We start from the raw sequence: 56428 nt of genomic DNA, 5'->3' as shown, positions 1-56428 counted from the left end.
ACTGGAGCGTGTATTCGACGCGCCCAGAGATCTCGTGTTCCAGATGTTTAAGGAGTCTGAGCATCTCAAGCGCTGGTGGGGACCGAAAGGCTGGGAACTCCCGGTTTGTCATGTTGATTTCCGCCCAGGTGGTGTTTGGCACTACTGCATGAAGTGCGTCGATAAGAATCAAGGAGATTTTTACGGCATGGAATCTTGGGGTAAAGGTGTTTATAAGGAAATAGCTGAGCCCGAGAAAATCATCTATACCGATTACTTTTCAGATGCAGAAGGCAACACAAACGATGCGATGCCTTCAACAGAGGTTATGATGGAATTCATCGATTTGGGTGGCAAGACGAAGCTAGTCAGCCGTTCTGAGTATGTATCTGCGGAAGCTCTCAAAACTGTCATGGACATGGGGATGCTAGAGGGCATCACCCAAACGTGGGATCGTTTGGAAGAGAGTCTGAACGAGATCAAGTAAGCGAAATAGGAAAGGCCGCCTGGTATGACCCGGCGGCTTTTTCTTTTTAGTAGCAGATTTATTTCACCATCAGCGCAATAAAATCGTTCAGCTTATCCAGCGAAATGATATTTTGATTGCACGACACGCTGTCTAGGCAAATGTAGTTTCCTTTTTTCAAATACGTTCCATCCCCGGAACTTTTGGCTTCAAGGACGAACATGCCGATCTCCTCAAAGCGATTACAGAGTGCACAAACGCCTTTTTTGTTTACGTTTGTAAACTGTCCGTGTATGCCAATCAGTTTTTCTTCGTGGTAAGCAACAATAAATTTCTTTTCCGTTGAAGTGTCTAGCCAGCTCAGATAAGAGATATCTGAAAAATCAATCTCAGCTAAATTCGAGACCTTTAGCTTCTTTACTTTTGGAAAGAGCTTCTTAATGGAAGACTCTGTGATAGCAGGGAATGGAATCACAAACGGTGAAAGCTGATTCAAAAACTGCTTTCCTTCTGCCTTTTCTTTTATCGAGTCAATCGGATGCAAAATCTCTTTTTGTTCTTCCGTTAGGTTTGGGAACAATTGAAAGACTTCTTCATGAGCGATTTCTTTACGAGCACGAATCACGTTGACATCTGTACTGGTCGCATAGGCGTTCATGATTGCTTGAACGCGCGATTTAATAAAGTGATATTGATGCGTATGGATAAAAGGTTCCATGTTGCGGTTCCTCCTGTTTCTGTCTTGTATGGTGGGTTCTTCTTTAACTTTAGCGTGTTTGCAGGTGAGGAGAAAGGGAAAGGACATTTCCCAAAAAAACTCGCCATAAAAAAGCACTGACAACCTAATGGAAAGGTCTTCAGTGCTTTATAAACATCTATTTGGTATACACGATTTTTTTAATCGTCTCTGTAGACAAGAAGTATTCCTCCGCTAACTGAGAAATAGCCGTCCCGGCCCGAAAACTGCTTTTAATAGCTGTATTCCGCTCATCCAGGAGTTTTCTCCCGCCAGTCCGTGTCCCCCATTTTTGATGGGTTACTTTTGTCTTCGGAATATAAATGGTTTCTCCTTGCACGTACTTTTGAATTTCCGCGAGTAACGATTCAGGAAGGATTAAATTTGCTTTCACACATTTCATTTCTGCTCGCTCCTTATTTATAGATCGGCAAATAAGGGGCAAAGCCAAGAAATAGGAAATGAGATACGCAAATGAAGGCGATGATTCGTTTAAACGGAAGACCACCTCATGCAAAGTATCGCCTTACTATTTCTAGGCTTTGCATGAGCCGCTGCGGTATGTGGCAAATTGAGAGCATTCGCCATAGGTACACCCCCCTCGAGGTCCATTTTGAAAACGGTGCCCCCTTTTTAAAGGGGGTATTTGAATTATATAAGAAAATGGCTTTTTTGTATAACGATACTTACAAAAATGTTAGTGGATTTTGAATGCTCATTTACAACTTTTTGAAAGTCAAATATAGTAATGGTATCGAATGTGAAAAGAGGTTTTGATTGAGTATGATGAAACTGATAATCGCTAAGTAAAATTCGAATGAATTTTATATGGGAAAAGGTTAAATGAAGGGCGTGCCCTTGGTTTCTTTTTTATTCCTTTTTTCAAAAGCGATTAGAAGGCATTATATCTCATTCAAACAAATTTCACGTTTGTGCATGATATCTATTCCGTTCGGGATAGGTATCTTCATCACAACGATAAATTTGACCATGAGAAGAGAATTCTTCTTGTGGTCTTTTTATTTGGAAAGAAGGGATTGCGAAAAGAGAATGGATGATGACAAACCGCACAAAAAATAGAATGGGAGGTTTTTATATGCGTGAATATCGATTGATTAGCGACTACAAGCATATCGAAACATACAAGGAAAGCTTTAATGACCTCGCCAAGCAGATCTTTCAGCTCGATTTTAGAGAATGGGATAACAAGGGCTTTTGGAATGACAACTATGTCTGCTATTCCTACTTGGATGGGGATCAGGTTATTGCGAACGCTTCTGCCAGTAAGATGATCGTGACATCCAATGGAAAAGACTACAAGGCACTTCAGATCGGAACGGTCATGACGCATCCTGCCTATCGCAACAAGGGGCTGGCAGCGAAATTAATGAACCATATTCTTGAAACATGTGAGAAGGAATACGATTTTATCTATTTGTATGCCAATGATACCGTGCTCGATTTTTATCCGAAGTTCGGATTTGAGAGAGTACGTGAAAGTAGTTTTCGTTTATTGGCAACCGATTTGAAAAAGCAAGTGGAACAAAAATCGGTCTTGCGTAAGCTGGATGTTGATAATGAGGCTGATTTTCATATTATGAAGGAATTTGCTGCGAAAAGAATCCCTGTTTCATCGAGACTAGGCATTAAGGAAAGCGAGCATCTGTTGATGTTTTACTTTTTGCTTGTTTTTCGGGATGCGATCTATTATCTCGAAGAGGCGGATGTGATTGTCTTATTTGAACAAGAAGATGACCAACTGCATGTATTTGATGTTGTAAGTAAAAAAACAGCTGATATAGAAATGGTCATTTCTCATTTGATAACCGCTGAGACAACGATCATTCATTTTCACTTTATGCCGGATAGTGAGAATGAAAAGATCCAATCTGCATGGATGACAACGACCGATGATGTCTTATTTGTTCGCCCCTCGTTAAAAATGGAGATAGAACATTTTCGTTTTCCGCTTACTTCCCACGCATAAAAGGTTTGAAATAACACAGTAGGTGAAACAGTAAAATAGCTTCGTGCCATCGTGGGCTGCCGATGAGAAGAGCAGCTACAAAATGATCAAATGTGATTATCACAATATATGAGTTATGTGCTACCAGTTTATAAAGACTGGTAGTTTTTTAATCCCCCCAGATGGTCACATCCAGGATTGGCAAGACAAAGATGCTGTAGAAGTCTACGATCGGGAAGGATGATCAACAGATTTGACGCCTGATCCTCGTACAGCATACAAGAATGGCGGGATGATTCATTGTGATACACAACAAAAGGACCTATCCCAGAAGTTCTTTGGCTCCGTTCATGACTAAGGGCAAAGACTGTTTAACGAATGATTCCGCACTTATTAGACGCCCCTCATTGTTCCAAACGTAAGCCGCCCCATACATCCCCCAACTTAACATGACAGAAGCTGTATGTATTAAGAATTGCTGGTTCGGAGTCGATAGCATCTTGTCTTTGTCTATAAAGGAAAGAAGTATCGTTTGAATTTTTTCCTTTATTTGAATTTCGAATACAGATACAAGCGATGTATTTCTTCTTTTGCACATGGTGCTTAGACCCTCGTGAAATTCGCATACCCCGAGAAAAATACTCTGAATCGTTTCTTTATTCAATCCTTCGTGACCGCTTATTCGATTATTCATGATTGTCATAAATGATTCCATTAGTCTGGCCTCAAGAATTTCAAATTTATCTACAAAGTGCGCATAAAAAGTCGCTCTGTTAAGAGTAGCCCGCTCTGCAATATCCCTAACGGTTATCGATTCAAAGTCTTTTTCTTGAATTAATGAAGCAAAAGCGTCTTGAAGAAGTCGCCGTGTACGTATCACACGAGGATCAGCTTCATTCTTTTGAATGGTCATGATTAAGATCTCCCCAGTAAAACGACATTTTAGAAATGGTGTTGTCTATACAACGGTTTATGGTTATTGCTGATTGCGTACCAGACGGTTGCTATTATAGCATACAAATACAACAAGTGTTGTTCAAGCAACTGGTGTTGTATTGACACGAAATGCTCAATGCCGTTTTTTCAAAAGGAGGAGAGAATCATGTAGGTTTGTAACTATGATCCCGAGATCAAGATTTCGCGGGAGGAATAGACCGAAACATTACGGCAAGCTCCGCGCTGGCTCCTTTAGCTGCTGACATGCAGCCGTGGCGTTTTTTCGTAGTGATATAAAACACATCAGGAGTGTGAATGATGAAGAGCACTTGGAAAGTTTACGTTCTAGCCTTGATCAGTTTTTTAGTTGGAACATCCAATTACATCGTTTCCGGAATATTAGACAGAATTGCAGAAACATTGGGAACAAATGTTGCAGCTGCAGGTCAGCTCATTACGGTTTATTCCCTGGCCTATGCGGTCGGCACTCCTATCTTGATGGCGCTGACAGCCAAAATGGACCGGCTTAAGCTCTTACTTTATTCGCTAGGCCTCTTTATTGCCGCAAACCTGCTGACATTTATATTGTCCGACTTTGGTTTTTTCATTACCGCGAGAATCATTACGGCGTTAGGCGCCGGGGTGGTCACAGTTAACGCGCTCAGTATCGCCGCCAAAATCGCTCCGCCAGGTAAGCAGGCCAGCGCCATCGCGAACGTTACCATGGGCATTACAGCATCGCTCATCATCGGCGTCCCGCTGGGCAGAATGGTAGCCTCTGCTTTTGGCTGGAAAGCGGTATTTCTGGCCATCGCGATTGTCGGGGGCTTGGCCATGCTTGTCATTGCTACAGTTATACCACGTATGCAGGGCGACAAGCCTGTCCCTCTGATCAAACAATTTGCTTTGTTAAAAAAACCTCAAGTTTTGGTTGCTTTAGCGATTACTTTTTTCTGGTTGGGAGGATATTCGCTCGTCTATACTTACTTATCCCCTTTTCTGCTAGAGGTGACTCATTTAAATGAATCATTAATTAGCGCAGCTCTGTTCGTGTTCGGCGTTGCCAGTTTGATTGGCTCGAAAGTGGGGGGCTACAGTGCGGATAAACAAGGCATCAAATACACGCTCGTTTCTGGGATGGTGCTTCACGTTATTTCGTTGATTATGCTATCTTTAGTCGGACAGTCGCTCATTACTGTATTCGCTATTTTGATCCTCTGGTCTTTTGCCGCTTGGTCATCCGCTCCCGCGCAGCAATTTAACCTAGTTTCGCTTGTTCCTGAATCCACGGGCGTCATGCTGAGCTTGAACAGTTCCATGATGCAGCTTGCCATGGCTGTCGGCGCAGGAATTGGCGGGCTGATCGTTAACCGTGTTTCTTTAGCATCCATTACCTGGTTCGGCGTACTCGGCGTACTCATCGCCATCATTGCTGTGTTTGTATTATTTAGAATGGCATCACGGCATTCGGTGGCTCAATCAGTGGAGTAAGGTGATCTTTCAGTTCTTCACAAAAAAGCAGACCGCAAATGAACGGCCCCCCAATCGTTGGACGCAACAATACGGTGAGGTTGTTAAGGTAACGAAAAGTACATATCCATGTGAATAAATGAACGTAAACTATCGGGGGAACGATGCTACAATAAAAAAACGAGACGCGGCTGCCGGCATGATTCGGTAGCCACGTTATACTCTAGGGGGAGTTTCAATGCTACTTCGAAGATTTCATGAGACGGATATTGACCAGATCATCACTTTATTTTATGAGACCGTACATACCATAAATAAGCAAGATTACACGCAAGAACAAGTAAATGCTTGGGCTTCCCTAGCGGATTTGAAGCAGAGGAAAGAGGTCTGGTTGAAAGCTCTAACTAGTAATATTTCCTATGTTGCTGAAATGAATGGTTATATCGTGGGCTTTTCTGACATGAGTTTACAAGGTTACCTGGATAGACTATTTGTTCATAAAGAGCACCAGGGGAAAGGAATTGCTTCTGCATTGGTAGACACACTTGAATCTGAAGCCAAAAAATTAGGTCTAATCGAAATAGAAACCGATTCGAGTATTACCGCTAGACCCTTTTTTGAAAGAAAAGGGTACATCGTAGTAAAATCGCAAATCGTTGAACGCAATGGCACTAAGCTAATGAATTTTAGAATGAAGAAAAGTTTACGCTAACGAGAGACAAAATCTGAATACAAAAAAACAAAAAGTCGGTAATCCTGAGAACAGGAAGCTGGTTACGTTGGGCAGTTGAGTGCCCTCATTACTCTTTAAATGAAACCATAGTAACATTCCGATCTTTTTCGTTCACGGTTAAAACAACCTCACTTGCAAAGCGTGAGAGAATTACTACGCTCAGATTCTCCTCGTAGATAAAAATCGCTTACCAGAGGATCAATCTTACTTGTATTTATGACCGATTCGATAAAAGAACTTTTTATATTCGGCTTTAAGTCCTCCAGCCTAATTTCCTCCATCTTTCCATTCATGTATATTCCCCGTACTTTCGTAAACAGGCTTGTGAAATTGACGGAAGCATACTCTCCTATTTCGGGATCGTTGTGGGCCGGAATCCGATAAGCAGTATGTTCATGAACAACAAAAGGGGCGATGGCCCATTGCAGGACGATATCATGGATAAAATCTGGAGGCTCCTGAAGCCCACTTGACTCGAATCTCTTAAATGAGAAGTCGACGTTTGTTTCTACCCGATTCTCTCCAGTGGGGAATGGTATCTCCATCAGCCAATCCATCTAGTATGTCCTCCTTAATGATCGGTTGCAACGCCAGTCGCTGTTTACCCTTATGATTCCAGCAAGTTGATAGATTTGCTAGCAGATTAATCCTTTCGTAGGAGCTGAACTCTTTGGCGTAATTCCTGTTCGGTCAACGACTCCAATTGCAACAAGGCCTCATACGGATCATCACCCGGAATATGAAAGTATCGAGCAAATGCAGGTTCTGTTTTGAGGCCGTCTTGCTTCAGAGCCCTGATATGTATACACGCATCCAAGCCCCCTATATGTAACAATCGTGCTTCGATGTCCATATGACGATAGGCGTTTTGCTTTTCCACAGCAACCGGTTGTGCAAACAATTCAAACCAAAAGCCAGCTGTGAAAAATGAAATAACGCATGTGGGAATCCCTTTTAGATCGAGTTTTGTCAATTCAAATCTGGACAAGCAGCCAAATGCTTTACGGACAACCAGCTCAAACTGATCCAGATCATGGCTCTCGCAAATAATATCCAGATCGCTTTGCTCAACATCAATGTCCAATGGGATGGTTCCGGCAAGCACTGGACGGTAATCGGCTAGTACTTCCATGATATGCGTCTGTTGAATCGCTTCCCACGCCGCTTTTTGGCGCATCGTTCCTCTGCTCAAGTAAGAGAGATCATGCCAATTTTTCATGAAACTACCCCCATGTCCACTTTCTTTTAAAATAGTGTAGACAAAAGTGAATAAGTGCGCAACGAAATTGGTAATCACTCGTATACCTAAATGAAGGGAGTGTAGTGGATGGAAATACTTTTGTGGGTTGTGGTTGTGTTATTGTTCCTGTTAAGCATCGCAGGAATTTTCTTACCCGTTTTACCTGATACGATCTTGTTGTGGGCGGGCTTTTTGCTCTATCACTTTTTCATTGCAGATCCGGGAGCGGGATTGCCGGCATCCTTTTGGTGGGGAATGGCCGTTCTAAGCATTCTGCTTTACGGTGCTGACTTGCTGACGAACATGTACTTCGTGAAAAAGTATGGGGGGTCAAAGTGGTCGTCCGTTGCTGCAGCGGTCGGAATTATCCTCGGAATTTTCGTTTTCCCACCGTTTGGTATGCTGATCTTGCCGTTCGTATTCGTCGTTCTCGTAGAGTTGATGGTGCAGAAGCAATCGATGGAGCGAGCGGTGAAAGCGGGGGTAGGCTCACTGATTGGATTTTTGGGCAGTGCGGTTGTAAAAGTCATCTTGCAAGTTACGATGATCATCTGGTTTTTTATCGCCAGATAACATATAGAAAACAAAAGGGACAGCCGAGGCTGTCCTTTTTTACGTGGAAACTAGTGAATGAGGCGATAGACGCCAATGACTTTACCGAGAATGGTGACATGCTCCAGAATGATCGGTTCCATCGTGGCATTTTCCGGTTGGAGACGGAAGTGGTTCTTTTCTTTGAAAAATCTTTTGACGGTCGCTTCATCTTCTTCTGTCATGGCTACGACAATGTCACCATTGTTCGCTACGTGCTGTTGGCGAACAATGACGTAGTCTCCGTCGAGAATTCCGGCATCAATCATACTATTCCCGGAGACACGCAGCATGTAGACCTTGTCGGAAGTCACGATATTGTCTGGAAGCGGGAAGTATTCTTCCACATCCTCAATGGCTGTAATGGGCTGTCCAGCGGTTACTTTTCCGATTACTGGCACACGGACGACAGAGTCTTCGAAATTGTCTTGAAAACGATCTTCATCTGAAAGCAATTCGATGGCGCGAGGTTTGGTAGGATCTCGACGAATGAGGCCTTTTTTCTCTAAGCGTGCCAAATGACCATGTACCGTTGAGCTGGAAGCGAGTCCGACAGCCTCTCCAATTTCACGTACAGAAGGCGGATAGCCTTTATCACGAACTTCCTTTCGTATAAACTCGATGATGGCTTGTTGTCTACTCGATAATTTTGACATAGAAAGACACCCCTGATTTCTCGAACATATTTTCCTATATTATACCATGGGAGCTTGCGTTCGACAAACATAAGTTCGTTTCGTTGTTGACATGAACATATGTTCTCATTTATTATGAGTTTACAAGAGAACAGAACGTATGTTTGTAAGGAGGCCATTATCATGAATTCATCGACAGTACGTAATCGTTTCGAGAAAAAAGAAGAACGTCGTGTTCGTTTTGGTATCACGAGAGGTCAAGCACTCTTGTTTCTTATTACATTTACTCTCTTTTTTTACTTGTTGACCGAACTAGTGTTTGCTGCTTCGCCAATGGACGAGCCACAAGGCATAGAAGTAACCGTACAATCCGGAGATAGTCTATGGTCGTTAGCCGTTCGCTACTCAGATCAGCATACGGATGTTCGTGACTATCTCATAGAAATCAAGGAAGCGAACGGTTTGGATAGCAACTGGATTTACCCGGGGCAGACTCTGATCATGCCTGATATGCCGTAAGTGTTCGGCTGTCTTGCGGGATCATTCGAATGTGGTATAATGAAGCGGCACTACTACAGAGTGGGAGGAACCAGCAGTGGTATCTGACGCAGAAATTAAACGCATTAACGAATTGGTCAAAAAGTCTCGCGAAGAAGGTTTAACTGAAGAGGAAAAGCTCGAGCAAAAAGCATTGCGCCAAAAGTACATTGACGCCGTTAAGCTTTCACTGAGAGCAAATTTGGATTCCATCCGTTATGTGGAAGACCTTGAAGAAAATAAGCCAAAACAGTAAGATAACAATTACTGATACGACAGACATCCTCGCTTGACGCTAGGGTGTCTTTTTCTGTGACAGACATAACGCTTTGATAGCCAGGGAGGGAAAGTGATGGCGTGGATAGCTGTGGCGGTTGGCGGAGCAGTTGGCTCTCTTGTGCGCTACCTATTGTCTTTACTCGCAAATCAGCCGGAATGGCCGTGGGGAACCTGGATCGCCAATGTCTGTGGATCCTTGATCATTGGCATCTTGTTCGTGCTGGGGAAAGAACGAGGCATTTTATCTCCAACACTCTATCTCTTATTTGCAACGGGTGTCATGGGAGGATTTACGACATTCTCTAGCTTCTCCTTGGAAGTGGTCACTTTTTGGGGAGAAGGACATCTGTTGCGGGGCACATTATATGCTCTTCTCAGTTTGGGAGTCGGTCTACTTTCATGTGCGGTTGGAATATGGCTGGCCAGGCAATGGTCCTAATACGTTCAAAGACACGATACATGTGAGGGGGAATGAAGGTGAGTACACAGCATCGTGATTATGAGTTGGAACAAAAAAAGCTGGATGAAACCATTTCAGCTATTGATGAAGAAATGGAGCAGCTTCGCAATGATATTCGCGAGGCAACCGATGATTATGTGAAACAGGTCGTTAACTCTAAAAAGGCAAAGGATTTGCGCTACCTGGAAGATCAGGGGCGAGAGAAGCCTTATTTCGGCAGAGTGGACTTTTTGAAAGATGAAATCTACGAGCTGGATCAGGTTTACATAGGAAAACGGGGAATTGTACGCAGCGATACATTTGATTCTGTCGTCGTGGATTGGCGTGCGCCTATCGCCAGTCTTTATTATTCTGGTGAGAGCAAAGACGCGTTTTATCGGATGGGACGCGAGATCGTGCGTGGTGAAGTTCGATTAAAGCGTAATTTTGCGATTGAAGACGGAAAGATCGTCGGCATCTATGATGGAGCGGTAAAAGAAACAATTAACCGCGAAATGGGGCATCCTGACGAGTTTTTGCAGGAGGGCTTCATTGATGAATTTTTGGCAGCCAATTTAAATCAGGCGAACGATAGCAGGCTAAAAGACATCGTCGCTACCATACAATCCGAGCAAAATGATATTATTCGGGCGGAAAAAGAACGGCCCATTGTTGTGCAAGGAGTAGCGGGGAGCGGAAAAACGACCATTGCGTTGCACCGACTCTCCTATTTGATTTATAACTTCCAGGATTCCATGATGTCCAAAAAATTCATGGTGTTTGCGCCAAACCGGATGTTTCTTACCTATATATCCGAGGTTTTGCCGGAGTTGGGAGTCGATGACGTACAACAGTCTACCTTTGTAGATTGGGCAGCGCGTCTTGTGAAGCCTCTGCTGCCAAAAGGATGGAGAATCGTAAGTCCCGATAAGCCTCTTCAATTGTTCTTCGAAGAAGGGCAGGATGAGCGCCAGCAAGATATGACGAGAAACAGGCTTCGCTTCAAAGGATCGCTCGCTTGTCGGGAGGCGCTGGAGCAATACATTCGGCATATCGTCGAAACGAAAATCCCTTTTAAGAAACTCAGCTTTTTATATAACAAAACAAAGCAAGTCTTTTCCATTCCGGGGGATTTTATTCGCCAATGCTTCCTGGAGCAATTCGCCAATATGCCGTATCATCGACGAGTAGAAGCGCTTCGTAAGCATTTAAAACAAGAAATGAACAAGCAATTATTTGCCCATCTACGAGAACGAAAAGTCGATTTGGACAAAGAAGGCTTGTACAAATTCGAGAAAATGCTGGAGCAAATCCTGGATACGTACCTGACTTCGTTTCCAAGACTGGAAATCTTCGCAGCTTATCGCGAGCTGATTGCTGACGAGGAATTGCTGCGCAAACTCGCACCTGCTGACATTTCAGACGAAGTTGTTCGTGATGTGACCCAGTCAAGTGCTGCGCTGTTTGCAGAGGAGCGATTGGAGCCCGAAGATATCGCGCCATTGCTATACTTGCAGCATATTGTGGAAGGAATGAATAAGGCGGAGCATTTTGATCATACGGTCGTGGATGAAGCACAAGACTTGAGTGCGTTAGAAATAGCTGTCATTGCATTGGCAACCAAGCGAAACTCGCTCACGATCGTGGGAGATATTGCGCAAGGCATTCATAGCTACCGGGGAATTCATGCCTGGGAAGAGTTGACCAAGGGGATATTTGCGCAGCTGTTTCCTTCCTATTATACGTTGTCGCAAAGCTATCGTTCGACGATTGAGATTATGCGCTGTGCTAACGAAGTGTTGCGGCAAATTGAATTGCCCGAGACGGTATTGGCAAAACCGGTTTTGCGTCATGGTGAAAAACCAATCATGGTCAAGGCACGTTTACGAGCGCAACTGTGGGAGGACATCTCTTCGCGTGTGGTAGCCTACCAGTCGGAAGGCTTCAAAACGATTGCGATCGTAGCGAAAACGATCCAAGCGAGTAAAAAAGCACATAAAGGCCTGCAAGACAAGATAGCTGATCTGACTCTGTTAGGCAGCAAGGATAACCAATTTCCGGGTGGCGTAACCGTCATGCCTGCTTTTTTAACAAAAGGCTTGCAGTTCGATGTGGTCATTTTGCTGGATGTGGACGCTTATCAAAATAATGAATGGGACGCAAAGCTGTTGTATGTCGCGATGACACGTCCAGTCCATCGGCTTGTTATGACGCAGGTTGATGACGTTTCTTCACCGTTGCTAATAGATTTACCAACAGCGCTCTACACCATGGCTACTGACGAATAAGAATCTACTCATCAAAGAAAACCCTCTGCATGTATAAAAGCAGAGGGTTTATCTGTATCATGCTTAGTGGTCACCTGTGTTACCTTTAGAAGGGTTCGTAATCACAAAACCTTCTTGTGGCAAGAAGAGGTAATCAATGACGACGCCATTCAGCAAAGGCTCATCTTTTTTCACGATCACATCGATCTCTTTGTCGGTAGAGATCACAACATCTTCTTCTGTTGGCTTGTCCAGAGCGAGTCCGTAATGTGCATGATCACCGTGAGCGTGCGTAATATAAACGCGCAGTTTCAATTCTTTGTCTTCTTCTTGCTCGATGATTGGAGCCAATTGCTTGGCAGCGTTACGAGTGATTTTTAGTTTCACAGGTCAAATCCCCTAACTGTATGTAAGTTACCCCTCCATCTTAGCAAGAGGGAAATCAGGATGCAATGTTGAAAGTGTTACGATATGACTAGAGAATGACAACAGGGTGGGGGAGAATGATTTATGAAAATCGATTTGCGCAGTGATACCGTTACGAAGCCAACCGAGGAGATGCTTCGAGCAATGGCGGAAGCGGAGGTTGGGGATGATGTTTACCGGGAGGACCCAACTGTCAATCGTTTGGAAGCGATCGCGGCTGAAATACTCGGAAAGGAAGCTGCGCTGTTCGTAACAAGTGGCACGCAAGGTAATCAGGTCGCTGTTTTGACGCATTGTGTCAACGGAGACGAAGTCATTGCGGAAGCGGATTCGCACATTTTTTACTATGAAGGCGGCGCAATGTCGGCATTGGCTGGCGTGCAAACACGGACGCTGGTTGGTGAACGCGGTGCTCTGCGTGCAGAAGAGGTAGAGAGGGCGATTCGGGGCAACAATATCCATTTTCCTCGGACGAAATTGATCTGTCTCGAAAACACACATAATCGCGCGGGCGGGGCGGTAATCTCTGGCGCGCAAATGAAGAGCGTCTATGATATCGCGCAGAAACACGGTATTCCCGTTCATTTGGACGGTGCGCGTCTCTTCAATGCGGCTGCGGCCCAAGGTGTTGCAGTCAGTGAGCTAAGCGCTTTTGCCGATACCGTTCAGATTTGCTTGTCCAAAGGACTGAGTGCTCCAGTTGGTTCCATTTTGGCTGGTGATCGTGCGTTTATCGAAGAAGCGAGATGGTGGAGAAAAAAATTAGGCGGTGGATTGCGTCAGGCAGGGTATTTGGCAGCGCCGGGCATCATTGCTCTGACACAAATGACCGATCGATTGGCAGAAGACCATGAACGGGCACAGCAATTGGCAAAAGGCTTGCGTCAACTATCGCTTCAGGTGGAGCAAGTCGAGACGAATATCGTGCTGGTGAAGACGGGCTCGATTGGACAAACAGCTGTCGCTTTCTTGGAACGTTTGGAGGAAAAAGGAGTGCTCGCGGTCGATTTTGACGAGTATGTCATTCGCTTTACGACGCATCGACACATTAGCGATCAATGTATCAAGACCGTTGTGGAAGCAGTAGAGGAATTATTGGTAATAGTGTAATCGTTTCGTTACAACCACTTGTAGCCAGTCGAAGGAAGGACTGGCTTTTTGCTTTGCTGCAATAATTAATTCTGAATAATTAGACAAATTGTACAAAATAAGAGTCTAAACGCGATCAGTTTTTCGCCATTCCGTCTGATTTGTTTCGTCTACACTTGCGTTATCATGGTAGTGTGATAAAGCGAAAGTATTTACCGGTGGATGGAATCGAATCAAGGGGGATGGTCTCGATGAGAAAGAGAATGAGCTTCATTTTGAGCTGTTTCTTGCTGCTTCAAGTTTTAACGGGATGTAGTACAAGTGAAACGGGGGTAACGAATAAACCGAATGATCAGGCATCTCAAACAGCGCAGCCAACGGGAAAAGAGATGGTATTGAATTGGAACGCAGACGGTGGAGAGCCTCCGACAGCGGATCCCGGACTAGCTTCCGATGGTACCTCCTTTGATGTCATTACTGCCTGTTTTGAAGGACTGACTCGCTATGGACCGGATGGGAAAATAGCCAACGCAATTGCTGACAGTTATACGGTATCCGCGGATTTGACGACATACACATTCAAATTGAAACCGAATGCGTTATGGAGCAACGGAGATTCGGTAACTGCCCATGACTTTGAGTTCGCCTGGAAAAGAAATCTCGACCCGAAGACAGCGTCCGAATATGCCTATATGCTTTATTTCATTAAAGGGGCAGAGGAGTTTAACACAGGGAAAGGAACGCATGAAGGCGTAGGGGTTAAAGCACTAGATGATTTTACATTAGAGGTCAAGCTCAATTCGCCAGCTCCGTTTTTTTATGAATTGACGGCTTTCCCGACATTGTTTCCTTTACATAAAAAGACCTTGGAGGCACATCCAGATTGGGCAGCGTCTCCAGACAACTACGTAGGCAACGGCCCATTCAAAATGGAGCTGTGGGAGCATAAAAACAAATTGGTTCTTGTGAAAAACGAGAATTATCATGACAAAGAAGCTGTGAAGCTCGACAAGATCGTCTGGAGCATGATTACCGATACCAACACCGCTCAAGCGTTGTTTGATTCTGGTGATTTGGATTGGGGAGGTCATCCAAGCTACGTGTTGCCCGTCGACGTGATTCCCGCCTTGCAGGAGGAAGGAAAAATCGTAATGGCTCCGTATCCGAACACAGTTGCCGTTACCTTTAATACAACCGTGTCCCCATTTACGAATAAAAAGATTCGACAAGCCTTCTCGTATTCGATCCAACGGCAGCCTTTGGTAGACGGAATTGTGCAGACAGGGGTGCCTGCGGCTTTTGCATGGGTTCCGCCCTCCATGCAACTTAGCGGAAATGACTATTTTCAAGAGGATGTAGAGAAGGCGAAACAGTTATTGGCTGAAGGGTTAATGGAGCTGGGGCTTTCGACGATGCCTACCGTGACATTCACGTATGGTTCAGGTGACGATCGTCAGAAAAAGCTCGCTGAAGTGCTTCAAGATCAATGGAAAAGAAGCTTGGGTGTTGATGTAAAAATCAGTGGCTTGGAGGAAAAAGTATTTTTACAAAACAAGCGCTCCAAAAACTATCAGTTTGCCTACCGAAATTGGGGTGCTGATTTTAACGACCCCATCAATTTCCTGGAAATATTCAAGGACAAAACAGTGGGGACGAACGACGCTGCTTGGGAAAACGACAGATACCGGGAGCTAATCGTCCAAAGTTACTTGGAAAAAGATTCGACGAAGCGTAATGCGATCATGCGTGAGGCAGAGACCATCTTAATGGAGGAAATGCCGATTGCCCCTGTGTATTATGGCGCAAGACCGTATATAAAAAATGACAAAGTCAAAGGATTTTTGATCAACCCGTTTGGTGGTAGGGATTTTAAATATACAACTATCGAACAATAAAAAAGAGTCTTGCCGTATCCGGAAACTTGGAGAGCGGCGAGGCTTTTTTTGGTTCCATTCGGCTAACTCACATGTGTGTAATTCAGAGCCGCCAATGAAATACTATAGCTATCCAACATAGGGGAAAAGAGGGATGGATATGATCTCGGCTAAAGAGCGAGAACGCATTCTCAATCAAATGAAACGGGACGAGAGCAAGATTGTCAACATCGTTCTAAACGACGCCAATCAGGTTGCAGGCGAAATTGAAAAAGCCAACCACCAAGGCATTTTCCTGGTGGATGGCCGGTACTACGGATACGAGGACATCAAAGAAATCAATGGCTCGTAATGGTTACAGACGGGGAGGGGGGAAGAAGTAGCGCAAGGCGTCAGGCAACTCTTTTTGCCACAAACCCCAGACATGATTCCCTGGTTTTTCCCGATAGGACAAGGTTGCTTGTTTGTCCTCAAGAATCTGTTTTGCCTCGCGATTCCAGTGCACGAAATCGAAGGTACCCGCGCTTGTTTCTACAGCAGTCTCATCGAGGCCGACGACCATCCAGATTCGCAGCCAGGATAGACTGGCCTGATTCGAAAGTGGATCGAGTGTTGTTTGGAAAAACGCCCCGGACAACGCGAGTACTTGTGGAAAGAGATCGGGATGTTCCAATGCGAGATGCAAAGAAACAGTTCCACCCAAAGAATCTCCTGCCAATATGCGTGAACCAGGATCACGGCGCACAGGATAACGCTCCTCTATGAAAGGAATCAGTTCTTCGGTGAAAAAGCGCTGATAGGCTGCATTTCTAGACCCCGATGGAGAATACTCGCTCGTGCGCTTGTTGCGATCGACGGAGACACCGACGACGATGTAGGGTTCGATACCTTCTTCCAGAATCAATTGATTGGAGATGGTCGCGATTCGTCCCATCGTAAAAAAGTCGTTTCCATCCTGGCAATAGACAACAGGGTAAGAAAGAAGCTCATTGTATCCCGGCGGTAGGTATACTTTGACCGAGCGGGGAGTGTCCACGTGGACGCTAGGCACTTCTTCTTTCATGATGGTTCGCTTTACATAGTCAGACATCGATTCACACTCCCTGATTGCTCAAATAAAAAACTAAGCCTTGAAAAAAACTGATACAGCTTATATAGTAAATGATAACAGAGAGGAAATAAACCCTGTAATATCAATACTGTAACACATTAAACAGGTATTTTAACTGCAATATAACAGGGTGTTGCAAACGGCGCTGTAAGCCCTTTCTTGCACCACGCAACTTTCTTCTGGATTTTATCAGGGTCACTTCCGCCGCGAATGGCATTCGTCACTCATCGAGCAAATGCTCAGATAGAGGTGACAAAGGGCAACGCGGAAAAGGATGTCCCTTATTCTAGTGACGAGGTGAATGTGATGAGCGTATCCACTGCTGTTGAACAAACAGAGAACAACGCCCCGCTGCAAATTCTTGCCCCGGATGGTACGGTTGTTCGTCCTGACTTGATGCCTAAGCTCTCCGATGATGAATTGCGTGAACTGATGCGTAAAATGGTATTTACCCGTGTATGGGACCAACGCGCAATCAGCTTGAACCGCCAAGGTCGTCTTGGTTTCTATGCACCAGTAGCTGGTCAAGAAGCAAGCATGATCGGTTCTGAGGCTGCTCTTTCCAAAGAAGACTTTGTCCTGCCTAGCTACCGTGATATTCCACAAATGGTATGGCATGGTTACCCTATGCACAAGGCATTCCTGTACTCCCGCGGACACATCGAGGGTGGTAAAATTCCTGAAGGTGTAAACGTATTGATGCCACAAATCATCATCGCGGCTCAATGTACACAAGCAACAGGTGTTGCAATGGGTTACAAGCTGCGCGGTGAAAAGAAAGTGGCGATCAACTACTTTGGTGACGGTGCAACTTCCCAAGGTGACTTCTACGAGGGTATGAACTTTGCAGGTGTATACAAGCTGCCTGTTATCTTCTTCTCCCAAAACAACGGTTATGCGATCTCTCTGCCGTTCGAAAAACAAACGGCTTCTGAAAATATCGCAGTCAAAGCAGTAGCGGCTGGTATTGCTAGCGAACGCATTGACGGTATGGACATTCTCGCGGTTTACTACGCGGTTCAACAAGCAAAAGAGCGCGGCGTGAATGGCGAAGGTGCGACTCTGATCGAAGCAATGACGTACCGCTATGGTCCTCATACCATGGCTGGTGACGACCCAACTCGTTACCGTACAGGTGAAGAGCAAAGCGAGTGGGAACTGCGCGATCCACTGATCCGTTTCCGCAAGTTCCTCGAAGCAAAAGGCCTCTGGAGCGAAAAAGACGAAGAAGCTGTCATCGAAGAAGCGAAAGCAGCTGTTGCGGACGCAATCAAAAAAGCAGACGAAACACCTAAGATGAAAGTTTCCGAACTGATCGATGTAATGTTTGAGACACTGCCGCCTGCACTCGAAGAGCAAAAGGCAGAATTCCTGGCGAAGGAGTCGAAATAAGCCATGGCACAAATGACAATGGTTCAAGCCATTACGGATGCAATGCGCGTAGAGCTGAAACGCGATGAAACCGTTCTTGTCTTCGGTGAAGACGTAGGTAACAACGGCGGGGTGTTCCGTGCAACAGAAGGTCTGCAAGCTGAGTTCGGTGAGCAGCGCGTTTTCGATACGCCACTCGCTGAGTCCGGAATCGGCGGTTTGGCTGTAGGTCTTTCCATCAACGGCTTCCGTCCAGTAGCAGAAATTCAGTTCTTCGGTTTCGTATTTGAAACGTTTGATGCTGTAGCATCCCAATCTTCCCGTATGCGCTACCGTTCTGGTGGTCGCTTCACGAGCCCAATTACATTCCGCTCCCCATTTGGTGGCGGTGTAAAAACGCCTGAACTGCATGCGGACTCTTTGGAAGGTTTGATGCTGCAAACTCCGGGACTGAAAGTGGTTATCCCTTCCAACCCATATGATGCAAAAGGACTGTTGATCTCCGCGATTCGCGACAACGATCCAGTTGTATTCCTTGAGCACATGAAGCTGTACCGTTCCTTCCGTCAAGAAGTTCCAGAAGGAGAGTACACGATTCCACTTGGCAAGGCAAACGTAGTAAAAGAAGGTAGCGATGTTACCATCATCACCTATGGTGCGATGGTGCATACCAGCCTGAAAGCAGCAGAAGAAATCGAGAAAGCCCGTGGAGCAAAAGTAGAAGTAATCGACCTCCGCACCATCAGCCCACTCGATATCGATACAATCGTGGCTTCTGTGAAGAAAACAAATCGTGCGATTGTGGTTCAAGAAGCACAAAAAACGTCTGGTGTTGCAGCAGAAATCATTACGCAAATCAACGAGCGTGCGATCCTGCACCTCGAAGCACCAGTACTGCGTATTACAGCACCAGATACCGTTTACCCGTTTGCACAAGCAGAAGATGTATGGCTGCCTGACGTAAAACGCGTAGTAGATGGTCTGACTCAAGTCCTCGATTTTTAATTGAGAAACGGACATAATGGCGGAAAAGTTGAAAGCTTTCCGCCTTCTTTCTCACGAGATAATAACTAAAAATAAATGATCAATCTCTTTTAAGGAGGAGATACTGTGAGTCGTTTTACATTCAGACTCCCGGAGCTTGGCGAGGGTATCCATGAAGGCGAAATCGTCAAATGGCACGTACAGCCCGGAGATTCGGTAGAAGAAGACCAAGTCATCATGGAAGTACAAAATGACAAGGCGGTTGTAGAAGTACCGTCGCCTGTTAAAGGGAAAGTTATCGAACTGAAAGTAACCGAGGGTACGGTTTCCGTAGTCGGCGATCCACTGATCGAGTTTGACGTAGAAGGCGAGATTCCGAACCTGCCAGACCATGGTCATGGCGATTCCCACGCTGCTGAAGCGGCACCAGCTCCTCAAGCTGCAGACAAAATGGAGCCAGGCTGCGACATCGGTTCCCAAGTGAGTGCAAATGCGAACCAAACTTTGGAAACGCCAATGGCACAAGCAACTGCAGCAGCAGTAGCAGCACCGATTGACCGTAAGCATGTGTTGGCTACACCTTCCGTTCGTAAATACGCTCGCGAAAAAGGCGTTCAATTGGCTAACGTACCTGGTACAGGAAAATTGGGTCGCATCACACGCGAAGACGTAGATCGCTTCGTATCTGGTGGAGCAGCAGCACCAACTGCACAAGCAGTGGCAGCTCCAGTAGCAACTGAGGCACCTGCAGCAGCTACAGGTGTAGCACAAGCAGCAGCGGCTCCAACTGTTCACCACACACCTACAGTAGGCGAGCTGGAAGAGCGCGTTCCGCTGAAAGGTATGCGTAAAGCAATCGCGAAAGCAATGGTGAAATCTGCATACACAGCACCACACGTAACAATCTTCGACGAAGTGGATGTTACAGCACTTGTTGCGATGCGTAAAGATGCGAAGCCACTTGCTGAAGAGCGTGGTGTGAAGCTGACTTACCTGCCTATGATCGTGAAAGCAGTTGTAGCTGGTCTGAAGAAATTCCCAGAACTCAACGCTTCTATCGACGATGAAAAACAAGAAATCATCTTTAAAAAGTACTACAACATCGGTATCGCTACCTCGACAGAAGAAGGCTTGCTCGTTCCAGTTGTGAAATCCGCTGACAGCAAATCCATCTTCCAAATCGCAGGCGAAATCGGCGAGCTGGCGAAGAAAGCACGCGACCGCAAAGCGACTGCTGACGAGCTGAAAGGTTCTACTTTTAGCATCACAAACATCGGTTCTGCGGGTGGTATGTTCTTCACGCCTATCATTAACTATCCAGAAGTAGCTATTCTGGGTGTTGGCCGCATTAGCGAAAAACCGGTTGTGAAAAATGGAGAAATCTCGGTAGGTCAAATGTTGCACCTGTCCTTGAGCTTTGACCACCGCTTGGTTGATGGCGAACCTGCACAGCGTTTCGTCAACTACGTGAAGCAGCTCCTCGAAAACCCAACGCTGCTCGTCATGGAGGGATAAGAGACAATGGTAGTAGGTGAATTTACTACAGAGGTTGACGTACTCGTAATCGGTGCCGGTCCAGGTGGATATGTTGCAGCGATTCGTGCAGCTCAACTTGGTAAAACAGTAGCTGTTGTGGAAAAAGCTGAGCTGGGCGGCGTGTGCCTGAACGTAGGTTGCATCCCTTCCAAAGCGATGATCCACGCTGCACACACATATGAGCACACACAACATACAGAATCCATGGGTATCACGATGGAAAATGTAAAAGTGGATTTTGCCAAAGTACAAGAGTGGAAAAGCGGCATCGTGAAGCAACTGACTGGCGGCGTAGGCTCCCTCTTCAAAGGCCACAAAATCCAGGTAATCCCAGGTGAAGCGCTGTTCGTAAGTGAAAATGAAGTACGTGTATTCCACGGTTATGATGTCAACCGTTATCGCTTCCAGCATTGCATCATTGCAACTGGTTCGCGTCCAATCGAGTTGCCTGCATTCCCGTTTGGCAAACGCGTAATGTCTTCTACTGAAGCGCTGTCCTTGACTGAACTGCCGAAGAGCCTTGTGGTAATCGGCGGCGGATACATCGGTATCGAGCTTGGCACTGTGTTCGCGAAGTTTGGTACAAAAGTTACGATTTTGGAAGGTTCCGATCAAATCTTGCCAGGATTTGAGCCAGACATGCCACGTTTGGTGGAACGCAAGCTGAAAAAGCTCGACGTTACCATCCATACAAAAGCATTGGCACAAGGAATGGAAGAGACAGAAAACGGCGTGATCGTAACTGCAGAAGTAAAAGGCGAGCAACAAAAAATCGAGGCGGAATACGTACTCGTTACTGTTGGACGCCGTCCGAATACAGATGAACTCGGTATTCGCGATATCGGCATGAACATGACTGACCGTGGGCTGATCGTTGTCGACAAGCAAGGCCGCACGAGCATTCCTAACGTGTACGCGATCGGGGATATCGTAGCAGGTCCTGCATTGGCTCATAAAGCTTCCTACGAAGGTAAGGTTGCTGCTGAGGCGATTGCTGGCCATCCTGCTGAAGTTGACTACAAGGCGATTCCAGCGGTTGTATTCTGCGATCCAGAAATCGCAAGCGTTGGAATCAATGAGAAAGAAGCAAAAGAAAAAGGCATCGACTACATTGTAGGTCGTTTCCCATTCGCAGCAAACGGTCGCGCTCTGTCTGTAAATGCAGGCGAAGGTTATGTGAAGCTGATTGCAGAAAAAGAAACGAATCTTGTATTGGGTGCGCAAATCGTTGGTCCAGAAGCATCTAACATCATCTCAGAGATCGGATTGGCGATTGAAATGGGCGCAACACTCGAAGACATCGAGCTGACCATCCACGCACATCCAACACTGGGTGAAGTAACAATGGAAGCTGCTGAATTGGCTCTGGGTCGTCCGATCCACGTCATGAAATAGGAAGTGGGAAAAGCCTTGTGCCAGAAATGGGTGCAAGGCTTTTTCTTCCACATCTTCCCCTTTCCACCTGATCATAAATAATGTAAAATAGTGGGAGACAACGTTAGGTGGAGGTCTGCAGCATGGAAATTACGAGTCGGATGATTGATGACTTGCGATTAAAACTAGAGCGCGCAGCAAAAGATGCAGGTTACAATTTTCTTAACCCTGAAATCGTGAGAATCAGCCAACAATTAGATAAATTAATTGTCGCACATATGCAACATGAAAAACGCCCTTCATGAGGGCGTTTTTGGTTGAGTGGGTACTTCTGAGATGGAATAAAGCAAATGGGCATTCCAGCCTTTTTTCGTAAGCGTGGGTTCTTGGGCATAATAATAGCTAGGATATAAAATCAAATGCTGCGCATCATAGCTAGGACCGTTACTCGGACAGGTAAGCCGATGAGTTTCTGTATCATAAGTAATTGCGGGAGAAATGGATTGCAGATAGGTAGTAAGGGATTTGATTCCTTGTAAAGAGTAATAAATCCGTTCAGCTTCACGAACAAATTTTGGAGCAATCGCCTCCCAATTCGCCTCAAAAAATAGCTGCCAATAAGATGAAACGAACAGGCTAAAACGGCCTTTCACATAATCGGCATCTTCTTCCAAATCGAAGGCAACTACAGGAGCATCGTGATGCAATATCCACTCCTCCAAGATCGGTTTTATACTACGCACAAAATGATCGGTGGGAAGTGTTACGAAGTACTCATATTGATCATCGACAGCCATTACACCTTTTGTATGTAAGGGGTCAAAAGAGTCAGGGATCCCATATCGAAAGAGGGGGACAAAATAGCCCCATTCTTTTAAAAGACGGGCAGACTCAAACTGCTCTACTTTTTCTTCCGTCCAATACGCAAATCGCTCGGGAGGTGTCTCTTGGGCAAGTGTATACAAACTAGCAGCCATCTCGTACAGCGGAGAAACACTATAGCTGATCAAATTGGAAAGAGGGCTATGGTTGCCCGGAAGTGGAATGGTGATCATCTTCACTTAACCTCCATCAAGGATACTAAATTTATCATAGTGCATCCTTGTGGGACAATTCAATCATTTTTGATGTAAAAAAAAGGAAGGGTAGAGGCACCCGACTGCAATGGAGCCAGGTGCCATTCATTATCCTTCTCGTGTTTGAATGGAGCGAGAATGATTTTGCTGCTTCACTTTTTTAGAGCCGGACTGGGGTTCGCCAGTCTGTTCTAGCGGGCGGGCTACATTATTGTAAGTTTGATGCGGATTTTCATCTAGAATATGGTCCTTTTCCATAAAATCAACTCCTTCTTTACCTAGTTTGGCGTAAACACATGATGACGAATCATAGGAAATGCTGGTATTCTATAATGAGGTTGTTGCAAACTGGTATGGTAAGGAAGCGTGTCCGCATTTAGAAGGAATTGATATGTTGTCAAAATTACAGAATGGCACGATACTGTTTATAGAACATAATATTTATTATGTAAACAATAAACGAGCTCTGCTGGTCTGGAAGGAGCGAGAACTATGCCAGTCTTAATCGCCCCCGTATTCAATTCAACAACAGCACAGCCCGTTCGGATCGATTTGCCTAATTCGTACACGCTCATATCCGGCGCAAAGAGGCCATATGAGATCGCTTCTCGTTTTTTACGCAATGAGATGGACGAGAACAAGCGAACCTTTGATTTGCGTGTAGATCCCAGCAGTTTATTTTTAGTTGGGGACCACGAAGAGATGAAAGTAACGGATGATCGGGTGTGGATTGAAGAAATCGAAAATAAGCTAAATCTAGCGTGCACAACGGGGACTTGTTCGATTCCTTACATCATCACCGTCAATGGCAATATGTATGGTATTACGTATTTGAAACGATCGCTTGATGGTGACAAGTACTCATTTGATGATGAAACGGCGGGTATTTTTACTTCATTAGTGGAACAGAAGCTGCCATCCCTTGCTTTTCGTCGCTATGCGCTCTCGCTGGAGAAGAAAAACTACGAGGATCAGTTGTTGGATCTGTGGATTGCATTAGAATCTTTGTTCGTTCCCGATGGAAAAAAAGGCGAGATTACCTATAAATTGCGTGTCCGAATGGCGTACTATTTTGGAGAAACTGCCTTGCAGCGTGAACAGATTGCACAGTTTGTAAAAAAATCGTACAATCATCGCTCAGAGATTGTGCATAGCGGAAAGCTGTTTGGTGACAACCTGGCAAAAGAAGTCACGATTCTGAGGGCGATGACAAGAGCCGCGATTTTGAATATCGCCGGGGAAAGCATCAACCTTCAGGATATGCGTGTCAGGCTGGACGAACTGGCATTTACGGGCGAATCTTATGTGGTGAGGTACGCTCCTACTTTTTTTGAAAGAATTTTGTTGTAAGCCTCATAGAGGAAACAGATCAGGAGGAAGAATAGAGCATGAGTGTTTTGATCGTAGAGAATTTGTCCCATGGTTTTGGGGACCGTGTTTTGTTTCGCGATGTATCTTTCCGTTTGCAACCGAATGACCGTGTAGGACTCGTAGGCGCAAATGGTACCGGAAAATCAACGATGATGGGGATTTTGACAGGCCAAAACTTGCCTGATAACGGTCGGATTGAATGGATGCCCAAAATTGAATACGGATATTTGGATCAGCATACCAAGCTGCAAGCTGGTAAAACGATTCGTGACGTACTCAAGGATGCCTTCCTGCCGTTGTTGGAGCAAGAGGCTGAACTGATGACGATTGGTGAAAAGATGGCTGAGGCATCTCCAGAGGAACTGGAAGAATTGCTGGAGCGCATGGGAGAAATTCAAGACAAGCTGGAAACTAGTGGCTTTTATTTGATCGATGCAAAAGTAGATGAAATCGCCAACGCTTTGGGTTTGAGTGCAATCGGTTTGGAGCGCGATGTTGCATCCCTCTCTGGTGGTCAGCGTACCAAGGTTCTTTTGGCAAAATTGCTGCTGGAAAAACCAACTGTTCTGTTGCTGGATGAGCCGACAAACTACTTGGACGAAGAGCATATCGTGTGGTTGAAAAACTACTTGAAGGAATATCCTTACGCTTTCATGCTGATTTCCCATGACACGACCTTCATGAACGAAGTCGTGAATGTGATTTATCATTTGGAATTTACCAAGTTGAATCGCTACACAGGGAACTACGAATCCTTCCTGGCACAGTCTGAGACAAAACGCAGTCAGCACTTTGACGCATTTGAGAAACAGCAGGAAGAAATCGCTAAAATGGAGGACTTTATTGCGCGCAATAAGGCACGTGCGTCTACTACCGGCCGCGCGAAGAGCCGTCAAAAGCAGCTCGATAAAATGGATCGCATCGACAAGCCGGAGACGGCTGCGAAACCTTCGTTTATCTTTAAAGAATCCCGGGCAAGTAGCCGTTTTGTCATCGAGGCTGAAAACCTGGAGATCGGATATTCGCATGCATTGCTGCCAAAGCTTAGCGTGAAGCTGGAGCGCGGTGAAAAAGTAGCGATTGTTGGCATGAACGGTGTCGGTAAGTCTACTCTGCTGAAAACGTTGCTGGGTGTGATTCCTCCGCTGGGTGGAAAGCTGGAGAAAGGCGATTTCCTCCATCCTGCTTACTTCGAGCAAGAAGTAAAGGCGAAGCCGATTACTGCACTCGATGACGTATGGAATGAATTCCCTTCCATGAATAACCATGAGGTTCGCGGAGCGCTGGCACGTTGTGGCTTGAAAAATGAGCATATCAATCGTAACATGAACGCTCTGTCCGGGGGCGAGCAAGCAAAAGTTCGTCTCTGTAAATTACTGCAGCGCGAAAGCAACTGGCTGGTATTTGACGAGCCGACGAACCACTTGGATGTCGTCGCCAAGGAAGAGCTCAAACGCTCCTTGAAGGAGTTCAAGGGGACCGTCCTTCTCGTATGCCACGAACCTGAATTTTATGAGGATTGGGTTACACAGACGTGGGATGTTGAGAAATGGAGTTTGGAGCAGGCAAAAACACCGATTAAATTGTAAAAGCAAAAACAGGCAGCCACCATCGGGTGAGACTGCCTGTTTTTTTATGTGAGCGACGCATTCCGCATACGGATCATGGAAAAGTGCAGACTGCTTTGTAGCAATGAATCTCGGAGCGGTATCAACGAAGGGGTGATTCGTAATTCAATATCCGATTGGCTAAGACAGTGTACGAGGGCACCTAATGGCCTTACGTCTAGTGGCGAAACAATTTCTTCTGACAAATAGTAACCTGCACCTTCGTCCCAGCTATAAAAAGATTCTGGAGAGAAGGTATATTCATACAGCGTAGTTTGTGTAACCGCGGGATACCATTTGCTTTCGATCGCTATAACCATTTTGGCGCTTGTCACGCCAAGAAAGCGCTCTACGTCTGCCGGCTCAGAATTTGCTTTTTTGTAAAAGCAAATCCTCGGGCAATCCCGCGGTAAATAATACATCGGAGCTCGTTCTGCATCAATCGCCCATACAGCCGGAGCAAGTGCGGGGTGAGAGGGGTGCGCACGAGGCTGAAAAATCGTAATGGCCGGGTCTTTACTATAGTGAAACAATTTGACCATGAATCTGAAACCTCCTTAATATCACCTTAGCCGTTTTCTAAAAAACTGCCCACGCATTTGGCAAATAGCGGCCTCGATAATAGGGAGAAGATGTCTTTGTAATGGCCTCACCATTGTGCAGCATCATGGAGCTGGAACCTCCGTCCATAGCCATTGCTGTAACCACACCTCGCTCAGCCAGTAGCTCTGCCATGTCGTTCATGCTTGCTCCGATGGAATGCCCGGGTTGGCGACCGTCAATGACTGCAAATACAATCGTCCCGTCTTCTTTTTGTCCAATCGCAGTACGTGGTTGAATGCCCCAGCTCTTGGCAGGCTTTCCTTCAAACATATTTTTCCCGTTTACAATTAGCTGCGGACGGAAGCTCACAGCATCACGCACGCCCATCTTCACGAGTTGTTCGGCCGAGTAGCTGCCCGTAATCAGTTTACCGTCATAGGTAAGCCCTAACGCAGTTTCTCCGCTTCTCGGATTGTAGGCCTGCAAAATCTTTCCATCGTGGATGACAACGCCGTAAGCTCGTGCTCCTTTGCCGTAGCCGTCTGGGTCGGCGAATCCACTCGCATTGACGATCCCGATGGCTCCTGTTTTCTTTACAAACTCATCGAGTAAATCCCCACGGTCCTTGCGATTCGTGACGACGAGCCGTACTCTGCTCGGGTCGCTAATGTACATGATTTTTCCTTTAAAGTAATAACTGCCTTTCGAGACGTCAATATCCTCGACCTCGATTAGTTCTCTTGGTTTCTCTGGAAGTGTGACGGTTACCAGATTCGATCTCGGCGGAATAGCAGGTCCTGTCGTGGCTGAGCCTGTATCCTCAGAATTGATAACGGTGGGATGTGTAATTTGCTCCTTTAGTTCTTTCAGTTTTTCATCGGGTAAAAATGTATAAGGGGCCCAGTAATCGTGCTGGGTTGTCAGCAAAGTACCTGCCGCCCACTCGCGTAATTCTACGCCGTTTTTCGTTCCGAATAAAAAAATAATTCCCAGTAGTGCCAAGGTTGTAAAGGTTAAGGCTGTGCCAAGCAGCCATTTCTTAACCCAACGCCATGGTCTTTTGCGGTTGGCTCGCTTGCGTGAGCGAGTCCGAGACAACGTCTCCATTCATGATTCACATCCATCTAACAAATTGTACGAGAGTTATCATTCCTATATGAAGAGACGCATGACCGGGAAAAAGGTTTCAGGAAAATAATATGTGATCAGCCTGGTCAAAATAAGAGCAGGAGGTGATAGGTGTGCGTGACTATGATGCGGAGTTTCAAAAGGAAGTAGAGGAGTACATGGAAAGTCCAAAAGGGACACGTAACCAAACCACCAGCCGGGACCGTCAAGACCAGGGTGAGAAGCAGGAAACCCGTTTCGATTCCAATAACGGGTAGAAGGAAGGTCAGGCGAAGTCCAATGCGGATTTCGCCTATTTTTTTATCTCGAAAAGGACCTTGACTCACGAGGACTGGCTTACCTCTGTATTCTACCTGCAAAGTGTGGTAAGCTTACCCAATGCACGACTTTATGCCAGGAGGGTTTTTGTGAGCACCACGTTTGCAGATTTACAAATTAGCGCACCGCTGTTGACTATATTGCGAGAGCGAAAAATGGAAACACCGACACCGGTACAGAGTGAAGCCATTCCGTTGATTATGGCTGGTCGAGATGCCTTGGTTGAGTCACCGACAGGGACAGGCAAGACGTTTGCTTATCTATTGCCGATTTTATCGAAAGTCAATATGGAGCAAAAAGATGTACAGGCCATTGTACTTGCACCAACGCATGAGCTCGTTGTTCAGATTGCGAGGGAAGCAGAAAGCCTTCTGCCAGGGAAGGACACGGCTGTGATGTCTATTATTGGCGGTGTCGATGTGAAACGCCAAATCGAGAAACTGAAAAAGAAGCCTGTATTGATCGTAGCAACACCTGGAAGACTGTTGGAACTGATTGAGCAGCGCAAGCTAAAGGTCCATGAAGTGAAGACAGTTGTTGTCGACGAGGCAGACCGTATGCTGGATGCAGGCTTTGGTAAGCCAGTTCAAGAGGTTATGAAAAAAACACTGCGTGATACGCAACGACTGTTATTCTCAGCGACAATCGCAGAGGAAGTCGTACATACGGCTGAGATTTTTACAAAAGACGCTGCAGTTATTCGCGCAGCAGCACCAGAAGGCGCCGCAGGAGTAGCGCACATGTATTTGGTCACCGATCCACGCAAAAAGGTGGATACGCTCCGTCGTTTGCTGCGCTTGGTCAATGTTCGCTCCTCCATTGTTTTTGTCAACCAAATCGAAAAAGTGGACGAGATTGTATCGAAGCTCAATTACCATCATTTGCCGTGCAGACTCTTGCACCGTGATGCGACGAAAGAAGAGCGCGCTCGCACCCTGCAACAATTCCGGGACGGAGCATTCCCCGTGTTGATTACCACAGATGTATCAGCACGTGGCATTGATATTCCAGGTGTGGAATGTATTGTGCATTATGATCCTGCATCGGATGCGGATACGTACATTCATCGCAGTGGTCGAACTGGGCGAATGGGGCGTGCCGGACTGGTATTTTCGATCGTTACGCCACAGGAACAGTTCATCATCCAAAAATTTTCCAAGCAAACAGGCTTGCCTATCGCTGAAAAATTCATGACGCACGGAGCGCTGGAAGATCCGCGTCCTGTACGAAAACCCGCGCCAGCACAAAAGTCAGGAGCTCCAGCCAAAAATGCGAGTACTGCCAAACGTAATCAAAATCGTGCACATAAGAAGGGCAGCTTTGGAACAAAGTAGGACAAGAAGCACACAACTTGTCTGCAGGAGGTTTCCATGCGCAAAGATCGGTTATATGAAGAGGATTTGCTGGTAAATGGCACAGTTGGTGGAGAAGTTCTGACGAAACACGAACGACAAGTGCTGCGCCAGGAAGCAGGGGAACTGAAGGAAAAGATGGAACAGGCGAAACAAGAGCCGATTGCCGAATGAAGGACGAAGAAGAGCAGGGAGAATCCGTGAGGTCTACGGATGCCCTGCTCTTTTTTTATGGGAGTGGATCAAATAGCGATCCAGCTCTTCTAGCCAGTCCTGAACGCTCTCATAAGGGGCGTCCATTTGTAACAAGCGCCGAATCATCATGCGAATGGGAGGAGATAAAGAAAGCTCCTCTTCCCAGCTTTTTTCTGGTGCGTCTGGTTCCGATTCGTATCCGGAATAGAGCAAAAATAAAAAGAAATGTCCCAATGCGTACAAATCACTGGAAGGAGCGACTTCACGCTTCAATTGTTTTTCAGACGGGTAGGTGGACAGGGTATCAGCTGTGTATGTCGGTCGGTCACCAACGAACCTGGCGAGGCCAAAATCAATCAAGTATGGCTTGTCCCCTTTCCAGATGACGTTGGGAATCCGTACGTCGCGGTGAATCACATTTTGCTTATGGAGGTAGGCCACGAGCTCCCCGATTTGGCGGATCCATTGGGCGCATGTTTGCTCATCAGCCACGATGTTTTGATCAAACAACATGTCTTCGAGTGTCGGGCCTGCTAGATAAGTCATGACTATAAACGAGTCTTGCCGGTAAGTAAAGGAATCCAGACAGCGAGGGAATTGCGGATGCGAGAGGGACATCAGCACCTTTTTTTCATACGCCTGCATGGCTTCTCCTTTTGGTGTGTGACGCAGGCTTGGTTTCACTTGCTTCAGCACAACCTGATTACCTGTAGGGTTGTGCGTTGCGAGATATGCGATCCCGTAGCTTCCCATCCCCAGTACTTTTGTTATTTTATAGTGTCCTGCCAGGTGGCCGGGCCGATATGGTTTATCACGTATTTTTTCATTCCACCATGACTTCATACGAGTCCACATTGTCTGATTTTCCCCTCCTCCCTTCATCTTATCATGATTTGAAAAAGCTGACCTTTTTTTCAATAGGTTTGCTATAATCAGTTCGTTACATGCAGACAGGAGCGAAGGGTATGAATTTTACAATTGATTGGTTATCCTTTTATCTGATGGAACAGCCTGAAGAAGAGGATGGCATAAAACAAGTGCGGATGACGCGCTATTTGGGCCATGATGAATATCAGAAAAGCGAACTGAAAGATTTTCTCGATGGGGAATTCGCCCGGATTGCGAAAAGAAAAGTCGAGATGAATCCGAAGACAGAAGGCACGCCGACAAAACTGGGTCAATTTGTGCTGGAACCTGGACATCCATTGGACTCGAACCCTAACTATGCCCTCTTGAATCGATTGTTGGCAGCGGAGACACCAGGGGAGAGCAAGGAGCCCTGCCAGGAGTTGATTCAGTCGTATTTGCGAACCTCTCAGGTGAGAGGCGGGGTTATGATTGTGGTCCGGACGAGACTCGATCTGATTGATGAGCGCTATGTCTTTATTTTAAAATGCGATTTCGAACAAAAAACAGCTGTCATCACAGATGAGAAGAGCCTCATATCAAATGTACGCATGGCGATCAACGCCAAAAACATGAAATCACTGATGTATCCGTATATGATCGAATCAGGAATGAATGATCCTTATCACGTGAAAATTCATCAGTTCTCCCACGCACGGTATTTCGAAGAATTTCTGCGTTTTATCGAATATCCGCAAACGATGACGCAGATCGTCTCTGAAGAAGTCATTTCATTGGCAAGACAGCACATCGAATACACGTATCCCGAAGAGTCGGAAGAACGGGTAAGGGAAGAAGAAGCCATCGAACTCATTGCTGCAAGTCCGAAGCGGGAGCTCGCAGAAAAATGGGAGCATGAGACTGTGATGGAAGCGATGCAAATCATTACAGATCGCCAACCAGAGGTCGAGCTGAAGTTCAAGCTGGATCATATGCAGATCCGCACATTATTGGCCGATTACGGTACCAACCTGCATATCGCGAAAGTAAACGGACGTTATTTGGTATTGTTAGAAGGCGAGCAGCTACAATTCGAGCGTGGCATGTCCCCTGTTGAGTTTTTAAAGCCAAAGGCATTGACGGACATCGTGAAAGAAATCGAAGAGAGAAGCCAAAACGTTGCGTATACCCCAATGAGCACGCCAACGGAGGACGACGATAATCCACCTTGGTAATAAACGAGGAAGGGAGTGATTAAGTTGGATCGACAACTGAAAGTAATCGGTCAAGAGCATCACATTTATCCGGTTTTGCGCCATGCCTCGATGATCAACAAGTACCCGGAGCGGTGGGTTGTGAAGGAACATACAGCAGATACGTATGTCCTCTACGCACTAGATCAAGGGGAAGGCTACGCATTGATTGAGCAGCGAATGTTGCAGGAAGCAGACTGGACGAGCGAGCAGCTTCATGCATACGCGATGGAAAACTTGCGAAAGCTCCCCTTTTCAGTGAAGTCACAAGAGGTAGGGGGCCAGCACATCCATTTTATTAGTCCGACAGACGGGTATGCGGCAAGCCGAATTTTGCTGGATTCATTTCTGGCGGAGATGGATCAGAAAAAGCAAGGAGACTCGCTTGGTGTCGCGATTCCGCATCAGGATGTGCTGATTGTGGCGGATATGGCAGGAGAAGCTGGAGCCCATCTGTTAGCTCGTCTTACTTATGATTTTGCATCCAAAGGGCAAGTGCCGATTTCTGTCTTGCCTTTTTATTGGGAGGAAGGGGAATTGACCCCATTTCTCGTAGTGACGCACGACTCGGGTACAAAAATTGAAAGAAAGTAGAGCAAGCGCGGGGATAGACTTCCCGCGTTTTCTATACGGTGGAAAATCGGAGGAAACCCTCGAATGAAAAATTTCATGATTGGTCAATACGGAGGTTTTGATCAGGCAAAATACGCACGAGATTTTAAGGAGGGCTTTTACGGAATAGAGGCATGCTTATTTGAGTCGGAGGAGGATATCTAAATTCTGCAGCGCGAATCACAAGCAAAAGGATTTGCGGTGGGTGTTCATTTTCCGCTGCGTGCAGGTCAATCCGAGCTGCGGGATGCTTTATTCATGGATACTCATGATCAGACGAGAGCCGAGGCGTTTCAAACGATAGAGAGGGAACTGGCGTATATGGCATTCCTTTCGCCAACCTATGTCTTATTCCACTATCCAAAGCCTGTCATTTTGGATGAGCGCGTCGACTGGAATGTTTGGCGTTTTCATGATTCGCGAGACTTTGTTTGGGAGCAAGTCTACACAGAAGCAGAGTTTCAATCACGTAGTGAGCAGGTGTTTGCGTGGTTGGCTGAGAAAGGCAAGGAGTTTCACTTCACACCAGTCCTTGAATTCGATGCACTCAACCGCTATGTGTATGAGACAAAATTTTTAGAATACTTGCTGCAGAAATATCCCACGATCAAGCTCTGTCTCGATACGGGTCGATTGTTCCTGCAAGAAAAAATCGACCCGTGTTTCGATGCGCGCAAGGTCATCCAAACGTATACGAAATATGCGTTTAGCATTCATTTGAAGAGTATGAAGGTGACCGCGAGTGGGGTAGAATTCGTTCACTTTCCCGTTCTTCCCGAATCGAAACCAGAAGAAGGGTGGGCACCGATTGAGGACTACCTGACAATCATCCGGAAGGAAAACCCGCACGTAAAGTTCATGTTCGAGCATCGTTCCGACCAAGTAACAGACGAACAGCTCGAGCGTTGCTATCGTTGGGTAAAGGACCTCCTATCTGAACCTCATGAATCCACTTCAAGTAGTAACTCAATATAGCGTCCGGCATCTTGAATCAGCCAGTACGGGTACCTCGGACCGTGTATGTACAAATCTGTAGCGGTCACGAGCATGGTCCTCACCCGTGTTTTATCACCCATCAACTGCGCGCATACGCCCATCGTCATCCAAGGGTAGACATCACCAGTCTGAAACGTATCAAAATGCGGGAAAGCGTCTGTGATCCTTTGGTAGAGTAGCGAAGCCGTTTTGGCATCTGTCATGCTGTAGACAATGGGAAACGCTTGGGAAGTAACGTCAGGGTACCATTTTCGCCAGCCGGGATACGTACGATCATACATGGCATACGACTTGCGAATCCGACTGTACATTCCACTGATGCCGAGCGCACAGGCTCTCGCACGTGAAGCCGCTTCCTCGGCAGCCTCCACATCTCCGATCAACGAAAATAAATACGAAGCATCTGCCAGTCCTTTGGCCACCTCGCAATTGTCCATCAAATATTTGACCCGATACGAACGCTTCGCCCAGGTCAGACCGTCCTTCTGTTGAAGGCGGGCAACTGCTCGGAGAAGGGACAAGAGTGCAATGTGGTTGGCATACAGCCAGTCCATACGCCCCGTTGCTCGTATCCATTCTGCTAGCAGGCTAAAATAAGTGGTGTGGTAGCTATCCTCGCTATCATTTGTGCCGGTATCGATTTCTCTGTCCTGTTCAAGACGAAAATCATTGATATAGCCGTCCGCATTCAGGTTTTGCAAATACCAATCGAGATGACCGCGAACAGCCTCTACCTCTTTCATACGGATGAGGGAAACAATTCCGAGGTTAGTAAAGTACGGATTGATTTGGTCACGTTGGGGGCCAAGGCGAAAGGTACCACTCGGCAATTGGCAGGATAGCAAAAAACTTGTTTGATTCAACGCCATTTCTTGCATCCATTTTTCCATGAGGCTGACCTCCTCTCCAAGCTACGTGATTGCTGAGACGAGTTTGACTCCGTATTCGATCCATTGCAGCGAACGCACATAAGAATCACTGTCGATGGAAGGCAGTGAAGCGGGTTCTTTCACGACTTTGTGCCATTTTTCATCTCGAAACCAATCTACCCCATCTGCCGGATCGTGTCCATAATCAGCCCATGCATCCTGAAGACGGGGGCTGTATATCTTCGGGCTTCCTTCTAGCAACTTATGTCCATCCAAGCGTAGTTGGTACGCATCTTCTGTGGTGGAAGGAGTATGATGAGGTGTGAACAAATGCGGCCAATAATCTGCTCGGGAGCCTGTATGAGGAATACGAGAGCAGTAGGAGACCATTTTTTCGAAGCGAAAAGAATCCCCAAACAATTGCTGATACAACGTCTTTCCGATCTGAATGCGGTTTCTGATGTCGGGAAAATGATGAACATGCAACCCGATCAAACTAAGCCGGCGATCAGTAGAATGCGCTTTATAGGGAATGAGCACTTGATTCATCGAGAGAGCAGATTGAGCAACGAATGCAAACGAACTGAAAATGCGATTTAGTGTAAACGGCTTCTGTACGACACGTTGTTCGATATATTGCTGTTCATTGACGATGAGAGCATGTGTGAGGCGCGCGCTGTCTTTGGTTGCGAGGAACTCTTGCCAATACGATTGCATAAAGACTGAAACACCAAGTGGTGCCAAAAGCTTTGTTAAATCTGTTCCCGTTCGTTTCATCTCCGCATACAGAAGCAATTGCGGATAGGCATCGTGAAAAATCAGCCAGTTAGATCTTTCCAAAAACCAAAAAAACGGCTCGATTGCTTGTGCGTCCATAATAAGCGGGAGCCATTCTCCTTTTAAATCGGTCATGTTCCACCCGCCATTTCGTGAGACCAGATGGGCCAATAACGCCCAGTGAACCTCTTGGTGCTCGAGATAAAAGGCGAGGTATGCTTGTGTGCGGGTGACATTGTTACGATTGGCTTTGGTTGTTGCTTGTCTGATGTGAGCAATCAGGTGTTGCTCGGAAATTTCCGTTACGGTCGTATCTGTCATGTATAGTAGCTCCTTGTTTTTTCACATGGAAAAAAGCAGGTCCACTGGGCGACCCGCTTTTTATTCAACCAATCATTTCTAGTACGAGAAGTCGAACGAGTAGTTTTTCCTTGGCTTCCTCCCACGTATTCGCAAAAATGACAACGAGCTCCGATTGGAACTCCGTTTCCGCGACAAAAATCCCATCTTGTTCGTAGATGTTCATAGATGATCGTCCTTTCTGCTGCCTTTCAAGCATTGTATGCTATCATGAAAGAGATGATGCATTCAGCATGCTGGAAAATCATGAGAAGGGTGGCATCAAACATGATAGTAAAAGTGACAAAAGAGGCCGAAGAACGCATGGCAAGTACAGATAAGCCCATTCGGATCAACGGTGAGCTAGTTGGTGGCTGCGGGATGAATGTAGAGTATGCGTTGTGGTGGGATAGCCAAGGTCCCGAGGATGAAGTCTACCAGGTCGATTCTTTGACGTTTCTGATAGATCGCGAAACGATCGCCTATATCGGATCTGATCTGCTTACGATTGATTATCGTGCACAGCAAGGCTTCCGCATGGTCACACCACAGCAAATTTTGGCCTATGGTCTTCAGCTAAAAGAGCGCTGGAGTTAATCACTTCGGGAGAAATTGCAAGATAAAGGCGAGAATCCCTTCTGCAATTAAAGGACCGACTGCAACACCTCGGAAAAAAGTGACACCAGCGATTGTACCTAGCAAGAGGCCAGTAACGATCAATGGATTTTGGGACATCAAGACCGTTCCTTTTCCCGCCAGGTAGGCCACAAACATACCGACGGCGACGGCCAGTAGCGAATGCCAATTTGTAAAAATCTCCAAGATAGACGAAGGATTAATTTTGCCGCTTGCCAGCGGAGTCATGATGCCAATCGTCAGTATAATGATCCCGAGCTGTAATCCATGCTGCTCGAGTAGAGGAAAATATCGTTCCAATGACAGGAGCCTCATTAAGAGAAGAATCGCAACGGCAATGGATACGGTTGCGTTGTTGCCGATAACACCGAGCGCAAGTAGTACCAAAAGGATGATAGAAATCCAGTCCATATGCCGGTTGGCTCCCTTTCGTTTTTCTTAGTATATCCATCTGCTGCGGCATGTGCCCGGGCAAGAAAAAAGAGAACGGCATGCACAAGTGTGCGAGTGCCGATCTCTTTTTTCTAGTCGAACCATGGTTCCAGCATTCCTACTGGAAAACCTGTCTGCTCGTCCGAATCAGGGAAACGTCCCCAAGCAAAGACGCCGTTGAAATAATCGATTGTAAACGGCTGATCGTAATCAGGCACGCTGTATTTGCTGCCGATTCGGAACTCACTTGTTCCTAAATAGTACGATTTCGCCATAAAGTACTTTTGTGTAAGGATCGCAAGCTGTGAGTGATCCCCAAGCTTCTTTTTCTCTTTCGCTTCTACGTGCAGGCGCTCCATTTCCTCCTGCAGCTCTGCGAGTGTCATCTGACTGTACAAACGCAACGGACTGCCCCCTTTCCATACAGGTATATTGTAGCAAAAGACAAGGTGTTATGTCTGTAAACGGGTTTGAAAATAAAAAAGGGGCACTCCCAGTTGGGAATGCCTAATTATTGGGGGCGATTGAGAAAAAGAACGACTGATTGTTCTATGACTGGTTTGCTCTCACCCAAAACAGTCAATCAATCAAAGCTATTAGCGTAGGCATACTCAGATTGAATGATCGATCTAAACATGCTTACGTTAAAAAGTCATCCAAAGAAGATAATCGAACTTTTTCTCAATGCGTTGAAAAAGTGCTTACACGTACAACATAGCAAGCAAAAGTAAAACATCAATTAAATAAAAATAAAGTATTATTAAATCTTTTTCCTGTAAGTAACGCGTTAACGAGCAAAACGATGGTTACCGATCTCAACCGTTACAGGACGTGACCAAATCCACTTGGATTTAGCTGTATCCGGATTAAAGAAGTATAGGGAACCGTTGCTCGGATCCTTTCCATTCATTGCGTCCTGGACCGCTTTTCTCGTACTTTCATTTAATTTATGTGTCAAATTGCCGTCATGGACAGGCGAAAACGCATTGGGAGCATAAATAACCTCCCGTACCGTATTTGGAAAATCATCTGAAGCAACCCGATTCAATACAACGGCAGCAATCGCTACCTGTCCTTCATACGGTTCTCCCCGGCCTTCCGCATACACTAACCGGGCGAGCAGTTCCATATCCCTCTCTGAAACTTTCACTTTTCCATTCCGAACCACTCTTGGACGACTATCACGACTAACCTGTACAGACTCGCGTTTTACTGCTGTAGCAGATATGGTTGGTTTCTTTTCCTTCTTTGAAACTTGTTCCGATGGCGACGTTGTACTATCGAGAACAGGGAGGATTTGTACCGGTTGTGGTGCCATTGCACTTGTCGGTGTGACAAATAAGCATAACAGCATCAATCCAAAACTGTTCAAAAAGAAGAAAAAGCGCGTTGGCGCTTCTCGTGACAACATGGTGTGAACCACTCCTTTTCGCTTTTTGCGTTTTGATTGCGGAAGCGAATCAGGTCTTTTGCAAGTCTATCGGTCTTATCGGAGTGGTTCAAGAGGTAATTGGTACCATAGAACTATTTACAAAACAACGCCGCTCATGAAAGTGTTTTCATAAGCTGATGTTTCCGCAATCAAAAAGCCACTTTCCCGTTGAGAAAGTGGCTTTCGTGTGCAGCTTCAGGCTGCTCTTATTTTTCTGTAATTGCAATGGATTTAATGGTAATCGTTTGCTCTGGAACACTTGGTTCACCCGTTTGTGGGTTTTTCTTTACTTTTGTTCCGGCAATTTTTTGAACAACATCCATGCCACCCGTGACTTTTCCGAAAATCGTGTAGTTCGGAGAGTTGTCCAATCCTGTCACGTCAGGTCCAGAACCAATGAAGAATTGGCTACCATTTGTGTTTTTACCGGAATTCGCCATGGCAACCACGCCTGGTTCATATTTATGACCATTTTTCAATTCGTCTTCAAACGTGTAACCTGGACCACCCATGCCAGATCCCAATGGATCGCCTGTTTGAATCATGAAGTCTTTGATGACGCGGTGGAACGTAATTCCGTCATAGAACTTGTCCTTTGCGAGGAAGACAAAGTTGTTGACAGCAATGGGGGCATCTTTTTCAAACAGATCGATCGTAATGTCTCCCATGGAAGTAGAGATTTTTGCTTGATAATCTTTTGCTTTGTCAATCTGCATAGCCGGAGCCTTCTCGTATTTCTTCTCTCCGGTTGGAGCCGGTGGGTTAGCTGGCTCTTTGGATACTGGTTTCTCTGCTGGCGTAGTCGGTTGATTAGGAGCGGCTTGATTGCTTCCTGTAGAACAACCCGTAACCAAGGCGATTGCCGTCAGACATGTGAACAGAGTTGTCATCATTTTTCTCATCTTATGCACCTTCCTTTGTATCTTATCGTTGGGTGGTTCGGTTTCGAATTATAACACAAATCGTCGAGCATTTGCCAATCCGCTAGTTTCCTTTCCAATCTCGCGTGGTATGATTGGGAGAAAAGGGTGATCAATGTGGCAGAGCGATTTGAGACCAAAACGGTACATATCGGACATGACCCTTTGCAGGGAGTAAAGAGCAAAACGACACCGATTTATCAAACCTCTGTTTTTGCTTTCGAAGGCTTGGAAGAAGTAGAACAATACTACGGCGGCGAAGGTGAATACTTGTACACCCGAAATGGAAATCCCAACCAGGCTGAGCTAGCTCATGCAATTGCAGCTTTAGAAGGCGCCGAGGCAGGTGTCAGTGCTGCCTCCGGTATGGGAGCGATCATGGCGGGTTTACTTGCCGTTCTTTCCCCTGGCGATCACGTTCTGGCATCCCATGAAATTTATGGGGGTACCTATGCTCTACTGCATAAGGAGCTGTCGCGGTTTGGAATCGAGCTTGGATGCATTCAGCTTGGGCAAACGACAAAGCTTGCTGATCATGTTCGCCCGACGACGCGGCTGTTTTTCGTGGAGAGTATCACCAATCCGCTATTGACTGTTGTAGATTTGCCATACTGGATCAAGGAAGCAAAAAGACTTGGCTTAACCGTCATGGTGGATAATACGTTTGCGACTCCGTATTTGGTACAACCCGTTTCATTCGGAGCAGATCTTGTCGTGCACAGTGGAACCAAATACATAGGTGGACATAGCGATGTGACGTCAGGTGTCTTGGTTGGATCACAGGCGATAATCAAGCGTGCTACCGAGATCGTAGTCAACTACGGTGCGTCTCTCAGTCCTTTTGAGGCTTGGTTGACATCACGGGGTTTGAAAACACTGGCAGTGAGAATGGAGCGTCAATGCGATAATGCCAGTCAGATCGCTGGGTTTCTTCGTGATCATCCTGCAGTTGCACGGGTGTATTACCCAAGTCCTACGGAGACCTTCTTTTTTTTAAGGCAAAAACAGGGGGCAATGATATCCTTTGCTCTGGCAGACGAGACGAAGATTTATAATTTTTACCGGGCACTTGACTGGATCAAGCTGGCTCCGTCTCTGGCAGGTGTGGAGACGAGTGTATCTCATCCAGTTACGACGTCTCACCGTGCTTTTTCTGAAGAGCAGCGCAAGGAAACGGGAATCACGATGGGACTGGTACGGTTATCGGTCGGAATCGAGGCTGTTCAAGACATTCAGATAGCATTAGATGCCGCATTAGGGAAATAATTCAAAAAACTTTGCCACATTATGAAACTTTCTTCCTAAGAAATACGTATTACTTAGTTAGAGTAGTCTCAGAATGCAGTGGAGAAAGTCCATTCTGAGAACATGCTTCAGTCTGGAAGAAACCGAGGAAAACGCAAATGGGAATGGCTATGAAGCAACCATCGGGGCCATCATCCGGAGATTATTATGAATCTCGTCCATTTACGGAACTATATGACGAATATTTTGATCGCGTCAACCGGTATTTACGATGCCGGGTTCAAAGTACGTGGGATGCCGATGATTTGACCACCGTGGTCTTTTTAAAAGCGCTAGAAAAATTCGAGCAATATAGCAGAACAAGTCCTTTCGCATCGTGGATTTTTCGTATTGCTCACAATACATATGTGGATTTTATGCGGAAAAACAGGGAGTTTCCGGTTGACCAGGAGGATTTTCTAGGAGCAGAGCCGGACGACACATGGCAGCCGGAACGACAGGCGCTGACGAATGAAGAGATTCGTCTGCTTCGTGATCGTCTGGATTTGTTGTCTCAGGATCAACGAGACGTGTTGATGCTGCGGTACTTTGCTGACCTCAAAATCAGTCAGGTAGCTGAGGTGCTCGGCAAAACAGAATCGAGTATCAAAATGATTTCTTATCGCGGATTACAAAAACTTCAGAAGATGTATGAGAGGGGGGACTCCGAATGAGAGAAGAGGAGAAGCACCCCCAGGATCATCAATCGGATGATCAGACCGTAACCCAGCTCCTAGCCCATTTGAAGCAGATGCGCGGATCGGTTCCAGTCAATTATCAGCTGAAATCAGACCTGAAAAAACAATTGCTTCAGAAAATGAAAGATCTCGAAGCCAAACAGACAAAGGCTCAAAATGCCGCTCCTAAAAAGCTTGGGAAGTTGGTTTGGAGCGGAATCGCTGCTGCTGCTCTCATCCTTGCCATAGGCGGATTTGTGTGGTGGAACAATTCCTCTCTTGCCGTTCGAGAGCATGAAGTACTTACGCTGCCAGCACAAGCGGTCGTGGAGCTTGTTGATATTGATAGCAAAGCCACTCAGCTCGCTTATATCCATAACAATACAGAGCTGAAAACCATTCCAATCGACGCGGAACTAAAGCCAGTCACGATCAAATTGCCACCAACCGAAGGCAAATACATGGGGGTTGCGTGGTCTAATTCCGGGAAGAAAATCGCTGTCGTCGAGCAAGATAAAAAATTATCGCGGATATGGATTGTGGAGATGCCGACAAGCTACAGCATAGGAAGCAGCCGATTGCTGAAGGAAGAAGAAGGAGTAGTGTATTCTTCACCAAGCTGGTCTGAACACGATGATTCGCTTGCCTTTACTCGCTCGAAAAATGGCGTCGATGAAATTTGGGTGAGCAGCACAGTTTCGTTCCAAGAATGGAAGCTTGTAGAAGGCTCTCAGCCTGAATGGTCACCAGATGGAAGCTTGCTTGCCTTCAATAAAGCCGGTGAAGTACAGCTGATGGAAATGCGAACAGGGAAAGTTACCTCGCTTGCAGTGGGACAGTGGGCATCGTGGAGCTCCGATACGAGATTGACCTATACACACCCCAATGGAACGCTGATGGAAGTAAACGTGGGTGTAGAGCCTTTTGTGACACGCGAGCTACCATTGCGAAACCAGTCATCGGAAGAGCTGATCAAAGGAAACTGGGCAAACAAAGGTAAGCATTTACTGCTTATCTCACGCCATGATCAACTGCAACAACTGGTTATCTCTTTGGCGTCACGAAAATGAGCGGAGGAACAAGCATGAGATGGAAATGGGTGTTAATCTTTGTCATCACATGGCTTAGCTTTTCGATACGCCCAGCTATGGCAGAGAGCAACGTAGACATACAATTCGAAATACCCTTAAGTGGAATCGTCAAATATGAATCATGGATGAGACTAAACGTAAAGGTAACCAGCCAGGAAAAGGATTTCACAGGATCTGTAGAGTTATCGCAGCGACAAGTCAAAAAAAATAATGAATTGAAACTTCGGCGTCCGATAAAGCTCGAGCAAGGAAAGAGTACAACCGTATACTTTGATATGCCTTCCCAAATATTGCTCGATGATTGGTACGTTCAGGTTACGCAAAACGGTCAAGTTGTCAAAAGTGAAAAGCTGCGTATCTCATATCCAACAGACGGACGCACAATTGGGGTGATTAGCGAGGAGGGCAATGCGTTTCATTTCCTTGCCGTCAATCAGTCTCAATCCAAAATGAATCGTCCCTTGTCCGTACAAAATCTCACGGAACAAATGTTACCTGACCAATCATGGATTTACGAAAACATAGACATGTTAGCGCTGGCAGGCAATAGTGGCTCCACAATAAATGATCAGCAGATGGCTGCGATCAAGGAGTGGATCCAGCTGGGAGGGATCGTAGTTGTTTCCGCAGGTCCCAATCAAGATGGGATGATCCAGCGGTTTGCTGATATTCTCCCTGTGGAAGCCGGAAAAGCTGGTAATATCGATCTGCAGCAAGCACTTAGTGAGTATGACATTGCAAAAGTTGCGCCAAAAGGCAGTATTGGTGTATACAACCGTGACTTGCCCTTATTTGTGTCAAAACCATACGGCAGAGGGTTGCTACTATTTGTCAACTATGATGTGACAGCAGAGCCGTTGGCATCGTGGCAATTCAATCCACAACTGTGGCAGAATGCAATGACCCAGCATGGCGCAAAGAAGATTTTTGAAGAGAAGCTTTATATGGATCAAATGACCCGGCCTTTTCTAGACTTGAGCAAGAAGATTCCTGAAGTGCAAACTCCTCCGCCAACCTGGATGGTGGCGTTATGGGGCGGATACGTCATTGTACTCGCACCATTGACATACTTCATTCTAAGAAGAATGAGAAAACCTGAATGGGCGTGGGGAGTCATCCCGTTGGGAGGAATTTTCTTGACCGTCGCTATATTCGCGATTGGAAAGCCTGCTGTTGTGAAAACGAGTACTAGCTACGCCGTCACCAAGATCGATATATTAGATGAGTCTTTGGCTCATGTTCGCTCAGCCGCAACGTTTCTAGGGGTGGATCAGAACGACTATGATGTTCAGCTTGAACCTTCGATCGTTGCTCTGCCCTTGACAGTAGGACGAAATGATTATCGACCAGAGGGACTAATGAATGGCGAAGAGCTTCTCTCTTTCCGTAATCTACCCTATTTGACACCGAAACAGGCAATCGGTATCGGGGTTAAGCACGACATGGGGGCTTTTGATGCTTTCTTGCGAATCAATGAGAATCGTGTGCAAGGGCACGTGAAAAACAATACGGAGTTTGCCTACGATCAAACTTATATTGAAATTGGTTTTCAGCGAATTCCTCTTGGGCCTTTGAAAAAGGGAGAAGAAAAGCAGATTGACAGTGTGCTTGAGCCCCTGTTTATGCCAAGAAAACCACAAGCATCAAACGAATTGCAAACGTTGGAAGAGCGAATCAAAGAAATGAGGGAAAGAGTCGTTGAGTATGAAGAAGGAAATCAGGTAAGTATCATCGGTACAACGACAGAGCCTCTTCCTCTGATGACAATGCAGGTGCCTCACCAAGCACATTACTGGAATGTGATTCAGCAGCCAATTCAATTCCAGCCGAATGAACAAGGCATCGTGACTTTTCCTTATGGTTTGCTTGATGCAGAGATGTATGAAACGACAGGGGACTTCGATAGTGCTGGATACATTTGGCAGATTGGAAAGGGCAGCATTACGTTTGAGCTGCGTGCAGACAAAGCCGCGATCAATATGAAGCGAATTACGGTACCACTGAATCACAGTTCATTTAAGCCTTTCCGGATAGAATACTTCCACCAAAAGAGTGGTAGGTGGATACCTGTTGAGCGTGGGACGAGACTTGTCCTCGACAAAGAACTCCAACAAGTGTTAACGCCAAATCAATCGTTATTGCTTCGTTTTTCCCATAATGGAACGTCACGATTAGCTCTACCAGAGCCAATTTTCCAGGTAGAGGGGGTGCGGAAATGGTAATCGAAACCGTTCATTTAGGAAAGAGATACGGCAATTTGCAAGCGTTGACGGATTTGAACCTTTCCATCGAACCAGGAAAGGTGTTTGGCTTTATTGGTCCAAATGGCGCTGGAAAATCTACTACGATGCTCATCTTGTCTACCCTTCTGGAACAGAGTGAAGGGGAAGCGTTTGTCTGTGGCTACAATGTACGAAAAGACCCTGCCAGTGTGCGCCAGTCCGTGGGATATATGCCCGATTTTTTTGGTGTATATGACAATTTGACAGCAGTGGAGTATTTGGAGTTTTATGCCGGAGCGTACAAAATTCCTGCTTCCAAAAGACGGGCACTCGTAAGTGATCTTTTAGAACTAGTGAATTTGTCTCACAAAGCAGACGCTTTCGTCGACTCTTTATCTCGAGGTATGCAACAGCGTCTAGGGTTAGCACGTTGTCTCGTACATGATCCGGCCGTGCTGATTTTGGATGAACCGGCGTCAGGACTGGATCCGCGTGCTCGTATCGAATTGCGCGAAATTATGAAGCAACTACGCGAAATGGGTAAGACAATTATTATCAGCTCCCATGTTTTGCCGGAGCTAGCCGAGCTGTGTGATGATATTGGTGTCATTGAAAAAGGCAGATTAATTGCGTATGGCTCCGTGCACGAGGTCAGTAATCGGGATACAGGCCAAAGCCGTATGCAACTAAGAGCCTTGCGGAACTTGGACAAAGCAGGACTTCTATTAGCGAGCTCTCCGTATGTGCATCAATTGACGGATTATATGGGAGGCTTTCGCTTCTACTTTCAAGGGACAGAGCAACAAAAAGCTGAATTGCTTCAAGAACTGCTGGATGAGCAGGTCGCAGTCGTCTACTATGGTGATTCCAAGAAAGATTTAGAAGACGTCTTCTTAGCGATTACGGAAGGAGTCGGTATGGAGTGAGCGACTTCTTGTTCAATCCTCTTTTGGTAAAAGAAATGCGGGAAAGATTCCGCTCGAGAAAGACCATGCTCATTTTAGCGATTTACTTATTTGTCATGGGGGGAATACCGATGGGCTTTTTGCTCATGGACCCCTTAAAGGCCGAATCGTTAGGGGATAACCGGGATCTTTTTCTGATATCTGCGGGGATACACTACGCGATGGTTTGCTTTGTGGCACCTGCCCTGACTGCTGGAGCGATCAGTGGGGAGAGAGAACGCCAGACCTTGCATATTTTGCTGACGACCCAATTGTCGACGCGCACGATTATTTTAAGCAAGCTCATTACGTCTTTGGCGTTCTCTACGCTACTGTTGGTTGCCTCGATGCCTTTGTACAGTATCGTGATGCTGTACGGAAGCGTCTCCCCGGAACAAATGGCCCAGCTTGTCCTTTTTCTCGCGGTGAATATGTTTTTTCTCGGGTCGCTGGGGTTGTTCTGTTCTACTTGGATTAAACGAACGTCGATCTCGACGGTCACCACATACGGTATTGCCTTCTTTTTTGTGGTAGGTACTGGCTTGCTGTTCTTTTTTATCGGTGAGTCCTTGCAACAGGCGCATCCGGAACGGTACGTCAATTCGAATGTATGGAGCATGTATGAGCTACAGATGTTGGCAGGGATAAACCCTATCATCGTGTTGTTCGATATTTTAGGCGAGTCGTTCGATCATTCCGATGACATCACTTTTGCACCGTGGTTGTTTTTCTCATGTGTGTACGTGATTCTTTCTTTTGTGCTCGTCATCTGGAGCGCTTATTTGTTAAAACCAATTCGCCGAAAATGGTGGAGTTGGAAGAAACGACCTGTTCGTGTACAATGAAAAAGGTGCGTGGGAAAAGGGAGGTTTTTTTGTGAGCGATCAACAAGTGCAGATCATTGATTTTGAAGAACTGCTTCGTGCGATTGAGAGCCGTCTGGCATCCGCTGGCATGTATGTCAAACGCGAAGCGATCGTGACGATTCTTCAAGCAGAAGAAGCATTTTTGCTTGAAAAAGGTGTTCTTGAAGAGTATAGTGAGTAATCAGCTAACAACCTGCCTCAAGTGGTAGGTTGTTTTTCAGTGACAGGAAAGGCGCAGACCTATTCGCCTGTTTGCTTCTCCCGGAAAAAAACGGTATAATGGAACAGAGTACGAATATCAGCATAAGGACGTGAACACATTGACAGAAGAGAACAAAGACCTCGAGTTGGGCGATATCATTACATTGGACGATGAAAATGGTGAACCGTTGGGGGATTTCGAAGTATTGGCTATGTTCGACCTGAACGGTAAAGAATATATTGCCTTGGCTGAAGCTGTGGAAGATGAAGAAAGCGAAGAAGATGAAGAAGTGGATATCTTCGTATTCCAAGTGGACGGCGGCGAAATGGTACCATTGGAAGAGGACGAGGAGAGCACTGTTTACGCGAAGCTGAACGAAGTGCTGGAAGGCATCGAACTGATCAAAGAAGACAAGTAATCCCGATAGGAATGAACCAAGCCACTGCTGGCGTTAGAAACCAAGCAGTGGCTTTTTCTTGCAGCCGATCAGTCATTCATTTTAATAATGTTATCCTTAAGGTCTCGTACAACGAGAAGGCATGTATAGTCGGTATCTTGCAGTTCCCGAACCAATGCCGAGCATTCGTCTTTCGTAAGACCTAGCTTTTCGAGACGGGTACGGAGTTCTTTACCGCCATTGTCAAAGAAATGCGCCATGCTGTCAATGTGACCGACGGCACTTTCAAAATGGGTGCTGTATTTATAAAAATTGTTTCGTTGATTAGAGTGATTTTTATCAGGATTCCATTTCAAAACCCAGATATCATCACTATTGTATCCGGCAGAATTTAACGCATGAACGTCAGAAGCTAGCTCAGCATCATACTTATGGAATTTGACAAACGGCTTGGTAGCACTGATCAAAAGTATTCCCCCCTTTTTCGCCTCAGGAATCGATGCCTTACTAGGATGTCCAAAGCTTATGAGCGAATGAATGGAAATACCTGAGGCATATTTTCCTTGATCGTAGCAGGATTTACGCTGTGGGGGAAGAAATAGAGAAAGGGAAACAAATGTTTTGGTTTTTCATTTTGACCAATCTTCACCATTAGTGCTACACTAATTAATGGAATATGCTTGTCATGTACAGAACGAATGAGAAACGAGGAATACTGAGAAGAATCGGCCATCTCGCTAGGGGCGAGGTGGCTTTTTTGCCCCATTTTGCTACTAGCGTTGAATACTATGGGAACCATACGGTACAATAGCGATTAAGTGTTCGCTTTTATTAGGAAAACGTTCCTCTCGTGGGGATTGAATCATCTCGGCGTTTTTCAAAAAAGGTGAATACGACGCTAGCCATCAGTAAAAAAGGCATGATCGTTTTTCTACGTGTCCGAAGAGTAGAGGGGAGAGCGCGATTGAAGGAAACAGAAACACAGCAAACATTAACGTATACGGAAGAAGATATTCAGGTCTTAGAAGGCTTGATTGCTGTTCGAAAGCGGCCTGGAATGTACATAGGCTCCACGGGCTCGCGTGGCCTGCATCATCTGCTGTGGGAAATTGTAGATAACGCCAAAGACGAGGCGCTTGCAGGCGTTAATGATAGCATCATTGTCACTTTGTACAAGGATGGCAGTGTAAGCGTAGAGGACCATGGACGCGGAATTCCAACGGGTATGCACAAGACTGGCCGACCTGTACCAGAAGTTATTTTTACGACACTCCATGCCGGTGGTAAATTCGGCGGTGGCGGATATAAAAAAAGTGGTGGCTTGCACGGGGTAGGCTCCAGTGTCGTTGTGGCCTTGTCCAAATGGCTTGAGGTCGAAATCCACCGCGAAGGCAAAATTCATAAGCAGCGCTTTGAATATGTTGTGGATGCAAATGGAACGGAGCATGTCGGTAAACCGGTTACCGGTCTTGAAGTCACGGGGAACACCAAACGCACAGGAACAACGGTACGTTTTTTGCCGGATGATGCGGTGTTTGGCAATGCTCGCTTTGACTATGAGACGATTCGTGATCGTTTTCGTGAGACGGCATTCCTTCTGAAAAAGCTGCGCATGGTTTTGATTGACGAACGTGGGCCTGAAAAGAAACGGGAAGAGTTTTACTTCGAAGATGGCTTGAAATCATACGTATCTTACTTGAACGAAGGAAAAAATTCGCTCCATCCGATCGTTTACTTCGAAGGGGAAAAGGACAATATCTATGTCGAGCTGGCTTTTCAGTACAATGACGGCTATGCAGAGACACTGGTGTCCTATGTCAACTCGATTGTAACAACGGATGGCGGAACACATGTCACGGGCTTCCGCAACGGTACGACCCGGATTTTTAACGAATTTGCCCGGAAAAAAGGGTACTTGAAAGAAAAGGACCCAAACTTGACTGGAAACGATTTGCGGGAAGGTTTCCTCGGTGTATTGTCATTGCAAATGGCTGACGTCCAGTTTGAGTCCCAAACAAAAGACAAGCTGGGGAACGAAGAAGCACGGGCAATCGTAGAACAGATTGTTTCCGAAAAGCTGGGCTTCTTCCTCGAGGAAAATCCGGAAATAGGCAAGCTGCTGATTGACAAGGCATTGCGTTCTGCTGAAATTCGCGAAGAGCTACGCAAACAACGCGAAGCCCTGCGCGGCGACAAGAAAGGCAAAACCGCGAAAAAGCGCAAATCGATTTCGGAAAAGTTCACTCCGCCGCAATACAGAGACTCCAAACGCAATGAGCTCTTCCTCGTCGAGGGGGATTCCGCAGGTGGCTCTGCAAAGCAGGCGCGTAATTCAGAGTTCCAAGCTTTGTTCAGCCTGCGTGGGAAGCCGTTGAACACGGAAAAAGCAAAGCTATCCGAGGTATTGGCGAATGAAGAGTTCCGTACGATCCTCGAGGTACTTGAAACCGATATTGGCGAAGAGTTTTCCATCGAAAACTGTGCATTTGATAAAGTCATCATCATGTCTGACGCGGACGTTGACGGCTCGCACATTCAAACGCTGCTCTTGACCTTCTTCTTCCGCTACATGCGCCCGATGATTGCTGCTGGTCACTTGTATATTGCGCAACCGCCTTTGTATCAGGTGAAAAAGCAGAGCAAGGGCAAGCAAACAGAGGCGATCTACTGTTGGAGTGATTACGAGCTGGAACAGGCGTTGAAAAAGGTTGGACGCGGTGCTGAAGTACAGCGCTACAAAGGTTTGGGTGAGATGAATGCCGATCAGCTATGGGAAACAACCATGGACCCTGAGACGCGCAAGCTCATTAAGGTTGAACTGGAAGACCTCGCTCACTGTGAGAAGCTGGTAACCGTTTTGATGGGTGACAAAGTCCCACCACGGCGTGAGTGGATTGAGAACCACGTCACCTTTGAAGTGGGGGAGGATGAATAAGCATGCTGTCCAATCAAATTATTAATCAGAGCTTCGCGGAGATTATGGGAAAGCGCTTTGGGGACTATGCCAATCTGGTTATTCTCTCACGCGCGATCCCAGATGCTCGCGATGGACTAAAACCGGTACAGCGCCGTATTTTGTATGCCATGTACCAAGAAGGCAACACGAACGATAAACCATACCGGAAATCAGCGAAAACAGTCGGGTACGTGATGGGTACCTATCACCCGCACGGTGACTCGGCGATTTACGAAACGATGGTGCGGATGGCGCAGTGGTGGAAAATGCGCCAGGTGCTCATTCAAGGCCACGGAAACTTTGGTAGCTTGGATGCAGACCCGCCAGCCGCTATGCGTTATACCGAATCCAGACTGTCAGCATTGGCCAATGAGCTACTGCGTGATATTGAAAAGGATACGGTTACATTCATCCCGAACTACGACAACTCCGCTCAACAACCGGCAGTATTGCCTTCACGGTTTCCCAATCTTCTCGTGAATGGCGCTGCCGGGATCGCGGTTGGTTTTGCAACGGACATCCCTACTCACAATTTGGGTGAAGTCATCGATGCGGCTGTGGCCCAGATGAAGAACCCGAATATCTCGCTGGATGAGCTGATGCAGCACGTCAAAGGTCCAGATTTTCCGACAGGCGGTATTGTTCAAGGGCTGTCCGGAATTCGCAAGGCGTTTGAGACAGGCCGTGGCCAATTCATCATTCGCGGGAAGACCCATGTAGAGGAGCCAAAAGGCGGCAAGATCAAAAAAATCGTCGTTTCCGAAATCCCATACGAAGTGGTCAAGTCAAAGCTCGTTGGCCAAATCGATGAGCTTGTAATGGAGCGCAAAATCGAGGGGGCACTGGCGGTTCGCGATGAAACTGGTCGCAAAGAGGCCGAGCAGAAAAAAGTCCGCATCGTAGTGGATATTCGCAAGGAAGCGGATGAGCAGGCGATTCTCAACTACCTGTACAAAAATACCGATCTGCAAATCTATTACAATTACAACATGAACGTGATTCATGAGGGGACCATCCGTCAGATGGGACTCAAGGCTTTGTTGGGGGCGTACATCGACCACCAAAAAGAAGTCGTCACAAATCGCTGCCAATATGATCTGGATCGAAAGCAAAGCCGCGAGCATATTGTAGAAGGCTTGATTCGTGCCAAGTCTATTTTGCGTCAGATCGTCGATACGATTATGGATTCGGAAGACCGTGCAGATGCCAAGAAAAATATCATGGAGAAATACGGCTTCACCGACAACCAAGCCGATGCGATCTTGAGCATTCAGCTCGCTTCTTTGACACGTTTGGATATCGTCAAGCTGGAAAAAGAATTGGCTACATTGGCAAAAGAAATCGAGGAACTGAAATCGATTTTGGCAAGCGAGAAAAAGCTGATTCAAGTCATTACAGGCGAGCTGAACGAGATCAAGAAAAAATACGCAGAAGAGCGTCTGACAGAAATCCAGGGCGAGATCGAGGAAATCAAAATCGATATTGCCATGCAAATCAATGCAGAGGATTGCATCGTAACCCTGACAAACGAAGGATATATCAAGCGGACGAGCCCGCGCTCCTTCAAATCAGTGGGGGGAACGCTGGAGACATGTGGGGTAAAAGAAGGCGACCGTGTCCGTTATTTCATGGAGACGAATACGTCTCACACTGCTCTCTTCTTTACCCAGGACGGTAAATACTTCGCCACACTGGTTAACGCCTTCCCTGACGATAAGTGGAAGGATATCGGTTCGGCTCTCGTCAATATCATCCCGTTGGAGAAGAATCAGCGGATCGTTGGCTTTACGATCGTAGAAAACTTCAAACAACCGCTGTATGTATACCATGTAAGTAAAAATGGTTTGATGAAAAAGACGGCCTTGTCCGAATACGAAACCAATCGTTCGAGTGCGTTGGTAGCTGCAAAGCTAAAAGGCGACGATGACGAGTTTATGAATGTATTTGTGGCTGATGAAGCTGGGGCGATACTCGGTGCGACAAAAGATGGCATGGGCATCCGATTCCAGCGCAGCGAAGTCAGCGCAACGGGTAGAGCGTCGAGCGGGGTAAAAGCAATCGCACTTGCTCCTGGCGATGATGTCATCACAATGCTTCCGATTGAAGAAGTCGATTCTCGTGCCTTTAGCTTGTTGGCGGCTGAAGGGGTTGTAAAACGCACAGCCATTGCAACAATCCCACTCCAGGCTCGCGCGGGCAAAGGGGTACAGTTGATTCGTAAACGAAAAAATAATCCGCATGAGCTTGTTGCGATGTTCCTCGAGGAAACGGTTTATGCCTGGACGTCGCAGAACGAATGGACCCTTGTTGAGACAGAGCAAGTGATCGTCAACGAGCAAGGTGGTATTGGCCGACAACTGATCGAGGGTGGGGTAAAAGCAGTTGCTTTTGAAACCATTTTGCCGACAGATGAACCGAAGGACGAAACGACAGCAAAAGGCTCAGGAGACGGATCTGGCACAGCAGGACAACAGAAAACGTCGAATGTCCAGGCTAATTTGTTCGATGGAGATCATCGTAAATAAAAGGAATGATGAATAGATGGCGTTTGAAGCCTTTGTTTCACCGCTAAGCTGGCAGCAGGTGTCTCTGCTCCTCGATACTGTGCAGTATTTCGAAGACGCGCCAAAACTGCTCTCTCTTCCACAAGAGCAAGGAGCAGCTGTGCCTGTGCCGATTACGTCAGACACATTGAAGTCGATGCTTGGTTGTTTGGACGAAGAGGAAGCATTTAGCCGCAAAGCTTTTTCATTGAGATGGGAAACAGCTGGGGACGAAGCGAGTGGCTTTCTCGTTGTCGAGCTCCCGAATGGAGACACTGTGAGACAGCCAGCCGTTCTATCCGCCTTTTCTCCGGTTTAACAAATAATCGACTAAACGCTTTGGTGACGCGCTTGCATCCATGACAGGATGTGAGTGATTCGCCAAAGCGTTTTTTGCATACAAAAAGATTGCCAGTGAATTGGAATATGTGGTACAGTTTGAACACGAGTTATTGCGCAATAAAGTTAGTAACTTACTAAACAGCAACCTTACCACTGGGGGATGGAATCATGGAAAAAGTCATCGATCAAAAGGCTTTTAAGGACGTCATTCGGGAGCGTCGTTCCGTACGTCATTACGATCCAACAGCAAAAATCTCGCGGGATGAATTAAAAGAAATGTTGAAGGAAGCAACCTTGGCACCTTCCAGCTCTAACCTCCAGCCATGGCGGTTTTTGATTATCGATGAACAGCCATTGAAAGAGAAGCTGCTCCCCATCGCATTTAACCAAAAGCAGGTGGTAGAGGCTGCGGCGATCATTGCAGTTCTAGCTGATTATGAGGGCTACAAGCAAGCCGGGAGCATTTACAAAAAAGCGGTAGAAGCAGGCTACATGACAGAGGAAGTAAAAGCTACACTCATCGACAACATCAACAAGCGTTATGAAAATCGGGATCGAGCAATCATCAAGGAAATTGCTTTGGTAGACGGAGGTCTCGTCTCGATGCAATTGATGCTCGTTGCCAAGGCAAGAGGGTATGACACGGTGCCAATGGGAGGCTACAACAGCGAGAAATTCAAGGAAGCTTTCCAAATCCCGGATCAATATGAAACGGTCATGCTGATTGCAGTTGGTAAAGCCGCAGAGCCTGGTCATCCGACTACTCGTCTGGACGTAGAAGAGATTACGTTCTGGAATGAGATGCCGAATAAATAAGCATGAAGAAATGGAATAGCCTTGGCCTACTCTGATTTTTGGGCCTGGGCTTTTTTCACGTTTACAAGCTGTCTACGGGCTGACATGCTGGTAATCAGGTCAAATGGGGCGTACAATAGAAAGACAAGACAGCGAAAGAAGGGTGCAGGATGAAAAGATTGTTGGCAATCAGCGATATTCATGGGGAACTGGAGAAACTGGAATCGTTGATAGAGCAAGTTCAGTACGATCCAAAAAACGATCAATTGATCCTGCTAGGTGATTACATAGACCGTGGACCAGAGTCGAAGGGGGTCGTCGAAAAGGTAAAACAGCTCCATGCAGAAGGGGCAATTGTGTTGATGGGCAACCATGATCATATGATGGTTAAATCATTCGAGCAAGACCCAGTCTTTATCGAACGATGGTTCCGAAACGGCGCACAAAAGACGTTGGCGAGCTATGGTCATGACGCAGCAGATACGGAATCTGGTGCACCTGAGACATTGGAAATTACTGCTTCAGTCAATGAGCATCTGGAATTTTTGGCTGGCTTGGACTGCTATTATGAAACCGATGATTATATTTTTGTTCACGGGGGTGTCCATCCCGAGACTCCAGTTGCAGAGACTGACCCGTATCTCCTGATGTGGATACGTGATGAGTTCCATAAAGGCTACCAGGGTGAGAAGACCGTTATTTTTGGTCACACACCAACCAATTATTTGCACGGTAAACATGATGTGTTTTACGGAGAAAATAAAATCATCGGCATTGACGGAGGTGCCGTATATGGCGGCCGTCTGCATTGCTTGGAGCTTCCCAGCCGAAAGGTCTACTCGGTAGAGTAATAGAACAAAAACAAAAGGGCTTTCACTTCTCTTTAAAAGAGCGGGTGAAAGCCTTTTTTGATAGGCGTCAAGATAAGTTAAGAGTAATATTGTAATGAATTTTATTTAAATAAATTGCAAAAATTAATAATTAAAGGCTTGTCTTCTAATATTTGGGATAGTAAAATATTCCCAACTCACTCATATTCTTATTGTTTTCTATCATATTAGCCCACGTGAATATTTGCAAATTAATGACCAATTTCCCCTGCTATACTCACTAAAACGTGACCGTTAAACTAATCGTCGCCCTTATTCCACTACTAGAGAAGACAAAAGTACCAGCCATTTAAAAAAAATCATTGATCGATACATTCATTCATGGAAAAGGTAAGAATCACCCATCTCATTATGGCGGATGGTTTCTTACAGTTTAACACTTCAAGTAAAAGCAATTAAAGGGAATATAAGTAAAACTTTTTTATCTGGTCGTTGCATTCCAAAGTGCTGAAAGAAAAAGAAGCGGCTGAGCTTTTTCTTCCGGGTAAGTGGGGCTATCGTTTCTGGACAAAGGTTCCTAATATTCAGAACGAAAAACTATTTTTTTCTTTCCCGTACCAGCTTGCAAGCTGCCCGGAAAAGAAAGCGGGAAACGAGCGATTCGTATAACGGGTCACAGAATGGGGAAATTCACATCTCTTGTATCACGTGGGGAGAGCAAAGTAGAGCTCAGCTCGATGTATTGGGTTTAACAAATGCTAGAGGGAGCATTTTGAGTGATTATGCTCATCAGGCAAGCTAGAAACTATCAAACATGGGACAAGGGAGGAACAACGCTTTGCATTTTGTTCAGACATTAGTAGAGGCGCTGGATTTGTGGAAGAACGAGGACCATAAAGGCGTTACCTTCATTTTGGGAGACCAGAACGAGGTGTTTGTTTCCTATAAAGAATTGTATGAAGAAGCCCTCGGCTATTTATTTATCCTCCAAAAAAGTGGAATCAAGCCTGGTGATGAGGTCGTTTTTCAAATTGAAGATAGTAATCTCCGAACTTTTGTTTGCCTTTTTTGGGGATGCTTACTCGGTGGAATGATTGCTGTTCCTATCTCTGTAGGGGATAACGAAGAGCATCGTCTTAAGCTGTTAAAGGTTTGGCGGACATTAATCAATCCGTATCTCATTACAACGGATAGTGTCTGGAAACGACTGGAGGATTTCTTTAGGAAACACAACTACCTGACGGAAATGGAATCGTTGAAGTCGAAGTCCTTCCTGCTTGATGAGACCGTGAAAACAGAAGAGAAGGGCACAATCTATTATCCTACTGCTGATCATGTGGCCTTTATTCAATTTTCATCTGGGTCTACGGGGGATCCAAAAGGGGTTACCCTGACGCATGAAAACCTTGTCCATAATGTGATTGCGATTAATAACAGACTTGAAACGACTGAGTCTGACTCATTTCTAAGCTGGATGCCCTTAACTCATGACATGGGGATGATCGCGTTCCATTTAGCCCCGTTGTACGCAGGAGTTCAGCATTATTTTATTCATACCTCACTGTTTATCAGGCGACCGACGCTATGGCTGAAGAAAGCAAGCGAGCACAAGGCGACAATTACTTCTTCTCCGAACTTTGGGTATAAATATGTGTTGTCTAGGTTTAAACCAGAAGTGGCAGAAGAGTGGGATTTGTCTACGCTTCGTGCGATCCTAAATGGTGCAGAACCCATTGCTTCAGAATTGATCCATCATTTTTTGGATCAGATGAGCCCTTATGGATTGAAGAAAACAAGCATGGTCCCATGCTATGGATTGGCTGAAGCCTCTGTGGGAGTATCGATACCTGATCAAAACTTGCATTTTACAACGCTTTCTCTGGATCGTAGGTTTATCCAGATAGGAAAGCCAATCAAGATGACGGATCAAACAAATCCAGAAGCGCTCACCCTAGTAGAAGTCGGTTACCCCATTGATTTTTGCGAGGTAAGAATATGTGATGACGAGGATCATGAGCTGCCAAGCGATACGGTTGGTCATATCCACATTAGAGGAAAGAATGTAACCGCTGGATACTACAACAACCCTACTGCCACCGCAAATGTAATGACGGCTGATGGATGGCTCAGAACAGGGGATCTGGGTTTTATGCGAAACGAACGTCTTGTCATTACGGGGCGTGAAAAAGACATCATCTTCGTGAATGGTCAAAACGTTTATCCGCATGATATTGAGCGGATTGCTGAGGAAGTCGAAGGAGTCGAGCTTGGGAAGGTCGTTGCCTGCGGGGTATTCAACGAGGAGAGCAAAGAGGAAGACATTCTAGTGTTTATCCTTCACCGGAAAAGTGTTGAAGACTTCATGGAGCTTTCCAAGAAAGTGAAAACGCATTTGAACGAGCGAACAGGGTGGAGAATAAGCGAGGTCTTGCCGATTCAGCGCATCCCCAAAACAACGAGTGGAAAAGTTGAACGATATAGAGTGGCTAGGGAGTATCAGTCCGGAGCATTTCGCGAGGTTTCCGAGGAAATGCAAAG

At 46.1% G+C, this 56428-nt stretch carries 60 protein-coding genes and 1 pseudogene (2 of these 61 cut by a window edge); 40 read left to right on the top strand and 21 right to left on the bottom strand.

The annotated features are described in order from the left end of the window. On the top strand, positions 1-466 hold the 3' portion of the coding sequence (locus tag ACUUHJ_RS17690; RefSeq protein WP_289673365.1) for an SRPBCC domain-containing protein. 50 nt of this gene lie to the left of the window's left edge; only the last 466 of its 516 coding nucleotides appear in the window; its start codon lies off the left edge, out of view; its stop codon occupies positions 464-466. 58 nt (positions 467-524) lie between these two features. On the opposite strand, the gene ACUUHJ_RS17685 is transcribed toward ACUUHJ_RS17690, so the two are convergent. Together ACUUHJ_RS17685 and ACUUHJ_RS17680 are read right to left on the bottom strand one after the other, a co-directional pair. Further along, entirely contained in the window at positions 525-1163 is a 639-nt protein-coding gene (locus ACUUHJ_RS17685; RefSeq protein ID WP_472299517.1) for a FusB/FusC family EF-G-binding protein, read from the bottom strand. 157 nt (positions 1164-1320) lie between these two features. Then, positions 1321-1584 (bottom strand): CD3324 family protein, encoded by a 264-nt coding sequence (locus tag ACUUHJ_RS17680; protein WP_007718970.1) that lies wholly within the window; start codon positions 1582-1584, stop codon positions 1321-1323. Positions 1585-2277: 693 nt separating this feature from the next. Between ACUUHJ_RS17680 and ACUUHJ_RS17675 the strand changes: the two genes are divergently transcribed. Then, entirely contained in the window at positions 2278-3168 is an 891-nt protein-coding gene (locus ACUUHJ_RS17675; protein WP_472299516.1) for a GNAT family N-acetyltransferase, read from the top strand. 301 nt (positions 3169-3469) lie between these two features. On the opposite strand, the gene ACUUHJ_RS17670 is transcribed toward ACUUHJ_RS17675, so the two are convergent. Further along, positions 3470-4060 carry a TetR/AcrR family transcriptional regulator gene (locus ACUUHJ_RS17670; protein WP_472299515.1) on the bottom strand — a complete coding sequence of 197 codons (591 nt, stop codon included), beginning with the start codon at positions 4058-4060 and terminating at the stop codon, positions 3470-3472. A gap of 341 nt (positions 4061-4401) precedes the next feature. Here ACUUHJ_RS17670 and ACUUHJ_RS17665 point away from each other — a divergent pair, with 341 nt between their 5' ends. Then, positions 4402-5574 (top strand): MFS transporter, encoded by a 1173-nt coding sequence (locus ACUUHJ_RS17665; protein WP_472301213.1) that lies wholly within the window; start codon positions 4402-4404, stop codon positions 5572-5574. 217 nt (positions 5575-5791) lie between these two features. Continuing rightward, the gene (locus ACUUHJ_RS17660; protein ID WP_472299514.1) at positions 5792-6265 is read left to right on the top strand and encodes a GNAT family N-acetyltransferase; all 474 of its coding nucleotides are present in this window, start codon (positions 5792-5794) and stop codon (positions 6263-6265) included. Positions 6266-6414: 149 nt separating this feature from the next. On the opposite strand, the gene ACUUHJ_RS17655 is transcribed toward ACUUHJ_RS17660, so the two are convergent. Then, on the bottom strand, positions 6415-6843 hold the full coding sequence (locus tag ACUUHJ_RS17655) for a hypothetical protein (protein ID WP_289673356.1): 429 nt from the start codon (positions 6841-6843) through the stop codon (positions 6415-6417). Between the two features lie 86 nt (positions 6844-6929). Then, entirely contained in the window at positions 6930-7505 is a 576-nt protein-coding gene (locus ACUUHJ_RS17650; protein WP_472299513.1) for a DUF4269 domain-containing protein, read from the bottom strand. A 108-nt stretch (positions 7506-7613) separates the two neighbouring features. Here ACUUHJ_RS17650 and ACUUHJ_RS17645 point away from each other — a divergent pair, with 108 nt between their 5' ends. After that, positions 7614-8099, top strand: a complete 486-nt coding sequence (locus ACUUHJ_RS17645) for a DUF456 domain-containing protein (protein ID WP_173624720.1) — start codon at positions 7614-7616, stop codon at positions 8097-8099. A 50-nt stretch (positions 8100-8149) separates the two neighbouring features. Here ACUUHJ_RS17645 and lexA read toward each other — a convergent pair whose 3' ends face one another. Further along, on the bottom strand, positions 8150-8773 hold the full coding sequence (gene lexA / locus ACUUHJ_RS17640; protein ID WP_007718939.1) for a transcriptional repressor LexA: 624 nt from the start codon (positions 8771-8773) through the stop codon (positions 8150-8152). 162 nt (positions 8774-8935) lie between these two features. On the opposite strand from lexA, the gene yneA reads away from it, so the two are divergent. The 4 genes from yneA (at position 8936) to ACUUHJ_RS17620 (ending at position 12295) form a co-directional block, all read left to right on the top strand. Beyond that, positions 8936-9271 carry a cell division suppressor protein YneA gene (gene yneA / locus ACUUHJ_RS17635; protein ID WP_289673351.1) on the top strand — a complete coding sequence of 112 codons (336 nt, stop codon included), beginning with the start codon at positions 8936-8938 and terminating at the stop codon, positions 9269-9271. A gap of 76 nt (positions 9272-9347) precedes the next feature. Further along, complete coding sequence (locus ACUUHJ_RS17630) at positions 9348-9545, top strand: DUF896 domain-containing protein (RefSeq protein WP_007718933.1); 198 nt, start codon at positions 9348-9350, stop codon at positions 9543-9545. 96 nt (positions 9546-9641) lie between these two features. Next, positions 9642-10007 (top strand): fluoride efflux transporter CrcB, encoded by a 366-nt coding sequence (gene crcB, locus ACUUHJ_RS17625; protein WP_015891595.1) that lies wholly within the window; start codon positions 9642-9644, stop codon positions 10005-10007. 38 nt (positions 10008-10045) lie between these two features. Further along, positions 10046-12295 (top strand): HelD family protein, encoded by a 2250-nt coding sequence (locus tag ACUUHJ_RS17620; RefSeq protein ID WP_289673347.1) that lies wholly within the window; start codon positions 10046-10048, stop codon positions 12293-12295. A 63-nt stretch (positions 12296-12358) separates the two neighbouring features. Here ACUUHJ_RS17620 and ACUUHJ_RS17615 read toward each other — a convergent pair whose 3' ends face one another. After that, entirely contained in the window at positions 12359-12661 is a 303-nt protein-coding gene (locus ACUUHJ_RS17615; RefSeq protein WP_472299512.1) for a HesB/IscA family protein, read from the bottom strand. A gap of 123 nt (positions 12662-12784) precedes the next feature. On the opposite strand from ACUUHJ_RS17615, the gene ltaE reads away from it, so the two are divergent. The 3 genes from ltaE to ACUUHJ_RS17600 all read left to right on the top strand — a co-directional run bounded on the left by ltaE (position 12785) and on the right by ACUUHJ_RS17600 (position 16015). Then, positions 12785-13810: a low-specificity L-threonine aldolase gene (ltaE, locus tag ACUUHJ_RS17610; protein ID WP_472299511.1), complete on the top strand. Its 1026-nt coding sequence runs from the start codon at positions 12785-12787 to the stop codon at positions 13808-13810. A gap of 230 nt (positions 13811-14040) precedes the next feature. Continuing rightward, positions 14041-15684, top strand: a complete 1644-nt coding sequence (locus ACUUHJ_RS17605; RefSeq protein WP_472299510.1) for a peptide ABC transporter substrate-binding protein — start codon at positions 14041-14043, stop codon at positions 15682-15684. A 133-nt stretch (positions 15685-15817) separates the two neighbouring features. Continuing rightward, the gene (locus ACUUHJ_RS17600) at positions 15818-16015 is read left to right on the top strand and encodes a hypothetical protein (RefSeq protein ID WP_015891590.1); all 198 of its coding nucleotides are present in this window, start codon (positions 15818-15820) and stop codon (positions 16013-16015) included. Positions 16016-16018: 3 nt separating this feature from the next. Here ACUUHJ_RS17600 and ACUUHJ_RS17595 read toward each other — a convergent pair whose 3' ends face one another. Next, on the bottom strand, positions 16019-16753 hold the full coding sequence (locus ACUUHJ_RS17595; RefSeq protein WP_289673338.1) for an alpha/beta hydrolase: 735 nt from the start codon (positions 16751-16753) through the stop codon (positions 16019-16021). 327 nt (positions 16754-17080) lie between these two features. Between ACUUHJ_RS17595 and pdhA the strand changes: the two genes are divergently transcribed. The 5 genes from pdhA to ACUUHJ_RS17570 all read left to right on the top strand — a co-directional run bounded on the left by pdhA (position 17081) and on the right by ACUUHJ_RS17570 (position 22344). Continuing rightward, on the top strand, positions 17081-18166 hold the full coding sequence (gene pdhA / locus ACUUHJ_RS17590) for a pyruvate dehydrogenase (acetyl-transferring) E1 component subunit alpha (protein ID WP_016743455.1): 1086 nt from the start codon (positions 17081-17083) through the stop codon (positions 18164-18166). Between the two features lie 3 nt (positions 18167-18169). Next, positions 18170-19150, top strand: coding sequence for an alpha-ketoacid dehydrogenase subunit beta (locus ACUUHJ_RS17585; protein WP_007718902.1), 981 nt, complete (start codon positions 18170-18172; stop codon positions 19148-19150). 105 nt (positions 19151-19255) lie between these two features. Beyond that, positions 19256-20644 (top strand): dihydrolipoamide acetyltransferase family protein, encoded by a 1389-nt coding sequence (locus ACUUHJ_RS17580; protein WP_472299509.1) that lies wholly within the window; start codon positions 19256-19258, stop codon positions 20642-20644. Between the two features lie 6 nt (positions 20645-20650). Beyond that, positions 20651-22060, top strand: a complete 1410-nt coding sequence (lpdA, locus tag ACUUHJ_RS17575) for a dihydrolipoyl dehydrogenase (protein WP_472299508.1) — start codon at positions 20651-20653, stop codon at positions 22058-22060. 122 nt (positions 22061-22182) lie between these two features. Then, positions 22183-22344, top strand: coding sequence for an aspartyl-phosphate phosphatase Spo0E family protein (locus ACUUHJ_RS17570; protein ID WP_289673330.1), 162 nt, complete (start codon positions 22183-22185; stop codon positions 22342-22344). On the opposite strand, the gene ACUUHJ_RS17565 is transcribed toward ACUUHJ_RS17570, so the two are convergent. Both ACUUHJ_RS17565 and ACUUHJ_RS17560 read right to left on the bottom strand, forming a co-directional pair. Next, positions 22339-23094, bottom strand: a complete 756-nt coding sequence (locus ACUUHJ_RS17565; protein WP_289673328.1) for a hypothetical protein — start codon at positions 23092-23094, stop codon at positions 22339-22341. The two genes, ACUUHJ_RS17570 and ACUUHJ_RS17565, sit on opposite strands and share 6 nt — an antisense overlap. A 129-nt stretch (positions 23095-23223) precedes the next feature. Further along, positions 23224-23373, bottom strand: coding sequence for a small acid-soluble spore protein P (locus tag ACUUHJ_RS17560; RefSeq protein ID WP_289673326.1), 150 nt, complete (start codon positions 23371-23373; stop codon positions 23224-23226). 234 nt (positions 23374-23607) lie between these two features. Here ACUUHJ_RS17560 and ACUUHJ_RS17555 point away from each other — a divergent pair, with 234 nt between their 5' ends. Together ACUUHJ_RS17555 and ACUUHJ_RS17550 are read left to right on the top strand one after the other, a co-directional pair. Further along, positions 23608-24465, top strand: coding sequence for a HEPN domain-containing protein (locus ACUUHJ_RS17555; RefSeq protein WP_289673324.1), 858 nt, complete (start codon positions 23608-23610; stop codon positions 24463-24465). A gap of 38 nt (positions 24466-24503) precedes the next feature. Continuing rightward, positions 24504-26075 carry an ABC-F family ATP-binding cassette domain-containing protein gene (locus tag ACUUHJ_RS17550; RefSeq protein WP_016743461.1) on the top strand — a complete coding sequence of 524 codons (1572 nt, stop codon included), beginning with the start codon at positions 24504-24506 and terminating at the stop codon, positions 26073-26075. 44 nt (positions 26076-26119) lie between these two features. Here the strand turns inward: ACUUHJ_RS17550 and ACUUHJ_RS17545 are convergent, their stop codons facing one another. Next, positions 26120-26635: a DUF6886 family protein gene (locus tag ACUUHJ_RS17545; protein WP_472299507.1), complete on the bottom strand. Its 516-nt coding sequence runs from the start codon at positions 26633-26635 to the stop codon at positions 26120-26122. Positions 26636-26672: 37 nt separating this feature from the next. Further along, positions 26673-27743, bottom strand: a complete 1071-nt coding sequence (locus ACUUHJ_RS17540; protein WP_472299506.1) for a phosphodiester glycosidase family protein — start codon at positions 27741-27743, stop codon at positions 26673-26675. A 134-nt stretch (positions 27744-27877) separates the two neighbouring features. Between ACUUHJ_RS17540 and ACUUHJ_RS17535 the strand changes: the two genes are divergently transcribed. The 3 genes from ACUUHJ_RS17535 (at position 27878) to ACUUHJ_RS17525 (ending at position 29608) form a co-directional block, all read left to right on the top strand. Continuing rightward, positions 27878-28021, top strand: a complete 144-nt coding sequence (locus ACUUHJ_RS17535) for a hypothetical protein (protein ID WP_015891577.1) — start codon at positions 27878-27880, stop codon at positions 28019-28021. A gap of 150 nt (positions 28022-28171) precedes the next feature. Next, positions 28172-29416, top strand: coding sequence for a DEAD/DEAH box helicase (locus ACUUHJ_RS17530; RefSeq protein ID WP_289673316.1), 1245 nt, complete (start codon positions 28172-28174; stop codon positions 29414-29416). Between the two features lie 36 nt (positions 29417-29452). Next, positions 29453-29608: a hypothetical protein gene (locus tag ACUUHJ_RS17525; RefSeq protein WP_007718860.1), complete on the top strand. Its 156-nt coding sequence runs from the start codon at positions 29453-29455 to the stop codon at positions 29606-29608. A gap of 33 nt (positions 29609-29641) precedes the next feature. On the opposite strand, the gene ACUUHJ_RS17520 is transcribed toward ACUUHJ_RS17525, so the two are convergent. Further along, positions 29642-30472 (bottom strand): serine/threonine protein kinase, encoded by an 831-nt coding sequence (locus tag ACUUHJ_RS17520; RefSeq protein ID WP_472299505.1) that lies wholly within the window; start codon positions 30470-30472, stop codon positions 29642-29644. A 122-nt stretch (positions 30473-30594) separates the two neighbouring features. On the opposite strand from ACUUHJ_RS17520, the gene ACUUHJ_RS17515 reads away from it, so the two are divergent. From ACUUHJ_RS17515 to ACUUHJ_RS17505, 3 genes and pseudogenes are all read left to right on the top strand, one after another. After that, positions 30595-31710, top strand: coding sequence for a DUF3900 domain-containing protein (locus ACUUHJ_RS17515; protein WP_015891573.1), 1116 nt, complete (start codon positions 30595-30597; stop codon positions 31708-31710). A gap of 15 nt (positions 31711-31725) precedes the next feature. Beyond that, a complete protein-coding gene (locus ACUUHJ_RS17510; protein ID WP_472299504.1) occupies positions 31726-32322 on the top strand; it encodes a DUF1444 family protein in 597 nt (198 codons plus the stop codon). 63 nt (positions 32323-32385) lie between these two features. Continuing rightward, positions 32386-33315, top strand: a pseudogene (locus ACUUHJ_RS17505) (sugar phosphate isomerase/epimerase). Here the strand turns inward: ACUUHJ_RS17505 and ACUUHJ_RS17500 are convergent. From ACUUHJ_RS17500 to ACUUHJ_RS17490, 3 genes are all read right to left on the bottom strand, one after another. After that, entirely contained in the window at positions 33282-34226 is a 945-nt protein-coding gene (locus tag ACUUHJ_RS17500) for a hypothetical protein (protein ID WP_289673308.1), read from the bottom strand. The pseudogene ACUUHJ_RS17505 and the gene ACUUHJ_RS17500 overlap by 34 nt on opposite strands. 21 nt (positions 34227-34247) lie before the next feature. Next, entirely contained in the window at positions 34248-35303 is a 1056-nt protein-coding gene (locus ACUUHJ_RS17495; protein ID WP_472299503.1) for a DUF2515 family protein, read from the bottom strand. A gap of 64 nt (positions 35304-35367) precedes the next feature. Next, on the bottom strand, positions 35368-35508 hold the full coding sequence (locus ACUUHJ_RS17490; protein ID WP_016743472.1) for a hypothetical protein: 141 nt from the start codon (positions 35506-35508) through the stop codon (positions 35368-35370). Positions 35509-35609: 101 nt separating this feature from the next. Here ACUUHJ_RS17490 and ACUUHJ_RS17485 point away from each other — a divergent pair, with 101 nt between their 5' ends. Beyond that, complete coding sequence (locus ACUUHJ_RS17485; RefSeq protein ID WP_253721054.1) at positions 35610-35918, top strand: iron-sulfur cluster biosynthesis family protein; 309 nt, start codon at positions 35610-35612, stop codon at positions 35916-35918. Here ACUUHJ_RS17485 and ACUUHJ_RS17480 read toward each other — a convergent pair whose 3' ends face one another. The 4 genes from ACUUHJ_RS17480 to ACUUHJ_RS17465 all read right to left on the bottom strand — a co-directional run bounded on the left by ACUUHJ_RS17480 (position 35919) and on the right by ACUUHJ_RS17465 (position 38723). Next, the gene (locus ACUUHJ_RS17480) at positions 35919-36368 is read right to left on the bottom strand and encodes a DUF441 domain-containing protein (protein ID WP_472299502.1); all 450 of its coding nucleotides are present in this window, start codon (positions 36366-36368) and stop codon (positions 35919-35921) included. A 113-nt stretch (positions 36369-36481) separates the two neighbouring features. Continuing rightward, the gene (locus tag ACUUHJ_RS17475) at positions 36482-36793 is read right to left on the bottom strand and encodes a YfhH family protein (protein ID WP_472299501.1); all 312 of its coding nucleotides are present in this window, start codon (positions 36791-36793) and stop codon (positions 36482-36484) included. 383 nt (positions 36794-37176) lie between these two features. Beyond that, a complete protein-coding gene (locus tag ACUUHJ_RS17470) occupies positions 37177-37800 on the bottom strand; it encodes a cell wall hydrolase (protein ID WP_472299500.1) in 624 nt (207 codons plus the stop codon). 227 nt (positions 37801-38027) lie between these two features. Beyond that, complete coding sequence (locus ACUUHJ_RS17465; protein ID WP_472299499.1) at positions 38028-38723, bottom strand: peptidylprolyl isomerase; 696 nt, start codon at positions 38721-38723, stop codon at positions 38028-38030. Positions 38724-38849: 126 nt separating this feature from the next. Here ACUUHJ_RS17465 and ACUUHJ_RS17460 point away from each other — a divergent pair, with 126 nt between their 5' ends. The 8 genes from ACUUHJ_RS17460 (at position 38850) to ACUUHJ_RS17425 (ending at position 46445) form a co-directional block, all read left to right on the top strand. Beyond that, positions 38850-40007 carry a trans-sulfuration enzyme family protein gene (locus tag ACUUHJ_RS17460; RefSeq protein WP_472299498.1) on the top strand — a complete coding sequence of 386 codons (1158 nt, stop codon included), beginning with the start codon at positions 38850-38852 and terminating at the stop codon, positions 40005-40007. 137 nt (positions 40008-40144) lie between these two features. After that, positions 40145-40699 carry an RNA polymerase sigma factor gene (locus ACUUHJ_RS17455; RefSeq protein ID WP_015891561.1) on the top strand — a complete coding sequence of 185 codons (555 nt, stop codon included), beginning with the start codon at positions 40145-40147 and terminating at the stop codon, positions 40697-40699. After that, a complete protein-coding gene (locus ACUUHJ_RS17450; protein WP_472299497.1) occupies positions 40696-41772 on the top strand; it encodes a TolB family protein in 1077 nt (358 codons plus the stop codon). Before ACUUHJ_RS17455 ends, ACUUHJ_RS17450 begins: the two co-directional genes overlap by 4 nt. Positions 41773-41786: 14 nt before the next feature. Beyond that, a complete protein-coding gene (locus ACUUHJ_RS17445) occupies positions 41787-44015 on the top strand; it encodes a hypothetical protein (protein WP_472299496.1) in 2229 nt (742 codons plus the stop codon). After that, entirely contained in the window at positions 44009-44941 is a 933-nt protein-coding gene (locus tag ACUUHJ_RS17440) for an ABC transporter ATP-binding protein (protein WP_064199165.1), read from the top strand. The genes ACUUHJ_RS17445 and ACUUHJ_RS17440 overlap by 7 nt, the downstream gene beginning before the upstream one ends. Further along, positions 44938-45804 (top strand): ABC transporter permease, encoded by an 867-nt coding sequence (locus tag ACUUHJ_RS17435; RefSeq protein ID WP_289673288.1) that lies wholly within the window; start codon positions 44938-44940, stop codon positions 45802-45804. The genes ACUUHJ_RS17440 and ACUUHJ_RS17435 overlap by 4 nt, the downstream gene beginning before the upstream one ends. Beyond that, positions 45794-46006: a hypothetical protein gene (locus tag ACUUHJ_RS17430; protein ID WP_016743483.1), complete on the top strand. Its 213-nt coding sequence runs from the start codon at positions 45794-45796 to the stop codon at positions 46004-46006. The genes ACUUHJ_RS17435 and ACUUHJ_RS17430 overlap by 11 nt, the downstream gene beginning before the upstream one ends. 139 nt (positions 46007-46145) lie before the next feature. Next, a complete protein-coding gene (locus tag ACUUHJ_RS17425; protein WP_007718819.1) occupies positions 46146-46445 on the top strand; it encodes a DUF1292 domain-containing protein in 300 nt (99 codons plus the stop codon). Between the two features lie 68 nt (positions 46446-46513). On the opposite strand, the gene ACUUHJ_RS17420 is transcribed toward ACUUHJ_RS17425, so the two are convergent. Then, the gene (locus ACUUHJ_RS17420; RefSeq protein WP_016743484.1) at positions 46514-46891 is read right to left on the bottom strand and encodes a YflT domain-containing protein; all 378 of its coding nucleotides are present in this window, start codon (positions 46889-46891) and stop codon (positions 46514-46516) included. Between the two features lie 497 nt (positions 46892-47388). Between ACUUHJ_RS17420 and ACUUHJ_RS17415 the strand changes: the two genes are divergently transcribed. From ACUUHJ_RS17415 to ACUUHJ_RS17390, 6 genes are all read left to right on the top strand, one after another. Further along, entirely contained in the window at positions 47389-49359 is a 1971-nt protein-coding gene (locus tag ACUUHJ_RS17415) for a DNA gyrase/topoisomerase IV subunit B (protein ID WP_289673282.1), read from the top strand. A gap of 2 nt (positions 49360-49361) precedes the next feature. Further along, a complete protein-coding gene (parC, locus tag ACUUHJ_RS17410) occupies positions 49362-51905 on the top strand; it encodes a DNA topoisomerase IV subunit A (RefSeq protein WP_472299495.1) in 2544 nt (847 codons plus the stop codon). 16 nt (positions 51906-51921) lie between these two features. Beyond that, positions 51922-52242: a hypothetical protein gene (locus ACUUHJ_RS17405; protein ID WP_016743487.1), complete on the top strand. Its 321-nt coding sequence runs from the start codon at positions 51922-51924 to the stop codon at positions 52240-52242. A 191-nt stretch (positions 52243-52433) separates the two neighbouring features. Then, positions 52434-53081, top strand: a complete 648-nt coding sequence (locus ACUUHJ_RS17400; RefSeq protein WP_015891551.1) for a nitroreductase family protein — start codon at positions 52434-52436, stop codon at positions 53079-53081. A 149-nt stretch (positions 53082-53230) separates the two neighbouring features. Further along, complete coding sequence (locus ACUUHJ_RS17395) at positions 53231-53911, top strand: metallophosphoesterase family protein (protein WP_472299494.1); 681 nt, start codon at positions 53231-53233, stop codon at positions 53909-53911. A gap of 817 nt (positions 53912-54728) precedes the next feature. Beyond that, positions 54729-56428, top strand: partial view of a non-ribosomal peptide synthetase/type I polyketide synthase gene (locus ACUUHJ_RS17390; protein ID WP_472299493.1) — the start only. 13873 nt of this gene lie beyond the right edge of the window; only the first 1700 of its 15573 coding nucleotides appear in the window; it begins with the start codon at positions 54729-54731; the stop codon falls past the right edge of the window.

It is taken from the genome of Brevibacillus schisleri (assembly GCF_055685845.1).
The sequence above is the reverse complement of the archived record's forward strand: the minus strand, read 5'-3'. Positions and strand labels throughout refer to the sequence as shown.

Bases quoted from the DNA above. Each gene is read 5' to 3' on its own strand.
- ACUUHJ_RS17540 (WP_472299506.1), bottom strand. From the start codon at position 27,743: ATGGAGACGTTGTCTCGGACTCGCTCACGCAAGCGAGCCAACCGCAAA.
- ACUUHJ_RS17440 (WP_064199165.1), top strand. From the start codon at position 44,009: ATGGTAATCGAAACCGTTCATTTAGGAAAGAGATACGGCAATTTGCAA.
- ACUUHJ_RS17455 (WP_015891561.1), top strand. From the start codon at position 40,145: ATGGGAATGGCTATGAAGCAACCATCGGGGCCATCATCCGGAGATTAT.
- lpdA (WP_472299508.1), top strand. From the start codon at position 20,651: ATGGTAGTAGGTGAATTTACTACAGAGGTTGACGTACTCGTAATCGGT.
- ACUUHJ_RS17675 (WP_472299516.1), top strand. From the start codon at position 2,278: ATGCGTGAATATCGATTGATTAGCGACTACAAGCATATCGAAACATAC.
- ACUUHJ_RS17555 (WP_289673324.1), top strand. From the start codon at position 23,608: ATGCCAGTCTTAATCGCCCCCGTATTCAATTCAACAACAGCACAGCCC.
- ACUUHJ_RS17445 (WP_472299496.1), top strand. From the start codon at position 41,787: ATGAGATGGAAATGGGTGTTAATCTTTGTCATCACATGGCTTAGCTTT.
- ACUUHJ_RS17545 (WP_472299507.1), bottom strand. From the start codon at position 26,635: ATGGTCAAATTGTTTCACTATAGTAAAGACCCGGCCATTACGATTTTT.
- parC (WP_472299495.1), top strand. From the start codon at position 49,362: ATGCTGTCCAATCAAATTATTAATCAGAGCTTCGCGGAGATTATGGGA.
- ACUUHJ_RS17395 (WP_472299494.1), top strand. From the start codon at position 53,231: ATGAAAAGATTGTTGGCAATCAGCGATATTCATGGGGAACTGGAGAAA.
- ACUUHJ_RS17560 (WP_289673326.1), bottom strand. From the start codon at position 23,373: ATGGAAAAGGACCATATTCTAGATGAAAATCCGCATCAAACTTACAAT.
- lexA (WP_007718939.1), bottom strand. From the start codon at position 8,773: ATGTCAAAATTATCGAGTAGACAACAAGCCATCATCGAGTTTATACGA.
- ACUUHJ_RS17600 (WP_015891590.1), top strand. From the start codon at position 15,818: ATGGATATGATCTCGGCTAAAGAGCGAGAACGCATTCTCAATCAAATG.
- ACUUHJ_RS17490 (WP_016743472.1), bottom strand. From the start codon at position 35,508: ATGAACATCTACGAACAAGATGGGATTTTTGTCGCGGAAACGGAGTTC.
- crcB (WP_015891595.1), top strand. From the start codon at position 9,642: ATGGCGTGGATAGCTGTGGCGGTTGGCGGAGCAGTTGGCTCTCTTGTG.
- ltaE (WP_472299511.1), top strand. From the start codon at position 12,785: ATGAAAATCGATTTGCGCAGTGATACCGTTACGAAGCCAACCGAGGAG.
- ACUUHJ_RS17450 (WP_472299497.1), top strand. From the start codon at position 40,696: ATGAGAGAAGAGGAGAAGCACCCCCAGGATCATCAATCGGATGATCAG.
- ACUUHJ_RS17670 (WP_472299515.1), bottom strand. From the start codon at position 4,060: ATGACCATTCAAAAGAATGAAGCTGATCCTCGTGTGATACGTACACGG.
- ACUUHJ_RS17665 (WP_472301213.1), top strand. From the start codon at position 4,402: ATGAAGAGCACTTGGAAAGTTTACGTTCTAGCCTTGATCAGTTTTTTA.
- ACUUHJ_RS17650 (WP_472299513.1), bottom strand. From the start codon at position 7,505: ATGAAAAATTGGCATGATCTCTCTTACTTGAGCAGAGGAACGATGCGC.
- ACUUHJ_RS17515 (WP_015891573.1), top strand. From the start codon at position 30,595: ATGAATTTTACAATTGATTGGTTATCCTTTTATCTGATGGAACAGCCT.
- ACUUHJ_RS17655 (WP_289673356.1), bottom strand. From the start codon at position 6,843: ATGGATTGGCTGATGGAGATACCATTCCCCACTGGAGAGAATCGGGTA.
- ACUUHJ_RS17585 (WP_007718902.1), top strand. From the start codon at position 18,170: ATGGCACAAATGACAATGGTTCAAGCCATTACGGATGCAATGCGCGTA.
- yneA (WP_289673351.1), top strand. From the start codon at position 8,936: ATGAATTCATCGACAGTACGTAATCGTTTCGAGAAAAAAGAAGAACGT.
- ACUUHJ_RS17685 (WP_472299517.1), bottom strand. From the start codon at position 1,163: ATGGAACCTTTTATCCATACGCATCAATATCACTTTATTAAATCGCGC.
- ACUUHJ_RS17605 (WP_472299510.1), top strand. From the start codon at position 14,041: ATGAGAAAGAGAATGAGCTTCATTTTGAGCTGTTTCTTGCTGCTTCAA.
- ACUUHJ_RS17400 (WP_015891551.1), top strand. From the start codon at position 52,434: ATGGAAAAAGTCATCGATCAAAAGGCTTTTAAGGACGTCATTCGGGAG.
- ACUUHJ_RS17520 (WP_472299505.1), bottom strand. From the start codon at position 30,472: ATGAAGTCATGGTGGAATGAAAAAATACGTGATAAACCATATCGGCCC.
- ACUUHJ_RS17550 (WP_016743461.1), top strand. From the start codon at position 24,504: ATGAGTGTTTTGATCGTAGAGAATTTGTCCCATGGTTTTGGGGACCGT.
- ACUUHJ_RS17680 (WP_007718970.1), bottom strand. From the start codon at position 1,584: ATGAAATGTGTGAAAGCAAATTTAATCCTTCCTGAATCGTTACTCGCG.
- ACUUHJ_RS17645 (WP_173624720.1), top strand. From the start codon at position 7,614: ATGGAAATACTTTTGTGGGTTGTGGTTGTGTTATTGTTCCTGTTAAGC.
- ACUUHJ_RS17500 (WP_289673308.1), bottom strand. From the start codon at position 34,226: ATGGAAAAATGGATGCAAGAAATGGCGTTGAATCAAACAAGTTTTTTG.
- ACUUHJ_RS17480 (WP_472299502.1), bottom strand. From the start codon at position 36,368: ATGGACTGGATTTCTATCATCCTTTTGGTACTACTTGCGCTCGGTGTT.
- ACUUHJ_RS17485 (WP_253721054.1), top strand. From the start codon at position 35,610: ATGATAGTAAAAGTGACAAAAGAGGCCGAAGAACGCATGGCAAGTACA.
- ACUUHJ_RS17570 (WP_289673330.1), top strand. From the start codon at position 22,183: ATGGAAATTACGAGTCGGATGATTGATGACTTGCGATTAAAACTAGAG.
- pdhA (WP_016743455.1), top strand. From the start codon at position 17,081: ATGAGCGTATCCACTGCTGTTGAACAAACAGAGAACAACGCCCCGCTG.
- ACUUHJ_RS17660 (WP_472299514.1), top strand. From the start codon at position 5,792: ATGCTACTTCGAAGATTTCATGAGACGGATATTGACCAGATCATCACT.
- ACUUHJ_RS17470 (WP_472299500.1), bottom strand. From the start codon at position 37,800: ATGTTGTCACGAGAAGCGCCAACGCGCTTTTTCTTCTTTTTGAACAGT.
- ACUUHJ_RS17565 (WP_289673328.1), bottom strand. From the start codon at position 23,094: ATGATCACCATTCCACTTCCGGGCAACCATAGCCCTCTTTCCAATTTG.
- ACUUHJ_RS17465 (WP_472299499.1), bottom strand. From the start codon at position 38,723: ATGAGAAAAATGATGACAACTCTGTTCACATGTCTGACGGCAATCGCC.
- ACUUHJ_RS17525 (WP_007718860.1), top strand. From the start codon at position 29,453: ATGCGCAAAGATCGGTTATATGAAGAGGATTTGCTGGTAAATGGCACA.
- ACUUHJ_RS17595 (WP_289673338.1), bottom strand. From the start codon at position 16,753: ATGTCTGACTATGTAAAGCGAACCATCATGAAAGAAGAAGTGCCTAGC.
- ACUUHJ_RS17405 (WP_016743487.1), top strand. From the start codon at position 51,922: ATGGCGTTTGAAGCCTTTGTTTCACCGCTAAGCTGGCAGCAGGTGTCT.
- ACUUHJ_RS17495 (WP_472299503.1), bottom strand. From the start codon at position 35,303: ATGACAGATACGACCGTAACGGAAATTTCCGAGCAACACCTGATTGCT.